Genomic DNA, 56,188 nt, shown 5'->3' with positions numbered 1-56,188 from the left:
GTTCCGGTATCACCCAGCCGGCATATTTCGCAGCCGTGTTCGTCGAGTTGTCACGGTTGATGGCAAAGGCGCTGGCGTTGGAATGCGGATCGAAATAGTCCGGGATCCAGTAACGCAGCGTCATCTCGTACTGGCCGGAACGGCCCTTGGCGTAGATTTCACTAGCAACGCCCGGCTGGATGTCGAGATCGATGCCGGCCTTGGCGAAGCTCGACTGCAGCGACTGTGCGATCGACAAGAATGGCTGGTCGTTGAAGACGATGAACTGCACCTTCACGGGCGTCTGGATGCCGGCATCAGCCAGGATCTTTTTCGCCTTTTCGACGTCGAGCTTGAACGGCGTGTCGGTCAGAGCGCCGGGGAAGCCGACCGGCAGGAAGGCCTGATGCACCTGCGCCTGGCCGCGCAGCAGGTCCTTGGCAATGCCGTCATAGTCGACGAGATAGCGTGCCGCTTCCCAAAAGGCCGGATTGCCGAGCGTCGGATTGGCCTTGGAATTGATCAGGATGTAGTCGGTGCGGGCGGACGGGACGGCGAGAACCTTGACGCCTTCCTTGCTCTTCAGCGCCTCGATCTGGTCGGCGCCGAGGCCGCGGGCGATATCGGCGTCACCCTGTTCGACGAGCAGGCGGCGGGCGCCGGCATCCGGCACGTTGCGGACGATGACGCTTTCGAGCTTCGCCTTGTCGCTCGAGGTCGGGTTGGCCTTCAGCACCAGCGCTTCATGCGGCGTGTAGGCGTCAATCGAGAACGGGCCGCTGCCGGCCGAGTTCGTCTTCAGCCAGGCATTGCCGAAGTCGTTGTCCTTGGCCTGGGCGCTGACGGTCTTCTCATCGACGATGGAGGCAATCGGCGCCGTCAAGAGCGAGAGCGCGAAAGAGGGGCCGACATCGGCACTCCAGGTGAGCTTCACCGTGCTGTCGTCGACTTTTTCGATCGCCTTGTCGACGTTCTCAGCCTTCCAGCCGAGTTCGTTGAGGATAAAGGCGGGCGATTTGTTGAGCTTCACGGCACGCGTCAGCGAGAAGATCACGTCTTCCGGGCGGACCGGATTGCCCGAGGCGAACTTGGCGTTCGGGTCGAGCTTGAAGGTCAGGCTCTTGCCGTCGGCGCCGGCTTCCCAGGAGGCGGCGAGAGCCGGTTCGATCCTGGTCCCGTTGGCGCGGTTCGACTGAACGAGGCGCTGATAGAGGTTGTTGAAGGACTGTACCGTCGTCAGCTCAAAGCCTTCCGCCGGGTCGAAGCTTACCGCATCGTCGATCGACTGGGCGACGACGAGCACGTTTTGAGGGGTTTCGGCCTGGGCAATGCCGGCGGTGAAAGCAAGGGCCGCGCCGAACACGGTGCCGAGCAGGCGGGCGCGATAGGATGGGATACGCATGGTGTCTCCTCTGGGGTGATGTCTGAAAAGAATTACTTGCTGGGGAATTCGAAGCCTTCCAGATAGGGAAGGAGTTCCGGGTCGATGTCGATCTTGACGACATTGTTGAAAATCGCCGTGGCAATCATGATGCCGGCAAAGGCGACGAGGTTGACGAGCGTCGGCTCGTCATTGCGCGCCTTCAGCCGGCTCCAGATCACGTCCGGGACGTCATTGGAATCGGCGACGATCGCCTTTCCAAAATCGATCAGCAGCGCCTCATCCTCGGTGGGGACCACTTCATCAGGCACAAGGCCTGCATTGATCAGCGCCCGGCGGAAGAAGCCGACCGGGATGATCGACCGGGTCTCGATCGCAATCGTCAGGCAGAACAGCCAGATGGCGCGGTCGTCGAGCGCCGGACGCAACTCCTCGCGCAGCGTGAACCATTCGGCATAGATCCGATGCGCCTCGGGCGAATGCAGCAGCGTACGCTTCATATTCGTCATGCGGCCGCGCAGGGAGACCTCCCTGTCATGCTCGGCGCGGATCGCGTCGGACGCTGCTTCGTAGTCTATGTGTGACAGGTGGCTCATCGGGTTGCTCGCGGATTCTGCTTTAAACTTAAAGCTATGCACACGAATTGGGCAGCGTGTCACCATCCGGCTTTGCCGCAGATCGGCGAATATTTTTATAATTTAGGCATGCTGCGTGGAAAAAACCCCCGGCAGTTCTCCGATCGCTTCGTGTTCGATGAACGGGCCGTTGACGGGGCTACTGAACCGTCGCCTAATCTCGCTCGCGCAAAATCTCATGCTCAGGAGATTGGTGGGGGCTAACCATGGAAGTTGCAGACAGCAGCGATGCAGACGGTAGCGTGCCATATATTCTTGTCCATTCCGACCGCGAAATCCGGCGGCTCAAGCATCAAGCCGATATCGTCAATCCGATAACGCGGCGCATTCTGCAGCTGGCTGGTATCGGCCCCGGCATGCGGGTGCTCGATGTCGGCTGCGGGGCTGGCGACGTCACCTTTCTCGTCGCGGAAATCGTCGGCGAGACGGGCCACGTGGTGGGGGTGGACCGGGTTCCGGCGGCCCTGCGGGCTGCCGAAAGCCGTGCCACAATCGAGGCGATTGGAAACGTCAGCTTCCGCGAGGGCGATCCGCAAACTCTGTCGTTCGAGGAACCGTTCGATGCCGCGATCGGCCGCTACGTGTTGATGTTCCAGGCGGATCCCGTCGCCATGCTGCGCGGTCTCGTGCCGCATCTGAAATCCGGCGGCATCGTTGCATTTCACGAGCCGGATTGGGACGGCTGCCTGTCACGGCCGCTGGCGCCGCTCTACGACCGCTGCATCGGGATGGTGGTCGAGACGTTCAGGCGCTGCGGCATCGAGACCAATATGGGTCTGAATCTGGATGCCGCCTATCGCGCCGCCGGGTTGGCCGCGCCGGCGATGCATATGGAGGCCGTGGTCGGCGGGGTCAACGGAGGGCTGGACTGGTCGCACCAGCTCGTCGAACTGATCGTGACGATGTTGCCGGAGATCGCCGGCCGCGGCGTCGCAACGGCCGCCGAGGTCGACATCGACACCCTCGAGACCCGGCTGCGCCGCGAGATCGAAGCCGGCAGCGTCATCGCCGGCCGCGGCGAGATCGGCGCATGGTCGAACACGCCGGCGCATTAGCCTGGTGATGGCTTCGGCCTATTCTCCATGAAGTCGAGCGCCTCAAGGGCAGTGCTGCAGGCGCTTGCGAGGTAGCTCCGGCCGAAATCAGTCGGGTTTACCTCTTCGCTCATCTCGTCTTCGAGCGCTCGCATGGGGGTCTCGATGCGAAGCCTGACCCGAGCGTAAATATCCGGCGTCAGGAAGGGAGAGGTTGCCGCATCCGTCAGTTCGCTCGGCATGGCGATGTAAGTGCCCGAAAGGTCGAAGACGTCACGGCTCTTGAAGGTCGATCCTCGGTGATAAATTTTCTTAGCTATGACTTCTGCCGGGCGCTCGCGAATGATAATTCGCCCCAAACGGGGTCGTGGCATCGTCCAGCAACGGAGACGCCCCAAGGAAATCGATCTCACCTTTTCCCTTTACGATCAACTTCAGGTAGTGTCCGGGATACTGATAGTCGGGTCCGTTGGTTTCCTCGTTCCAGCAGATCATCCGCGTAACGGTGTTTCTGACGGGAACGAGGCTTTGGATAAGCTTGGCCGAATCTAGGAATGCGCCGATGTCGTAGCTTACGCGATGGCAAAGATCGATAGCAAGGGACGTTCCGCCGCCGAACGTCCATGTCGGGGCCGGCTCCCTGTCAGTCGTTATGGAATCGACCGCCCGAAGTGTGAGATCCATCAGCGTCTGCCATTGAGACGGTAGCCATCTCCCGGATCCATCGCGCATTTTCATAATCGTCATCGACATCCCAGAACGAGATTGCCTGGGAAAGATTATCAAATGTAACCGAGCCTTCCACAACCATGTCCATTATGACTTCCAGGCCGACTTCTCTGAAAAAGGCGCGGACATGCGGTCGCCATTGCCTGTCCGTGATTGCAAGAAGCAGGCAGGCCATCAGGGTGTCGGCATCGATGTGAATGGGCAACGGCGCATTGACCGTCGTCAGCGCGCGCCAGATCGCCCTACTTGTTGCCACGCGTTCCATGCCGCAACCTTTAGCAGATCGCTCAAAATCCCTCAAGCAAACCAGTGAGATATGGGTTCATGCGAGCGGAGGTCAGCTCCACCAGCCTCGCTTTGGGAGGCCGGCGGAATGCTTGGCGAGATCAGGCGATGCCGCCGAGGCAAACGTATTTGACCTCCATGAATTCCTCGATGCCGTATTTCGAGCCTTCGCGGCCGAGACCTGAGAGCTTTACGCCGCCGAAGGGGGCTTCCGCGGTCGAGATAAGGCCCGTGTTGACGCCGACCATGCCGTATTCCAGCGCTTCGGCAACGCGGAAGACGCGGGCAAGCTCCTTGGCGTAGAAATAGGAGGCAAGGCCGAACTCGGTGTCGTTGGCCTGTTCGATGACGTCGGCCTCGTCCTTGAAGCGGAAGAGCGGTGCCACCGGTCCGAACGTTTCCTCGCGCGCGACGGCCATGTCCCGCGTGACGTTCGTCAGAACCGTCGCCTCGAAGAAGGTGCCTCCAAGCTGGTGGCGCTTGCCGCCCTGGACGACCTTGGCGCCCTTGCCGACGGCATCGCTGATATGCTCTTCGACCTTGGCGAGCGCCGCCTTGTCGATCAGCGGTCCCAGTATGACGCCCTCGTCGAAGCCGTTGCCGGTCTTGAGCTTGCCGACGGCGGCCGCGAGCTTTTCCGCGAAGGCGTCGTAGACACCCTCCTGTACGTAGAGACGGTTGGCGCAGACGCAGGTCTGTCCGTTGTTTCGGTACTTGGCGATCAGCGCCCCCTCGACCGCGGCGTCGAGATCCGCGTCGTCGAAGACGATGAAGGGCGCGTTGCCGCCAAGCTCCAGGCCGAGCTTCTTGATGGTCGGCGCGCTTTGTTTGTAAAGCTCGGCGCCGATCTCGGTGGAGCCGGTGAAGGTAAGCTTGCGCACCGTCGGATTGGCGGTCATTTCCGCGCCGATCGCCGCTGCCGAACCGGTGACGACGGAGAATACGCCCTTCGGCAGGCCGGCGCGCTCGGCAAGGATGGCGATGGCGATTGCAGAAAACGGCGTCTGTGACGCTGGCTTCAGCACCATGGCGCAACCGGCGGCAAAGGCGGGGCCCGCCTTTCGCGTGATCATGGCGTTCGGGAAGTTCCAGGGCGTGATCGCCGCGACGACGCCGATCGGCTGCTTCATGATCATGATGCGCTTGTCCGGCTGGTGGCCGGGCACGAGATCTCCGTAGACGCGGCGCGCCTCTTCCGCGAACCATTCGATGAAGCTGGCGCCATAAACGATTTCGCCGATCGCTTCTGCAAGCGGCTTGCCCTGTTCGAGCGTGAGGATGCGGCCGAGATCTTCCTTGTTTTCGACCATCAGCTCGAACCACTTGCGGATAATTCCCGAGCGCTCCTTGGCCGTGCGCGCGGCCCAACCCTTCTGCGCGACCCGCGCGGCTTCGATGGCCGCCTTGGTTTCCGCAGCACCGAGCTTCGGTACGCGGCCGATGATCTCGCCGGTCGCCGGATTGTTCACCTCGATGGCGTTCTTCGGATCGGCATCGATCCATGCGCCGCCGACGAGGGCAGCCTCACGGAAAAGCGACGGGTCTTTGAGGTTCATGGTCTTGTTCCTTGCTTGCATCTCTTTGGGCGGGAGCCCATCACCCGCTATCCTGCGCATCCGTGCGCTCCGGATCAAGAGCGAATTGGGTGCCCGATCCAGCCGATCACGTTTGAAAAGCCGCGCCGGAACTGGCATGGTCCAGGCAAAGCGGGTGGGCGCCGGGCGTGTGCCGTGCGCCCTGAAATTTCGAGGACATCATGACTGACTACATCTTTGCGCCGCCGCCCGTCTCCAGCGTTGCGATTGCCGGGACGGATGCGCGCTTTCCGGTTCGCCGCATCTTCTGCGTCGGCCGCAACTATGCCGCCCATGCCCGCGAAATGGGCGGCGATCCGACCCGCGAGCCGCCTTTCTTCTTTCTGAAACCCGCCGACGCCGTCGTCGATAGTGGCACGACTGTCCGCTACCCGCCGGAGACCGGCAATCTCCATCACGAGATCGAACTCGTCGTCGCGATCGGCGAAGGCGGGGTGAATATCGCCCCCGAAAGGGCGCTCGAACATGTTTTCGGCTATGGTGTCGGGCTTGACATGACCCGTCGCGATCTGCAGGAGACGGCCAAGAGCCTGCGCCGCCCCTGGGACTGGTCGAAGGGTTTCGACCAGTCGGCGCCGATCGCGCCGCTCCTGACGGTCGCCGATATCGGGCATCCGAGGAGCGGCCGAATCTGGGTCGCCGTCGACGGCGAGATCAGACAGGATTCCGATATCGATCAACTGATCTGGCCGGTCCCCGATGTCATTTCCTTCGCCTCACGCTCGGTCGAGCTGAAGCCCGGCGATCTGTTCATGACCGGCACGCCTGAAGGCGTTGGCGCCGTCGGGCGCGGTCAGGTGATGACCGGCGGCATCGAAGGCCTCGGCGAAATCACGATCGCCATCGATTGAGCCAGCCTCTCGGGGTCATGCCGACCAAAAGCAACAAAACCAGGGAGCAGGCCGTGAGCCGTCTCGACAGTTTCATCCGCCGGTTGACGGCGCAGCGCGATATCCTCGATGCCATCGCAGACGAAGTCCGCCATATCGACGGGCCTGTTCTTGAACTCGGCCTCGGCAACGGCCGGACCTTCGACCATCTTCGCGAGCGACTGCCAGGGCGGCGCATCATTGCGTTCGACCGAACCGCCAACGCCCACGCACTGTCGATGCCGCCAGAGGGCGATCTCCTGCTTGGCGAGATCCGGGATACCGCCCAGCGCTTCGTCGGGATCGGCGCCGCACTTGCCCACGCCGATATCGGCACCGCCTACGAAGACGTGGACGCGGCGACGCTGACCTGGCTGCCGCAATTGATGGCGGGTGTGCTGAAGACGGGCGGGCTCGCCGCAAGCGGACTGCCTCTCGAGCATCCCGAACTCGAACCGCTGTCGCTGCCGCAATCGGTCCGCCAGGATCGATATTTTCTCTACCGTCGGCGCTGACGAAGTCAAAAAGCCATGCCGAACCGGCCGGAGGAGGGAGCCCTGCCGTCGACTTTGCTCAATGTGGCATTGAAAATCATGCGCGCGGAAGAAAGAGAACGTCGAACTGATCACCCTCGACCGGCAATTCGGCGACCTTCATGGCCTGCCGCCGGTCCTCGACGAAGGCCAGGCAATCGTCGTAGTAACCGCCGAGAAAGCGCACGAACTCGGCGGCTTGTTCCTGACCATAGAAGGCCGGGGTGTATTCGATGTAGAGCGGAACACCCTGCGCCAGCAGGGTTTCCATCGAACGGCAGGCGAACGGCTCATAGCCCTCGATATCCATCCAGACGAGGCCGACATCGGCTGCGTCCGCACCGGCACTTTCAAGGATCGCCGGCACCCGCCGCACCGGAACGGTGATCCGCTGGTCGCGGGCGCTTTGCTGGATGGCGCTACTCTTGCCGCGATTATTGCGATGAAGGAAGAATTCGAGATCCCCCTCGCGGTCGCCTGCCGCGCAGTGGACCGCGCTTACCCGATCCCCAAGCCCGTTCTGCTCGATATTGGTCACCAGCATGGGGAAATTGCGGGGATCCGGCTCCACGGTCACGATACGGCCGAAGGCGCCGCTCAGCGCGAAATAGACTGTCTGGGTGCCGATATTGCCGCCAAGCTCTAGAAGGACTGTTCCATCCCGGAGGAGCCCACGTTCGCTCAGCACGGCAAGAAGTCGATCGACATGGTCGCGCTCGAAGTGTCCCTTCCGGAATACCTTCCGCCCGATATAGTCCGACGGCGAAAAGCTCATGATGTGATCGCCGCAATCGACGGTCATGCTGGTGACGCGCGGGCCGATGGCGCTCACCAGCAGTTCGCGGCCATAGCGCGTGTCGAAAAACCGCGTGGCGAGGCGGTTTCTGTATTTTCGCAGTCTTCGCTTGAAGGATTTGGCGAGAGATTTCTTGTGCATCGCTGCCATCCCTACACCGCGTCGCTAAATCACGCAAAGCGCTCGGCGTCTTCCCGGTCGACGATGTAAACGCGCAACGGCTCGCCCCGACCGCGCACGGCAATCTGCCGACTTTCAAGTTGCGAAACGTCGATGCCCGACAATGTCGCGACCGGCTCGGAAAAGACGAGTGCGCTCTCGAACTCCTTCGCCGCGGTCTCCAGCCTGCTTGCGACGTTGACGGTGTCACCGATCGCCGTCAGGTTCTTCACCGCGCCATAGCCCATCGAGCCGACGATGGCGGGCCCGGTGTGGATGCCGATCGCGATGCGCAACGGGATGGACAAATCATCCGCCAGCTCTTCGCCCAGTCGGTCCACCTCACGGATGATGTCCGCCGCCGCTTTTAGCGCCTGGCGGCAGGCCTCCTCGGGCGTGTCCCTGAGCCCGAACAGCGCCATGGCGCCGTCGCCGATGAACTTGTCGACCCTGCCGCCCGCCGCCTCGACGGCACGGCCGACGATCGAAAAGTAGCGGTTGAGGAGAAAGACGATATCGAAGGGCAGCCTCGCCTCGGTCAGCGTCGTAAAATGGCGCAAATCGCAGAAGAAGATCACCATTTCCCGCTCCCGGCCGGCGCTGGCGGGCTGGCTGAGGACAGGTATGGACGTCTCCGGCGCAGGAATGAGCAGGGGAACGACCGCGATGTCCTCCGTTGGCCGCAGCTGGCAGGCAAGGCGGACATCTGAGGCAGCACCTATACGGGCAAGCGTGCGCCGCTCGATAGCCTCTGCCGGCGGCAATGCCGCAACGCCTTCGACCACCTGCACGCGGCAGGTCGAACACTGTCCTTTACCGCCGCAGACCGAATAGTGCGGAATGCCCCCGATACGGCTCGCTTCAAGGATCGTGAAGCCTTTCGGCACGCGCACGATCTCACCGCCGGGATAACGGATCGACAGCTGGTGCGGCCGCTCGCGCCAGCGCCGTTGCACGCGAAAGGCATAGATGCCGACGAGCGACGCAAGGAACGCGCCGTAAAGCGCCGTGCGCGACCGGGCGACGGCCTGTTCCCGCTCGCCTGTCGGCACCGACACGTACTCGCCGAAACTGCGGGCATCATCGTAGTAGCCGCCGGGATAGCCGCCCTCGGCCTCGACCTGCACGATCGTCCTGCCCATGGTGGCAAAGCCGAGCAAAGCCAGAACCGGAAGCATGACGGCAAACGCCAGCGCGATCGGGGCGAGCCGGGTGTACCACGGCCGGTAGCGCAGCCAGAAATGCACGCCGATGCAGCCGTGCACCCAAATGACGATTAGGGCGATGCTCTGCCGCACGCCATTTACGGGAGAGGAGACCCAGAGAATGCGTACGATGGCGTGATAGTTGTCGGAGAAGCCGTATAGAAGGTGGGCGAGCCGGGTGCCGATCACATGCTCGATGATGAGTATCGGGATCAACAGGCCGGTCACTGTCTGAAAGGCTTCGCCAGCGGGCATCGCAAGCGTGCGGCGCATCGCAAGCGATCTTAGAACGAGAACCACATGCACCGCGAAGGCCCCGTAAAGGAGGACCGTGGCGACCGGGTTTCGCCACACCGCCAGAAACCAGTGCCGCGCCGCCTCGGCAGCACCGATCGAGATCAGGCCGAGGGCATGGTTGGCAAGATGCATAAGGACGAAAACGAATATGACGAGACCGGCGCCAAGGCGAGCTTTTCGGATGGTGCTGTTGGAAATGACCGTGCCTGCCTTTGTCGTCATCAAACCGGGTTCCGGTGGCCTGTTCACAAACGGTGGGAAAGCAGATAATGACGGCTCAGACCGCTTTCGGACCCATCGAGATATCGGCAACCGTATGCAGGATCATTGTGGCAGGCAACCTGCCGAAAGACGAGCAGCGCGGTCACGTTTGACGGCCGGCATATCACATGATTGTCAGCCGGCGGCAAGATCATGAGGATCGCATTCTACGCTCCCCTCAAATCACCGAATCACCCGGTACCATCAGGCGACCGCCTGATGAGCCGGCTCCTGATGGCAGCCCTTGCCGCCGCCGGACACCAGGTCGAGATCGTCTCCGAATTTCGCGGCTACGCCGCTGAGCCGGATCCGCTGCTGCTTGATCGGCTCGCAGCGGAGGCGAAAGCGGAAGCCGCGGGTATCGCCGCACGCTGGGTGACAGGCGAAAAGCCCGATCTCTGGTTCACCTATCATTCCTACTACAAGTCTCCCGACCGGATCGGTCCGCGGCTTTGCGCGAGCGCCGGTATTCCTTACGTCACGGCGGAAGCCTCCTATTCCCGACGCCGCGACGAGGGTGGCTGGTTCGAAAGCCAACAGCTCGTCGTCTCCGCCGTCCGCGAGGCCGCACTCAATCTATGCTTTACCGAGCGCGACAGGGCAGGGCTCCTAACCGTCGTGCCCGAAGGACACTATGCAAGGCTTCTGCCGTTCATCGACGCCAAGCAATTTGCGGTTCGCCAAACCGCCGCGTCGGCGCCCCGCCGGCTCGTGACGGTGGCGATGATGCGGCGCGGGGTCAAATTCGACAGCTACGTCCTGTTGGCAAAGGCGCTCGAGCGCATTCGCGACAGACCCTGGACGCTGACGATCATCGGCGGCGGGCCGAAGCTAGCCGAGATCGAAGCCCTGTTTTCCGCCTTCGAACCCGGCCGTATCATCTGGCGTGGAGAACTCGCCCCCGACGCCGTCGCGGCGGAGCTGATCGCGGGCGGCATCTATGTCTGGCCAGGTTTCGGCGAAGCCTATGGGCTTGCCTATCTGGAGGCACAGGCGGCCGGACTGCCGGTCGTCGCCCAGAAGACGGCGGGTGTTTCCGAAGTAGTCGAAGACGGCCGCACCGGCCTCCTGACCGCGGAAGGTGATGTCGATGCCTTTGCCGGGGCGATCGCTTCCCTGCTTGACGACGACGCGCTCGCCAGCGAGATGAGTGACGCCGCCCGCCGCTTCGTGCACGAGGAGCGGTCGCTGGCGGCCGCCTCCCAACGACTTGACCTTCTGTTGCGCCAATATACGAGCCAGGCCTATGAACGATGATGCAATCTGGAAGCCGCTGCGCGCCGAGCTCGACCGCTGGGCGGACGCCGGCCGCAGCGCCAGCCTCTGGTTCCGCGACGATGACGCGATCAAGCCGACGCCGGCGCTGGCGCGTCTCCTCGATCTGACCCGTCGACACGCCGTGCCCCTGACGCTGGCCGTCATTCCGGCCCCGAGCGGCGAAGCGCTTGCCTCCTGTCTCGCGAAAGAGAGCCACGTCGCCGTCGCCGTGCATGGCTGGACGCACACCAACTATGCCGACGACCTCTCCAAGAAGCAGGAATTGGGCCAGGATCGGCCGGAACGCGTCGTTCTCGACGAGTTGGGGCAAGGCTTCAGAAAGCTCGAGGCACTCTATCCAAGCCGCTTCGTGCCGATGCTGGTGCCGCCGTGGAACAGGATCGCCGGGCCGCTCCTGCCGCATCTCAAAGGCTTCGGCTATCGCGCCGTTTCGGTCTACGGACCGGCGAAGGCCAATAGCCCGATCCCGCTCGTCAACACCCATGTCGACATCATGGACTGGCACGGCACGCGCGGCGGGCGCCCGCACAGCGAGCTTGTCGGCTTATTGATCACAGAGCTTCAAGAACGCTTCCTGGGGGACGCCGAACCGATCGGCATCCTGACGCACCATCTCGTCCACGACGAGAACGCCTGGAGTTTCATCGACCGGCTCTTGCAGGAAACCTCCGGCCACCCGGCAATCCGCTGGCGGCCGGCCGTAGAGTTTGTGCCCTAGACGGGAGTTTCTTATAACTCGATCATCTGGCCGTCGTAGGCGGCGAAGGAGGCGGGGAAGCTTTCGCGCGCATCCGCCTGCATCTTATCGAGTTCGGCATCGGAGCGTGCCGGAGCGTGGTGGAAAAGCGCGAACTGCTTGACGTTGGCAGCCTTTGCGAGCTTGACCCCTTCCTGCCAGGTGGAGTGCCCGAAGCCTATATGCTTCGGCATTTCCGCCTCGCTATAGGTCGTGTCGTAGATGGCGAGATCCGCGTCCTGCATCAGGTAGAGCGCCGCCTCGTCGAGCTTTCCCGCGACATGTTCGGTATCGTAAAGGAAGGCGATGACCCGCCCCGCCCATTCGACGCGGTAGCCGATGCAGCCGCCGGGATGATTGAGCTTGGCCGTGTGAATGACAATGCCGTCGTGCGGCTTCAGCGTATCGCCGGCACGGAAATCGCGGAAGGCGAGTTTTGCTCGACAGATATCCGGCTCGACCGGGAACCACGGCGGGCGCATGAACTGGCCGATGAGCTGGCGCGTCGTCGTCGTGCCGTTGAGATGGCCCGACCACAGGTTGACGCGAAGCTTCGGATCGTAGATCGCGTCGAAGAACGGCAAGCCGATGATGTGATCGTAGTGCGAATGCGTGAAGAACAGATCCACGTCGTGCGTGCCGTCGGCGGTCAGCGACGAGGCGGCCTCGCGCAAACCGGTGCCGGCGTCAAAGATCAGATGACGATTTCCGTATTTCACTTCGATACAGGACGTATTACCGCCGTAACGCTCAAATTCCGGGCCCGATACGGGGATACTTCCCCGCACACCCCAGAATTTGATCTCGAATTTATCGTTTTTCATGCGCACTTCGACACCGATTGCCGCCGATCCCAACGTAAGCACAATTTTTTCATCGTGCGAAGCCAGCTTTTTCTCTGAAAAGCGTCACGCTTTGGAATGCTAATCCCATAACCTTAACGCCGTAACCTTCATGAATGTTGCTAGCTCAGCATTATGTAGTGATCGTGAAGCGCAAACAAAAGCTCCTCGACCTTAGCCCTTTGGCTCATAGACTCGTGGTGATCCCGCCGTCGACCATCAGCATCTGCCCGGTGACGAAAGAGGATGCATCGGAGCTCAAAAACACCGCGGCGCCCACGAGTTCGTCAACCTCGCCCCAGCGTCCCGCGGGCGTTCGCCCCTCCAGCCAGGCGGAGAATTTCGGGTCGTCCACAAGCGCCTGATTGAGCGGCGTCTTGAAATAGCCGGGAGCAAGCGCGTTCACCTGCAACCCGTACTTCGCCCAGTCGGTCGACATGCCGCGCGTCAGGTTGCGCACGGCTCCTTTCGTCGCGGTATAGGGGGCGATATTCGGGCGGGCGAGTTCACTTTGAACCGAGGCGATGTTGACGATCTTGCCCCGGCGGCGCGCGATCATGTGGCGGGCGACGGCGCGGCTGACGTAAAATATACTTGAGACATTGGTGCGCATCAGCGCGTCCCATTGCTCGATCGGGAAGTCTTCGAGCGGCGCGCGGTATTGCATCCCGGCATTGTTGACGAGAATGTCGATCGGGCCGAGTTCCGCTTCGATCCGATCCACGCTCTCGGCGGCCGATTGAGCGTCCGTCACATCGAAGACGGCGCTTTCGGCCGCATATCCCGAGGCCTGAAGCCCATCGACGGCCGCCTGCGTTTTCCTTGCGTCGCGGCCGTTGAGGACGACGGTCGCGCCGTGCTGCGCAAACCCGTGGGCGAGTGCGAGCCCAATGCCCTGGCTGGAACCCGTCACCAGGGCGCGGCGGCCTGCAAGGTCGAATAGTGGAAATGTCACGGCTAGCCTCCTCCGGTGCGCCGGCGGATAGAAGTACAGACGCCGTTCGATTGCAAGCCGCTCAGCGCAGCACGAGGCGGAGCGCGCTCTGCGTTTCGATGAGGAGCGGCAGAAACCGTTCCGCCATTTCGGCTGCAGGCACCACTGCCGCCGGCGCGCCGATGTTCAGCGCCGCCAGCGTCTGGCCGCGATCGTTGGCGATGGGTACGGCTATGGAGCAAAGCCCGATCTCCAGCTCCTGATCGATGATGGCATAGCCCTGCGCCTTGACCCGCCGAAACTCCTCCATCAGCACCTGTGGATCGGTCTTTGTCATGGGGGTATTGGCCTTGATAGCCGTGCGCGAAAGGATCTGCAAAGCCTCGCTTTCGGGAAGCTGCGACAAGAGTACCCGCCCCATCGACGCACAGAAAGCCGGCAGCCGGGAACCGGGGCTAAGGTTGATCGACATCACCCGGCGCTGCGAGGCACGCGCGATGTAGACGATCTCGGTGTCGTCGAGAACGGATGCCGATGCGCTCTGTCCCGCCTTTTCGCAGAGCTGATCGAGATAGGGCTGGATGATCGAGGGCAGGGGGGTCGCCGCCAGATAGGCGTGCCCGAGCCTCAGTATCTTTGGCGTCAGAACGAAAAACTTGCCGTCGTAGTCGGCATAGCCAAGTTCGGCGAGGGTCAGCAGCGAGCGCCGGACCGTCGCTCGGTCGAGGCCCGTCAACTTGCTGGCTTCTGCGATGGCCAGCTTTTGCCGCGTTTCGCCGAACGCCTCGATGACCTTCAGGCCCTTGGCAAAACCGCTGACGTAGTCCGTTTCCCGCATGTCGGCCCCTTTCCTGCTTGAATGATTCTGTGCGATATACGAACAAAAGTCAAATAGCGCACAAAACGATTGACCGGGCCCGAACTTTTTGAGCTTATTCCTCGCATCGCAAAGGTGTTCTACCTGCCACTCGCGCGCCGGCTGGCGTTTGAGGGGCAATCCTATCGGGGGCAAAGGCATATGGCGAAGATCGTACCACTCGCCGAAGCGGTGGCGGACAATGTGAAGGATGGCGACACGGTCGCCATGGAGGGGTTTACCCATCTCATCCCCTATGCAGCGGGGCATGAGGTCATCAGGCAGGGCAAGAAGGATCTCTTCCTGATCCGCATGACGCCCGACATTCTCTACGACCAGCTGATCGGTGTCGGTGCCGCGCGCGGTATGAAATTCTCCTGGGGCGGCAATCCGGGCGTCGGCTCGCTGCACCGCTTCCGTGACGCGGTCGAAAACCAGTGGCCGCAACCGCTCGAAATCGAGGAGCACTCGCACGCCGCGATGGCCAACGCCTATGAGGCGGGTGCCGCGAACCTGCCGTTCGCGGTGTTCCGGGGCTATATCGGCGCAGATCTGCCGAAGGTGAACCCGAACATCCGAACCGTCACCTGCCCCTTCACCGGCGAAGTGCTGGCCGCCGTTCCGGCCATTCGCCCTGATGTCACCATCATCCACGCGCTGAAGGCCGACCGCGCCGGCAACGTACTGCTCGAAGGCATCGTCGGCGTTCAGAAGGAAGCCGTGCTCGCCGCCAAGCGCTCGATCGTCACCGTCGAGGAGATCGTCGACGAGCTGAACCCGCCGTCGCCGAACTCGGTGGTGCTGCCCTCCTGGACCGTGACCGCCGTTGCGCATGTGCCGGGCGGCGCCTTCCCCTCCTACGCCCAAGGCTACTATTCGCGCTCGAACGCTTTCTACATCGCCTGGGACGAAATCGCCCGCGACCGCGACAGCTTCACCGCATGGATCAAGGAAAATGTCCTCGACGCCAGACCTGAGGATTTCGCCAAGCACGCCCAGAAATCCGGCAAGGCGGTTTAAGGAGCAATGACGATGAGCGCTGATTTCACCCCGACCGAAATAATGACCATCGCCGCCTCCCGCGCGCTGACCAACGCCGACGTCTGCTTCGTCGGCATCGGCGCGCCGTCGGCTGCCTGCAACGTCGCGCGCCTCACCCATGCCCCCGACATCACCTTGATCTACGAAAGCGGCACGATCGGCACCAAGCCCGACGTCCTGCCGCTTTCGATCGGCGACGGCGAGCTTTGCGATACGGCACTCTTCACCGTGCCGGTTCCGGAGATGTTCCGCTATTGGCTGCAGGGCGGCCGCATTACGATCGGCTTCCTCGGCGGCGCGCAGATCGACAAGTTCGCCAACCTCAACACCACGGTCGTCGGCCCCTACGACCACCCGAAGGTACGCCTGCCCGGCGGCGGCGGCGCGCCCGAGATCGCCTCGAACTGCGGCCAGATCTACATCACCATGGCCTTGTCGAAGCGCGGCTTCGTCGAGAAGCTGCCCTTCATTACCTCCATGGGCCACGGCGAAGGCGGCAATCACCGCGAGCGCCTCGGCATGAAGACAAAAGGCCCAACCCGCGTTATTACCGACCTCTGCGTTCTCGAGCCCGACCCTGCGACCAAGGAGCTGACGGTCGTCTCGATCCACCCCGGCGTCAGCCGCGAGAAGATCGTCGAGAACTGCGGCTGGCCAATCAAGTTCGCCGATAAGGTGATCGAGACGCCGGCGCCCACAGAAACCGAACTATCCGTGCTGCGCGACATCAACGCGCGCACGAAGCAGGCCCATCAGGGCATCAAGGAGTCCGCATAAATGACCGACGCTTACATCTGCGACTATATCCGCACCCCGATCGGCCGCTTCGGCGGCTCGCTGGCCACCGTGCGCACCGACGACCTCGGCGCAATCCCCCTGAAGGCGCTGATCGCGCGCAATCCGTCGGTCGATTGGGATGCGGTGGATGACGTCATTTTCGGATGCGCCAACCAGGCGGGCGAAGACAACCGCAACGTCGCACGGATGTCGGGCCTCTTGGCAGGCCTGCCGGTCTCGGCTGCAGGCACGACGATGAACCGCCTCTGCGGCTCCGGCATGGACGCGGTCATCACCGCCGCGCGTGCCATCAAGGCCGGCGAGGCCGATCTTCTGATCGCCGGCGGCGTCGAGAGCATGTCGCGCGCACCCTTCGTCATTCCGAAGGCCGAGAGCGCCTTTTCGCGCAGCACGGAAATCCACGACACGACGATCGGCTGGCGCTTCATCAACCCACTGATGAAGAAGCAGTACGGCGTGGATTCCATGCCGGAAACAGGCGAGAACGTTGCGGAAGAGTTCAAGGTTTCCCGCGAGGACCAGGACGCTTTTGCGGTGCGTTCGCAGAACAAGGCCGCCGCCGCGCAGGCTAACGGCCGCCTCGCCAAGGAAATCACGCCGGTGACGATCCCGCAGCGAAAGGGCGACCCGATAGTCGTGGATAAGGACGAGCATCCGCGCGCAACGACCATCGAGGCGCTTGCAAAGCTTGGGACGCCCTTCAAGAAGGAAGGCGGCACCGTGACCGCCGGCAACGCCTCGGGCGTCAACGACGGCGCGACCGCGCTGATTGTCGCCTCGGCGGCGGCAGTGAAGAAATACGGGCTGACGCCCATCGCCCGCGTTCTCGGCGGTGCGGTGGCGGGCGTACCGCCGCGCATCATGGGCATCGGCCCGGCTCCGGCCTCGAAGAAACTGATGGCCCGCCTCGGCATGACGCAGGACCAGTTCGACGTCATCGAACTCAACGAAGCCTTCGCCTCGCAAGGTCTGGCGACGCTGCGGCAGCTCGGCATCGCCGACGACGACGCTCGCGTCAACCGCAACGGCGGCGCAATCGCGCTCGGCCATCCGCTCGGCATGTCCGGCGCACGCATCACCGGCACGGCCGCGCTGGAACTGAAGGAAACGGGCGGTCGCTATTCGCTGTCGACCATGTGCATCGGCGTCGGCCAGGGCATCGCGATTGCGCTCGAGCGCGTCTGAGGCCATTCGCCTCGCGTCAAAGGGAGAGCCGGCCGCGGGATTTTTCCCGCGGCCTGTTTTCGTTCTGCACCCGCGCATTGCTCAGGAACGATCTCGGCTGATATGAGTGATCGCTAAAACCGCCGGCCACTCAGGAGGACATCGCTGCCATGACCGACCTTGCCCAATCGCTTACATCCGTCCGCATTCCCGATCTCGCCGGCAAGGCCGTGCTGATTACCGGCGCCTCCACCGGAATTGGAGCAGCGCTCGCCCGCGCTTTCGCCGCGCAAGGCGCAAAAGTCGCCGTGCATTTCAACGCCAGTCGTGATCCGGCGGAGAAGCTGGCGGAGGAAATCCGGGCAACCGGCGGTACCGTGCATCTCCTCCAGGCGGATGTTTCCAAAGAGGGAGAGACCGAGCGGGCGGTCGAGGAGAGCGCAAAAGCCTTCGGCCACCTCGATGGCCTCATCAACAATGCCGGCGGCATGCTCGGCCGGCTGCCGACCTCGGCGATGACCGACGAGCACTATGAGCGGGTCATGGACCTCAATGCGCGTTCGGTGCTGGCCGCCACCCGCGCGGCCCATCCCTGGCTCAAGAAGCAGGGCGGCTTCATCATCAACACCACTTCGATCGCCGCCCGCAACGGCGGCGGCAACGGCGCGATCCTCTACGCCGCCGCCAAGGGCTTCGTCTCGACCATCACCCACGGCCATGCCAAGGAATTCGTCGCCGACGGGATCCGCGTCAATGCCGTCGCGCCCGGCGTGATCGCGACACCCTTTCATGAGCGCTACACCGATGCCGACCAGCTCGAGCTGCAGCGCAAGACCATCCCGATGGGTTTTGTCGGAACGCCGGAGCACTGCGTCGGCGCCTATCTCTTCCTCGCCTCGCCGACGCTCTCGGGCTACATCACCGGTCAGGTCATCGAGGTGAACGGCGGCCAGCTGATGCCATAGAGCCGCGCGGAACTCTCGCGGCATTCCGACGTTTCCGCATTGTCCTTGACCGGCGGATCGCTATGCACCGTCCACCCTCCGCCCGGTCTTTTCAAAGCGAAAAGCGGAACATTCAGCATGAGCGACATCCCGGTTGCGGACCTTGATCTGATCTACGTTAGCGATACCGAGCCCGGCATCCGCCGTCTGCGAAAGGGCAGGGGCTTTTGCTACAGGCTGCCCGACGGGGCGCCGCTGACCGATGTTCAAACGCGCGAGCGGATATCGAAACTTGGCCTTCCGCCCGCCTATCAAGGCGTCTGGATCTGCTTGAAACCCAACGGCCATATCCAGGCAACCGGCTTCGATGCCCGCGGCCGCAAGCAGTATCGCTACCACAAGGAGTGGCAGTCGTTTCGCAGCGTTGCGAAATTCGACCAGCTCATCGCCTTCGCGCAGGCGCTGCCGCGCATGCGCCGAACGGTCATCCGGCATCTTGACGAGGGACCCGAAAGCATCAACGGCATCCTTGCCGCGCTCGCCACGCTTCTCGACGAGGCGCACCTGCGCGTCGGCAATCGCGCCTATGCCGAGCAGAATGGCAGCTTCGGCGCAACGACGCTGCTTAAACGCCACCTGAAGCTCGCCGACGGACGTATCGAGCTGCATTTCATCGCCAAGGGAGGCAAGCGCGTCCGCAGGAGCCTGCGTCACCCGCGTCTGCAACGGATTCTGGAAGAGATCGCCGACCTGCCCGGCCGGCAGCTGTTCGTCTGCAGGGATGAGGGCGGCGTGCTGCGGCCGATCGATTCAAGCCGGCTCAACGCCTACTTGGCTGCTATCAGCGGCATCGATGTCTCGGCAAAGACCTTTCGCACCTGGGCGGGCAGCCTAGCCGCATTTTCGTCGGCGCGCGCGGCCATCGGAGCCGAACGGCGACCGACGATCCGCGAGATGTCGGAGGCAGCAGCGGCCGTCCTGCACAACACGCCGGCAATATGCCGCTCCAGCTATATTCACCCGGCGATACTGGCATTGGCGGATAAAGACTGTCCGTTGAAGCCGCTGGAAAACGGATCTTCGGGAGAACCGTTGCGCGGCCTGCGCGCCGACGAGAACCGGCTTCTAGACTTCCTCGTTCAGATGAGAACGAATGCCTCGGCAGCCGAAAGGCGGACCGCTCGCCCGCACTATCCGACCAATGCCACGAGGGCCGGCGCTGCCGCACAATAGGGGCCTACGATCCCCGGAACCATTCGCTTCTAAGAAAGTTAGAGATCTGCGCGAACACCTGCGGTCGGTCGCAGCGGAACGGGTTTCGAGGGCAAGGCGTCGAGGAGACGGCACATGACCTATATCACCTACGAAATCGTTCGACATGACGGCGGCTGGGCCTACAGGGTCGGCGGGACCTGGTCCGAGCCCTACGCGTCGCGGGCAGATGCCGTCGAGAGCGCGCGCAGCGCCATGGCACGCCAGCAGGTTGATGACAGCGACATCGATCTGCGCGAAGCCGCCGCCTTCTCGATCGGCCGATCCGCCGCTCACGGTTGAGCGATCCAGGCATAGGACGGAACTCATGCCACTTTCGACCTATCACTCAAAACGCAATTTCGCCGAAACGCCGGAGCCGAGGGGCAGGGCGGCGCGGGGAGAGGGATCGCGATTCGTCGTCCAGAAGCACGACGCCACGCGGCTGCACTACGATTTCCGGCTGGAGATGGACGGCGTCCTGAAAAGCTGGGCGGTGACGCGCGGCCCGAGCCTCGATCCTGAGGAGAAGCGACTTGCGGTCCATGTCGAGGATCATCCGCTCGACTACGGCGACTTCGAAGGGAACATTCCCAAGGGACAGTACGGCGGCGGAACGGTGCTCGTCTGGGATCGCGGCACGTGGAAGCCGATTGGCGATGCCCGCAAAGGCTATGCAAAGGGTCGGCTCGATTTCGAGCTGGAAGGCGAGAAATTGCGCGGCCGCTGGCATCTCGTGCGCATGGCCGGGCATGGTGACGAGAAGGCGGACAACTGGCTTCTGATAAAGGGTGACGACACGCACGCCCGGCGCGACGGCACGGATATTCTGAAGGAAGAGCCGCGCTCGGCAAAGACCGGCCGCAGCCTCGAAGAGGTCGCTGCGGCTCCCGAGGAGATATGGAAGCCGAAAAAGCCGAAAGCGGCGGAAACGGTTCGACAGGTCCGCCAGCCCCAGCGCTCCAAAAATCAGAAGAGCCGTGCGTGATCAGGACCGCCACCGAAAAAGGCTCGGTTTCCGGCTCCGCCACGAGGTGGTAACCTCCGGCACACCGAAAAGCGACCGCCGGAAGACAGAGACGGGATCGGGACAAGAATGCAGCAAGAACTGACCGCAAGCGCGCCGAAGGTGACTGTTCCCTTGACGCATCCGGACAGGATCTATTGGCCGGACGAAGGGATCACGAAGGAGGCGCTTGCCAATTACTACGCCAAGGTCTGGCGCTTCATGGCGCCCTTCGTCGTCAACCGGCCGCTGGCGCTGCTGCGTTGCCCAGATGGCATCGACGGGCCGCGCTTCTTCCAAAAGCATGCATGGAAGGGTCTCAACACCCATATCGGCGAGATTGCCGATCCGAAGGACAAGGGCGGCGAAAAGCTGCTCCGGATCATGGACTTCGACGGCTTGACCGCCCTCGTCCAGTCGGCCGTGCTCGAAATCCACCCCTGGGGAACGACGACCGAGCATTGGGAACGCCCTGATATGTTGACCATGGACCTCGACCCGGCCGAGGACGTTTCCTGGCAGGCGACGATTGCGGCTGCCAGCGAATTGCGGGACCGTTTCGCCGCCGTCAACCTTGCCTCCTTCGTCAAGACCTCCGGCGGCAAGGGCCTCCACATCGTGGTGCCGTTGCGGCCCAAGGCCTCCTGGACGCAGGTCAAGGCGTTTGCAAAAGCAGTCGGCGACGGAATGAGTGCCGACAGCCCAGACAAATACCTGACGACAGCCACCAAGGCCAAGCGAACCGGCAAGATCTTCATCGACTACCTGCGCAACGGCCGCGGCAACACCGCGGTTGCGGCCTATTCGACGCGGGCACGAAAGGGAGCCGCGGTCTCGATGCCGCTTGCCTGGGACGAACTTACCGGTGAAATCGGGCCGGGCCATTTCACCATCAGCAATACGGCCGCGCGTCTTGAGACGCTTGCCCGCGATCCATGGCAAGATTTTTTCGAAGCCGCCGAGCCGCTTGCCGTGACCAAGCCGAGAAAGGCGCGGTGAGAGGCAAGATTATGCGGGGTCCTTGTCGAGCTCCGGATAGTGACGGAAAACGCCGTCCTCATTGAAGGCAAGCCGGCGCTCGGATTTGAGATAGCGGGCGATGTTCGGGCGAGCCGCCACCCGGTCGCGCAGCGCGACAAGGCCTGGATAGGAACCTTGAAACTCGCTCGTCGCCCGCGGGAAAGCATAGCGCAGACCCTCGATCACCTGGAAGAGCGAGAGGTCTACATAGCTCAGCCTGTCGCCGACGATGTGATCCTTGCTGCGGGGGTTGCGCGTCAGCACGCGCTCGAAATAGTCGAGAAATTTCGTCATGCGGTTATCGATGAATTCCGACGCGCGGGCCTTGGCTGGCTCCTTCTGCTCTTCGTAATATTGCGACACCGCGATCGGGTGATGCGTGTCATGCACCTCCGCGACGAAGTCGGTGATCGTCAGCTGGAGACCGTTCGCGATGTACCGCAGGCCTTCGTTTTCGGGCGCGAGGTCCAGCTTCGGTCCGAGATAGAACAGGATATTGGCGACGTGCGGGACGATCAGATCGCCGTCTCTCAGAAACGGCGGCGCGAAGGGAACATGCGGCTCGGAGCCGCTGTCGAGTACGGACATCATCGCGCGCGTTCCCATGCCTTCCCGGGACGGTCCCCGGCAAATGTCCACATAGTCCGCGCCTGCTTCCTCGAGCGCCAGGCGAATGAACTCGCCGCGCCCCTGGATGCCCTGCCAATAATAGAGTTTGTAAGTCATACCCTCTCCCGACCAGTCAAAGCCTATCTACAGTGTGGTGAAAATCCTTGCGTCGCACATTCCCGAACCCGCGCCGCATCGCCTTCGTAATCGATTGCTCCATTCAACCCGCCGCGCCTTGCATGGTTCCTCAACTCGAATAGAAACGACCCGCTGCTTGGGGCAGCGAGCCATCTGAAACAACCGATGGTGAACCTGAAGGCGTCAGGCCTTCGGCGCAGCCGACTTGCGCGATGTCGCCTTGGGGGCAGGGGTTGCGGCGCCGTTGCTCGCTGCGGCAGTCGTCTTGCGTTTGGCTTTCGGCTTCACCTCGATGCCATCAGCAACAGTCTTTTCCGTCGCCACGCGTTCCTTGCTGGCCTGTTCCCAATGGGCGGCATCGCGGCCTTGCGGAAAACCTTCCTCCTCCCAGATCGCATAGGCGCGTTTCTTGATCCATTCGTCGCGGGATTCCGTCATCACTGATCTCCGTTCGCATTGCTGACTAGAGTTAGGCCGGGCAGAATGCCGAACGCTTCTAGAAGCTGCGGCGCACTGCACGGCTGGTGAGACAACTGCCCATCTCATGCGGGCTTTTTCCTTGGGCGATTTTCGAAAGCTGGCTCCGGGTTCGAGCCACGGAGGACGTCCTCCAGATGTACTCCTGCGGCCGTTGTGTCCTTGCAATCTCCCCTCCGCCGAGGGACTTGCGGGGCAACGTGCATAGCCACTATGAGCCGGGACGAGGGCTCGTTCAATTAAAAATCACATATCCGTCGCAACCGCGTGGCATCCTCATCCTGACTTAGCCAGGCGGCGGTAGCGGGCGGCATCCGCTGCAATCAAAGCTCGATAGAGGGCGGATTGCACGTTTCGCAAGCAAAGATATACTTCGCCCATGGTTCATTTCATCGCCACCTACTGGCCGCATATGCTCGCCGTCCTATCCATCGCGATGGGTGCGACCGCCGCAATCCATGCGGCAATGACCAAAGAGGAGGTACGCGCCGCCATCGGCTGGGTCGGCGTCATCATCCTGTCGCCGATCGTCGGTGCGTTGCTCTACGCGGTCGCCGGCATCAACCGCATACGCCGGGCGTCCATCAGTTCGCAGCGAAGCGCCTTTTTTCAGAAGGATGCCTTCGGCGAACTGACCACCTTCGATACCGACGGCGGGACGGTCGCAGCGCAGTTCGGCGGCCGTTTCCGGGCGATGAAGACACTGGGCGACCGTGTCGCCTCCCATCCGCTGACCAGCGGAAACACCATCGAGCGGCTCGAAACCGGCGACGCCGCCTACGCGGCGATGAAAGCCGCGATCGACGGGGCCAACCGCAGTGTCATCCTCGAAACCTATATATTCGACCGCGACCCGATCGGCCTCAGGATAGCCGATGCGCTGATTGAAGCGGCGCGCCGCGGCGTCGAGGTTCGTGTGTTGATCGATGCTGTCGGCGCCCGCTACTCCGTTCCGAGCATCATGGGGTACCTGACCGAGGGCGGCGTCAAGGTCGATGTCTTCAATGGCTTCGTGATCATGGGCCTCCGGCTGCCCTATGCGAACCTGCGCACGCACCGCAAGATCCTCGTGGTCGACGGCCGCATCGCCTTCACCGGCGGCATGAATATTCGCCAGGGGTTCACGCGGGAATTCGCAGCCGACGATTGCGCCCGCGACACGCACTTCCTGATAACGGGGCCGGCCGTCGCCGATCTTTTCAACACGGCCGCCGCCGATTGGCGGTTCGCGGCGGAAGAAGCCCTGAAGGGAGAAGCCTGGAGCATTGCCACGCCGCTCAACGAGCCCGGCGCTCCCGTCATGATGCGCGTCATCACCTCCGGTCCGGACCGCAGTCTGGAGACGAACCATAAGATGCTGATGGGTGCATTTTCGGTGGCGCGCAGCTCCATCCGTATCATGTCGCCCTATTTCCTGCCGGACCGCGAGTTGATCAGCGCCTTGGTCACGGCGGCGCGGCGGGGGGTGGAGGTGGATATCGTCGTTCCCGCCGCCAACAATCTGAAGCTCGTCGACCACGCCATGACGGCGCAGTTCGACCAGATGCTGAAGAACTACTGCCGTATCTGGCGCGCGAGCGGCGCCTTCAACCATTCCAAGCTCATGGTGATCGACGGCACCTGGGCCTATGTCGGCTCCTCGAACCTCGATCCTCGGTCCCTCCGGCTGAATTTCGAAGTGGACCTGGAAGTAATGGACCGCGGCTTCGCCGCCTCCCTGGAGGCTCACATCGATGCAGTGCTGGAACAGGCTAAGCCTGTGCATCTGAGGGCGCTTCAAGCGCGACCCTTTGCCGTTCGCCTCGTTGAAAAGGTGCTGTGGCTCGGCTCGCCCTATCTTTGAATGCCGCCACCATGCCGCAATTGCCATGGCAAGATCGGAGAGACACCCTATAGTTCAGCAGGTGGATTTGGATTTCCGGCACCCGCCAGCCAATCAGCCAAGATCGGGAGAGCGATGCAAAAAAAGAGTGGCAGCCTTAGCGCCAACATCGTCGAATCCATAAGGACCCGAAGGAAGAGAAAGAACGGGGGGAGCCACGCCGAACATCGAGCGCGGCCCGAAGGCACGCTGATCGCCTCCTACAACGTCCACAAATGCGTTGGCGCCGATCGCCGCTTCGACCCGGAGCGCACCCTGCGCGTGATCCACGAAATCGACGCCGACATCATGGCGCTGCAAGAGGCGGACAGCCGCTTCGGCGAGCGCACCGGCCTGCTCGATCTGCCACGCCTCGAGCGCGAGACGGGGCTGACGCCGGTGCCGATATCAGGTACGTCCAAAGCTCACGGCTGGCACGGCAACGTCGTCCTCTTCAAGCAGGGTACGATCCGCGAGGTCCATCAGATCAATCTGCCGGGGCTCGAGCCGCGAGGCGCTCTGGTGGCGGAAATCGAGCTTTCGCGGGGCGGCGTGCTTCGCATCATTGCCGCGCATTTCGGGCTGTTGCGCCGATCTCGGGCGCAGCAGGCGCGGATGATCGTCGACCTCATGAGCAGCCGCGATGAAACGCCGACGATCCTGCTTGGCGATTTCAACGAATGGCGGCTCGGCAATCGCTCGTCGCTCAATACCTTCCATTCCGCCTTCGGCCAGCAACCGCCTGCAGTTCCGAGCTTCCCCGCGACCCTGCCGATCCTGGCGCTCGACCGCATCATGGCCAATCGCGGCGGACTGATCTCCACCGTCGCCGTCCACGATACCCCGCTTGCCCGCATCGCCTCGGATCACCTGCCGATCAAGACCACTTTGACACTGGACGGCGTGAAGGGCATCGCCGGGGCCTCCGCCGAGGCCGTCTAGCACGCGCAGTTTGAAACGAGTGACGGTTAACGCGCGCATCGTGCTCGGGAGATCAGCACCCCCGTCGTAAATTTGAATGTGAATGGCGCAGGAGGATCGGCGCTTGACAGCGGTCGTCGGGCATTTAATGCTAGGATGTCAGACCAATTCCAGCGGACGTCGTTCGCATAAAATAATGGGGAACATGGCGGACAGCAGACCGATGATCATGCCGTTGCCGGCAGTCGATCGCGCCCGTCAGGTGACGGAAGCGCTGGCGACCTACGTGCAGCAGGCGCAACTCAAGGCAGGCGACCGGTTGCCGGCCGAGCGCCAATTGATGGCGGCGCTTGCGGTGGGGCGCTCGACGATCCGTGAGTCCATCCGCCATTTCCAGGCACTCGGCGTCATCGAGACCCGCAAGGGAAGCGGCACCTATCTTTTGAAGCCGGTCACGTCGGCGACCATCCATATGCCGCTCTCGTTCGATCCCGCCCATCTTCGCGAGGCGCTCTTGCAGACACTGGAAGTGCGCCGCGGGATCGAGACCGAAGCAAGCATGGTCGCTGCCCGCAGGCGCACCGCCGAAGACCTCGTCGAGATCGAGGCGCGGCTGGAGGATATGGAACGCGCCCATCATGCGCGCGGCAGCTCCGGCCCGGAAGATCTCGCCTTCCATCTCGCCGTCTACGACGCCACGCACAATCCGCTCTTTCGCCAGCTTCTCGAACAGATGCGCGACGCCTTCGAGCGCTTCTGGGAGCATCCCTTCGACCGGCAGGATTTCGCCCGCCGTTCCTTTCCGTTCCACCGCACGCTTTTCGACGCGATCGCTGCCAAAGACCCGCAAGCGGCCCAGCGCGAGACGTTGAAAATTCTCGATATCGTCGAAGAAGACATCAAGGAAATGTCCAAATGAACAACGGCTCCGATCCGTTCGATCTTGCTTCCCTCATCGTTGCTCACGACGAAGGCAACGCCTTCGAGGCAGTGGTGCCGCCGATCGTGCAGACATCGCTCTTCACCTTCTCGGACTACGACGACATGATCGCTTCCTATCGCGGCGAGAAGGTCCGGCCGATCTACACGCGGGGCCTCAATCCGACGGTGCGGATGTTCGAGGAGATGCTCGCCAAGCTTGAGGGCGGCGAGGACGCGATCGGCTTTGCGAGCGGCATGGCGGCGATCTCGTCCGCGGTCTTGAGCTTCGTCGAGCCCGGCGACCGCATCGTGGCTGTCAAGCACGTCTACCCCGACGCCTTCCGCCTGTTCGGCACGATCCTCAAGCGCATGAAGGTCGAGGTGACCTATGTCGACGGCCGCGACGAGGAAGCCATCGCCAAGGCCTTGCCGGGGGCCAAGCTGTTCTACATGGAAAGCCCGACGAGCTGGGTCATGGACGCCCATGACGTCGGCGCGCTTGCGGCGATAGCCAAGACCCATGGCGTGCTGACGATGATCGACAACAGCTGGGCAAGCCCGATCTTCCAGCGGCCGCTGTCGCTCGGCGTCGATCTCGTCATCCATTCCGCCTCGAAGTATCTGGGCGGCCACAGCGACGTCGTCGCCGGCATCGTCACCGGCTCGAAGGAACTGATCGGCCGTATCCGTGCCGAGGCCTACCCATATCTCGGCGGCAAGCTGTCGCCCTTCGATGCCTGGCTGTTGATCCGCGGCTTGCGCACCTTGCCGATCCGCATGAAGGCGCACGAGGCGTCAGCGCTGACGGTCGCCAGGCGTCTGCAGGACCTCGATATCGTCGAGGCTGTGTGCCATCCCGGCCTCGCCAACCGCCTGCCGGCGGGCCTTACCGGCACCTCGGGGCTGTTTTCCTTCATTTTCCGCGAGGGGGTCGACGTGCGCACGTTCGCCGACCACCTGAAGCTCTTCAAGCTCGGCGTCAGCTGGGGTGGCCACGAGAGCCTGATCGTTCCGGGCGAGGTGGTGCTGCAGCAGAAAGCCCAACCGAATTCCGCGCATGCCTTCGGCATCCATCCGCGGTCCGTGCGTCTCCATGTCGGCCTCGAGGGAACAGAGGCTCTTTGGAACGATATCGAACAGGCCATCGCCGTCGCGTCGGTGTCCTGACCGAAAGCCTACCAAATCAAATAAAGAGGAGGAACTAGCATGAAAAAACTTCTGACTGCCGCCTTGTTCGCCACGCTGATGTCGGGCACGGCGTTTGCCGATACGACGCTCAAGCTCGTCGAAGTGATCACCAGCCCTGAGCGTACCGAAACCCTGAAGTCGATCGTCGGCAAATTCGAAGCCGCCAATCCGGGCACGATGGTCGACATCATCTCGTTACCGTGGAACGAGGCGTTCCAGAAATTTGCGACCATGGTCTCTGCCGGCGATGTCCCCGACGTGATGGAAATGCCCGACACCTGGCTGTCGCTCTATGGCAACAACGGCATGATCGAGAGTCTGGAGCCCTATCTGGCGAAGTGGGAGCACACGCCGGAACTGACGGAGCGCGCGCTCGAGCTCGGCCGGGACGTCAAGAACACCGCCTATATGCTGCCCTATGGCTTCTACCTGCGTGCGATGTTCTATAACAAGAAGCTGCTCAAGGAAGCCGGTGTTTCCGAGCCGCCGAAGACGCTCGACGATTTCGTCGCCGCCTCGGAAAAGATCTCCAAGCTGCCGGGCAAGTACGGCTATTGCATGCGCGGCGGACCGGGCGGCCTCAACGGCTGGATGATCTTCGCAGCCTCCATGGCCGGCTCCAACAAGTACTTCAACGACGACGGCACCTCGACGATGAACAGCCCCGGCTGGGCCAAGGGCATCTCCTGGATGGTCGATCTCTACAAGAAGGGGCTGGCGCCGAAGGACAGCGTCAACTGGGGCTTCAACGAAGTGGTCGCCGGCTTCTATAGCGGCACCTGCGCCTTCCTCGACCAAGACCCGGACGCCTTGATCGCGATCGCCGAACGCATGAACAAGGACGATTTCGGCGTCATGCCGCTGCCGAAGGGTCCGGACGGAAAGTCCTTCCCGACCATCGGCTACGGCGGTTGGTCGATGATGTCGACGAGCCAGAACAAGGATCTCTCCTGGAAGCTGATCGCAACCCTCGAAAGCCCTGAAGGCAACATCGAGTGGAACAAGCGCATCGGCGCGCTGCCGGCCTATAAGGCGGCGGAGAAGGATCCGTTCTACGCCGGCGATCAATTCAAGGGCTGGTTCCAGGAATTGGCCGACAAGGACACGGTCCCGACCGTCATGCCGACCTACCTCGAGGAGTTCGCCTACTTCAAGGATTCGCTGGCGATCAAGACCTCGCAGCAGGCCATGCTCGGCGACATCTCCGCCGAGGAGCTCGCCAACCAGTGGGCTGACTACATGACCAAGGCTCAGCAGAAGTTCCTGGCCAAGAAGTAAGCCGGGAAGGGGCGCGGTTCATGCGCGCCCCTCATCCGACCGTTCGGTCTCGGCATAGACTTCTCCCCAACCGGGAGAAGTCGCCGGCATGCGGGAAAGGGGGACGCCAGACCTCCACCGCTGATAGCTCCGAGAAATCCTAACTGCGCATTATGATGGAAGCCGCACTGAGATGACCCTGACCGCCGACCCGCTCGATATGCGCCGCGACCGCCGGCCCTGGCGACAGCGCGCCGCCGATGCCTCCGGCCCCTATCTCTACAGCGCACCCTCGCTGATCCTGATCGTCGCGGTCATGCTGGTTCCGCTGGTGCTCGGCATCTCCTACGCGTTTCGCGATATACAATTGCTCAACCCGTTTTCGGGCGGCTTCATAGGGCTTGATCACTTTCGCGAGCTGGCAAGCGACAAGGCCTTCTACGGCGCTCTGCGCAACACGCTGTGGTGGACCGGTGCCTCGGTGTTCTTCCAGTTCATCTTCGGCCTGATCCTGGCGTTGCTGCTCGATAAGCCCTTCTACGGGCGAGGTTTGGTGCAGGCGCTGGTGTTTCTTCCTTGGGCCGTTCCCTCGTTTCTGGCCGGCCTCAACTGGGCCTGGCTGTTCAATCCGGTGGTCGGCCCCATTCCGCACTGGCTTTATGCGCTCGGACTGATGAGCGAGCCCGGCAACATCCTCTCCGACCCGCATTATGCGATGTGGGGGCCGATCGTTGCCAATGTCTGGTGGGGCATTCCGTTCTTCGCCATCACGCTACTCGCGGCGCTGCAGGCTATACCGCGCGATCTCTATGAGGCCGCGAGCATCGACGGCGCCGGCCCTTTCCAGCGTTTCCGTTCGATAACCCTGCCGTTCCTCGCGCCGACGATCGCCATCACCGTGCTGCTGCGCACCGTCTGGATCGCCAACTTCGCCGACCTCATCGTCGTCATGACAAACGGCGGGCCCGCGGATCGCACGCAGATCGTCGCGAGCTACATCTTCACCCAGGCCTTCAAGCGGCTCGATTTCGGCTATGCCTCCGCGATCGCGCTCGTGCTGCTTTTGATGCTGCTCGTCTATTCCATGCTGATCATCCTGCTGCGGCAGACGCTCCTAAACAAGGATTGAGCCCATGAGAGCAAGAACCGCGGCTTTCACGCTCGCTCACCGGCTGGCCCTGCTCGTCTACATCGTCTTCGCGCTGTTTCCGCTGTTCTGGCTGCTCAAGGTCGCGGTCACGCCGAACGACCTGCTCTACACGGAAGGCGTGCGGCTTTGGCCGTCGCATGCGACGCTTGAGCATTTCAGCTTCGTGCTGCGTCACAGCGCCTTTCCGACCTTCTTCCGCAACAGCCTGATCGTCTCGGCGGCAACGGCCGTGACCGTGACCGTTTGCGCCTCGCTCTCGGGCTATGCGCTGTCGCGCTTCACCTTCCGGGCCAAATACTGGATCGTGGGGTTGATGCTTCTGACACAGATGTTCCCGTTGGTCATGCTGGTTGCGCCGATCTTCAAGATTCTCTCGCCGCTGCATCTGACGAACAGCCTGACGGGCCTCGTGATCGTCTACACTGCCTTCAACGTGCCATTCGCCACCTTCCTGATGCAGTCCTTCTTCGACGGCATTCCGAAGGATCTCGAGGAGGCGGCGATGATCGACGGCGCGACACAGTTCGTAGCCTTCCGCCAGATCATCTTGCCGCTGACACTGCCGGGGATCGCAGCGACGCTCGGCTTCGTCTTCACCGCGGCCTGGAGCGAGCTGCTCTTCGCGCTGATGCTGATCTCAGGCAACGACGCAGCGACCTTCCCGGTTGGGCTGTTGACCTTCGTGTCGAAATTCTCGGTCGACTTCGGACAGATGATGGCCGCCGGCGTTATGGCGCTGATCCCCGCCGGCGTCTTCTTCCTGCTCATCCAACGCTATCTCGTGCAAGGCCTGACGGCCGGCGCGGTCAAGGGCTAGAACAATGGCATCCATCGACATTCGCAACATCAAGAAGACCTACGGCAAGGTGCCGGTGCTGCATGGTGTCGATCTCGACATCAAGGACGGCGAATTCATCGTGCTCGTCGGCCCTTCGGGATGCGGGAAATCGACGCTTCTGAGGATGATCGCGGGCCTCGAAGAGGTCACCGACGGCGAGATTCGCATCGCCGGCATCCGCGTCAACGAGCGTGCACCGAAGGATCGCGACATTGCCATGGTGTTCCAGTCCTACGCGCTCTATCCGCATATGAGTGTCGCCGACAACATGAGCTACAGCCTGCGCCTCAAGAAGACGCCACGGGAGCGGATCGCAAGCGCCGTGGCGAGTGCCGCGTCGAAACTCGGCCTCGATCCGCTGATGGAACGCCGCCCGAAGGCGCTTTCCGGTGGCCAGCGCCAGCGCGTCGCCATGGGCCGCGCCATCGTGCGCCAGCCGAAGGCCTTTCTCTTTGATGAACCTCTCTCCAACCTCGACGCCCGTCTGCGTGAACAGATGCGCGCCGAGATCAAGAAATTGCACGCCGACCTCAAGGCGACATCGATCTATGTGACCCACGACCAGATCGAGGCGATGACGCTGGCGGATCGGATCGTTGCCATGCACGGCGGGGTGGTCCAGCAGGTCGGCACGCCGCTCGAACTCTACGACCGCCCCGCAAACCTCTTCGTCGCCGGCTTCATCGGTTCTCCCGGCATGAACTTCCTAGATGCACGCTACGAGACCGCCCCTAGCGGCATCGGCATCCGCCTGAGGGACGGCACGCTGATATCGATTGCACAGCCCATGCCGCTTGCAACCGATGCCGCGGTGACGCTCGGCATCCGGCCGGAGCACGTGGTCATGACGAGGGACGGTAGCGGCATGAACGCGACAGTGGAGCTGATCGAGCCGACGGGCTTCGGCATCATCCTGCATCTGAGCCTGCATGGACTGCCGTTCAAGATCTTCACGCTCGACCGCGACGCGCTGAAGGCGGGCCCCTCCGTCAACGTCGCCTTTCCGGCGCAATACCTCCACGTCTTCGACGGCGAAGGCAATCGAGTAAGCTAGAGTGGTCCTTGCCACGCCGCCTCAAAAGCACGAGCCAGCTGTGCCGCACCCTTGCCGGCACCGACGACGACTGTGCGTCCCTCCTGCCGCCCGGGTACATGATCACTCGATGGATGGATGCTTCCGCCCTTGGATCATGCGTATCTTTGACGATCAGGCGACTTGATGGTTCGCCATTCGCTCAAGCGCGCGCACGAGGCCCGAATGATCAAGGCCGGCGTCCCCATGGGCGGCGCAGCTGTTGAAGAGTTCCTGGGTGGTTGCGGTGTTCGGCAGCGAAATGCCGAGACTTTTTGCCCCTTGGAGCGCCAGGTTAAGATCCTTCTGGTGCAACGAGATCCGAAAGCCCGGCTCGAAGGTTCGCTTAATCATGCGCTCGCCATGAACCTCGAGAATCCGTGAGGAAGCGAAGCCGCCCATGAGCGCCTCCCGCACCCGCGCCGGATCGGCCCCCGCCTTTGAGGCAAAGACCAGTGCTTCCGAGACTGCCTCGATGGTGAGCGCCACGATGATCTGGTTGGCAACCTTCGTTACCTGGCCAGCGCCGCAGTCGCCGACGAGTGTGATATTCTTCCCCATCAACTGGAAAAGCGGCAGGGCACGCTCGAAGGACGCCTGGGAGCCACCCGCCATAATACTGAGTGTCGCGTTCCTTGCGCCGACCTGGCCGCCGGAAACAGGTGCGTCGATGTACTCGGCCCCGGTTTCGCGGACTTTTTTCGCGAATTCCTTCGTCTCGATCGGCGAGATCGAACTCATGTCGATGACGAGCTTGCCTTTGGCGAGGCCGCAGTAGACGCCATTTTCGCCAAAGAGCACGTCCTCTACCTGGGGCGTATCAGGCAGCATCAGGATGATCGTGTCCACCGTCTCGGCAAGCGCTTTCGGCGTCTCGACGAGTTCAAGGCCGTGCTCGACGAGCTCCTGATGCGGGGGGCGGACGAATTTCGAGGTGATGACAGTATGGCCAGCATCCTGAAGGTGGCGCGCCATTGGCATGCCCATAATGCCCAATCCAATGAAACCGATGGATGCCATCGCCCTTAGCTCCTGATCTTTATGATGTCTGCGGACTGGCGGCGCGCGCGTTCGACGCCGAGCCAGCCGAGTCCCTCAGCGGTGGTTGCGCGCGGCTTGTATTCGCAACCGATCCAGCCGTCGTAGCCGGCCGTCCGCAACGCGTCGAAGACGAAGGGGTAATTGATCTCGCCGGTGCCCGGTTCGTGGCGGCCGGGATTGTCGGCGAGCTGGACATGGGCGATGCGGGCGCTATGGCGTTGGTACGTGCCGATCAGCTCGCCCTCAGTCCGCTGCTGGTGATAGAGATCGTACTGGATGAAGAGGTTGCCGCTACCGACTTCGTCGATGATCGAGGATGCCTGTTCGACGGTATTCAGATAAAAGTTCGGGATGTCGAAGCGGTTTATCGGCTCAATCAAAAGGCGGATGCCGCTTTTGCCGAGTTCTGCGGACGCGAACTTGAGGTTCGCAACGAGCGTCGCGCGCAGCACTTTGTCCGCCACGCCGTCCGGCGCGATGCCGACCAAGCAGTTGACCTGGTTGCAGTCGAGAGCGTTCGCGTAGTCGATTGCGCTCGCGACGCCACGACGGAATTCGTCGATCCGGTCCGGGAAGATAGCGATTCCGCGCTCCCCTCGCGCCCAGTCGCCGGCCGGCAGGTTATGTAGCACCTGAACGAGGCGGTTGCGATCGAGGGCCGCGCGAAGCGCCGTCTTCTCGAATTCGTAAGGGAAGAGATATTCTACTCCCTCGAATCCCGCCTTGGCGGCGAGCGCAAAGCGATCGAGGAACGGCACCTCGTTGAACAGCATAGTCAGGTTTGCCGCAAATCTCATGCGGTTACTCCTTCGCTAGTAGTCGCTTCAATTGATCAAGGCGGCGATCGCGGTCGGTGCGTCCTCGTGACCTTCGGCAAGTTCCTCGAACTCGATGACCGCGTTGATGTCGGCACCCATGGCGATATTGGTGACACGTTCGAGGATGAACTCGATAACGACCGGCACCTGGTGCTCCTCCATCAAGGCCCGCGCCCGATCGAAGGCATCGTCACACTCATCGGGGCTCCTGACGCGGATCGCTTTGCAGCCGAGGCCCTCGGCGACGGCTACATGGTCGACGCCGTAACCCTTTTCCGCGTCGCCAGAGGCGTTGATGTTGTCGAAGGCGAGGCTGACTTCGAAGTCCATGTCGAAGCCGCGCTGGGCCTGGCGGATAAGCCCGAGATAGGAGTTGTTCACGACTACATGGAGATAGGGTAGCTTATGCTGCGCTCCGACAGCCAATTCCTCGATCAGGAACTGGAAGTCATAGTCCCCTGAAAGTGCGACAATCGTCCGGGTGGGGTCTGCGGCGCGCACGCCGAGCGCTGCCGGCAACGTCCAGCCGAGCGGGCCGGCCTGGCCGCAATTAATCCAGTTGCGCGGCCGATAGACATGCAGGAATTGTGCGCCGGCGATCTGGCTGAGACCGATCGTCGAAACGTAGCAGGTGTCGCGGCCGAAGGCCTTGTTCATCTCCTCGTAGACGCGTTGGGGCTTGAGCGGCGTCTGTTCGAAATGGGTCTTGCGTAGCAACGTTCGCTTGCGATCGCGGCATTCTTCTGCCCAGCCTGACCAGTCACGGAGCTTGCCGGCCGCCTTCCATTCGGTGGCGACATCGAGGAAAAGCTTCAGCGCGGCGCCCGCGTCCGAGACAATGCCGAAATCGGGTGCGAAGACGCGGCCGATCTGCGTCGGCTCAATGTCAACATGGATAAACTTTCGCCCTTCCGTGTAGGTCGGAATGTTGCCGGTATGACGGTTGGCCCAGCGGTTGCCGATACCGAAGACGAAATCGGACGCAAGAAGCGTCGCATTGCCGTAGCGATGCGACGTTTGCAGCCCGCACATACCAGCCATCAACGGGTGGTCGTCCGGGATCGTGCCCCAGCCCATCAATGTCGGGATGACCGGAACGCCGGTGATCTCGGCGAATTCGATCAGGAGATCTGACGCTTCCGCATTGATGATGCCTCCGCCAGCTACGATCAGTGGCCGTTCCGCCGCATTTAGCATTGCGATTGCCTTTTCGGCTTGCGCGCGGGTTGCGACTGGCTTGTAGGGCGCAAGCGGCGCATAGGTCGCCGGATCAAACTCGATTTCGGCCATTTGGACGTCGACCGGTAGGTCGATGAGGACGGGTCCGGGCCGGCCAGAGCGCATTAGATGAAACGCCTTCTGGAAGACGAAGGGCACCAGTGCCGGCTCCATGACCGTGACCGCCCATTTGGTGACGGGGGCCGCGATCTTGGTGATGTCGACTGCTTGGAAGTCCTCCTTGTCGAGCCGGGCGCGCGGCGCCTGACCTGGTGATGCACAGGATCGGGATCGAATCGGCCGAGGCCGAATAGAGGCCGGTGATCATGTCGGTACCGGCCGGGCCCGACGTGCCGATACAAACGCCGATATTGCCGGCCTTTGCTCTCGTATAACCCTCGGCCATGTGGGACGCGCCCTCGACATGGCGGGCGAGAATGTGGCGCACGGAACCGCGGCCCTTCAGGGCCGAATAAAACGGATTGATGGCGGCCCCCGGGACGCCGAAGGCGCAATCGACACCCTCCTTCTCCAGCACCAGAACCGCTGCATCGACAGCTCGCATTTTTGCCATGGGTCGTTCCTCCTATTTCTGGAAATGTAATCCATGGATGCCATGTGTCAACAATAAAATGGAAATGATTTCTATAAAGTGGAAATTGCTGACAACGTTTCTAAAAGCTACTGGCCAAGGCGGGCTATGGCCGCTATGGCATATAGCTAGGGAAATCCGGAGGTTGCGCAGTCGTGGAGCAGACAAAAGGCAAAAGAGGCCGCAAGCCGGGGGCTAATTCTTCGACTTCCTCCGTCCAGGTATTGGACAGGAGTCTCGCGCTCTTCAGCCTATTGGCGCAGCGGGACGGCGCGACATTAACGGACTTGACGGATCAAACCGGCCTTGCGCCTTCAACGATCCACCGCCTTTTAACCTCGCTCGCCAGTCACGGCATGGTCGCCCATGATCCGGATACAGGCGAATGGACAATCGGGGTTAAAGCCTTCGAAATTGGGAACGCTTTCTTGCGCTTCCGCAAGCTCGGTACGATCAGCCGTCCTTTCCTGAAGCGGCTGATGGACGAGAGCGGCGAGACCGCCAATATCGGCATCGAGGATGACGGCGACGTGGTTTTCATCTCGCAGGTGGAAAGCCACGCTCCGATGCGGGCGTTCTTCCGTCCGGGCCGCCGGGGGGCGATCCACGCCTCCGGTATCGGCAAGGCGATCCTTGCGACATGGTCCGACACGGAAATCGCCAAGTTGCTTGCCAGCAAGACGCTAACGCACTTTACCGAACGCACCCTCGATACGCTGCCGTCGCTGATCAAGAACATCCAAGAGATCCGCAACCGGGGTTGGTCCGTCGATGACGAGGAACATACGCTCGGCATGCGCTGCATTGCCGCCCCGCTTTTCAATGAATATGGCGAGGCGATTGGCGGTATATCGGTATCCGGGCCGACGGTCAGGATCGATGATAAGAGGTTGAAGATACTGGGACCCGTTGTGCGCCGGACGGCCGACGAATTGACGCGCGCTGTCGGCGGCCATCGGCCGGAAGAAAGCTGAGCGCCAGTCCGGCCGCGCGACAGCGTCCAAGAAATGGAGCACCGGGGGGTGTTAAGTCTAGTCTAGTGCAGCCCGCCGACGCCGAGCAGTCGCTCGACGCTATCGTGATCCTTGGCCAGCGCTTGCGGCGTGCCGGACCAGGCGAGCCTGCCGCGCTCCAGCACGATGACGTGATCGGCGAAGTCGAGCGCGCTCTGTATGCGCTGCTCGACCAAGAGGATGGTCATGTCGCCGGTCTTTGCCAGTTCGGCGAAGGCAGCCATCAACTCTTCGCAGATGACGGGGGCAAGCCCTTCCAGCGGCTCATCGAGCAGCAACACCGAAGGCTGGCCGAGAATGGTGCGGGCGGTCGAAAGCATCTGCTGTTCGCCGCCGGAAAGCTGCGTGCCGAGGTTCCGACGGCGCTCCTTCAGGCGGGGGAACATGCTGTAGGCTTCCTCCAGCGCGGTCTTCGGTCGACCCTTCAGGCCGACGAACAGGTTTTCCTCGACCGTCAGCGTCGGGAAGATGTCGCGCGTCTGCGGCACGTAGCCGAGACCCTGATGCGCGCGACCCGCGCTGGAAAGACCGGTGACGTCGGTATCGCCGAGCCGGACCCTGCCGTCGTAGCGTCGGGTCTGGCCGGCGAGCGTTGCTAGCAGCGTCGTCTTGCCCATGCCGTTGCGTCCGAGGACCGCGAGCCGGGCGCCCGCCGGAACGGTGAACGTGATGCCTTCGAGAACCCGTGTCGGGCCGTAGCCGGCCGACAGGTTTTCAACCTCAAGCGGCGTGGCCGGCATTGGCATAGCTCCCCAGATAAGCTTCGCGGACGCGAACGTCCTTGGTGACATCCGACGGCGCGCCGTCGAAAATGATCGCGCCGGCCGCAAGCACGACGACGCGCTTGGCGAAGCGAAAAACCAGATCCATGTCGTGCTCGATCATCAGGACCGCGAGATCGGCCGGCAGTTCGCCAAGGGCCTGCTCGATCCGCGCTGTATCGCTTTGCGGCACGCCGGCGGCGGGCTCGTCGAGCAAGAGCACTTTCGGCTTGAGCGCCATCGCCACGGCGATTTCAAGCAGCCGCTGTTGACCGTAGGCGATCTCGCGCACCTTACGGTGCATAAGCGCGCCAAGGCCGAGCGTCTCCAGAAGGTGGCTGGCTTCCGCCATCACGTCGGGCATTTTCAGGAAATTGCCGAACATCCGCCCAGATCGCCCGGAGCGCTGCAGGATCGCCAGCGCGACATGCTCCGCCGACGTCATGTCCAGGAAAAGTCGGGTGACCTGGAAGGAGCGCACCAGCCCGCGCCTGACGCGGCCGATCGCATCCAATTTGGTCACATCCTCGCCGCTGAGTTTCACGACGCCCGAATCCGGCCGCAGATTGCCGGTGACGAGGTTGACGAAGGTCGTCTTCCCGGCGCCGTTCGGGCCGATCAACGCGACCCGGTCCCCCGGCGCCATCGACAGGGACACGTCGTTGGTGACGGTCAGGCCGCCGAACGCCTTTTTCAGGTGCCTGACTTCGAAAACGGCGCTCATGGGCGATCCTCCATGCGGCGCGCGGCATAGGCAGCCGCCGTTCCATAGATGCCCTTTGGCGCAAACAGCACGACGGCGATCAGGAGCAGGCCGAGTATGGTCAGCCAGTGAAAGGGGTTCGCCGCCGAGACGTAGTCCTCGAACAGCATGAAGATGACGGTGCCGGTGAGGGCGCCGAAGAGCGAGCCGGTACCACCGAGCACCAGCATGACAAGTGCTTCGGCCGACTGCGTGAAGGATAGGCTGTCGAGGCCGACCACTTGGGTCGAAAGGGCGTTCAGCGCGCCGCCGACACCGGCCACGGCGCCCGAGATGACGTACATCTTCATGAGCGCCGCCTTGGGCGAAGCGCCCATGGCGCGGATGCGCAAAGGATCCTCCTTGATGCCCCGGCAGAGCATGCCGAAGGGTGAGCGGACGAGAAGCCGCAAGAGCACGAAGACGATCAGGACGAGCCCGACGCCGAGGAAATAGGCGGTGTGGCCGTAGAGATCGAACTCGAAGGCGCCGAACAGCGGTCCCGTGGTCATGCCCGACAAGCCGTCGCTGCCGCCGGTCCAGTCCGAAGCCTTGTTGGCAAATTCGTGGAAGAGATAGACGAGGGCGATCGACAGCACCAGCTGCGGCAGGCCGTGCGCTCTCAGTATGATCACGCCGCAGAGGAGGCCGGCGGCCGCGCCGCCGACGATGCCGCAGGCGACCATCGCGAGCGGATCGGTAACGCCATAATGCGCCGAGGCGATGCCGGCGGCATAGGCCCCGGCGCCAAAGAGGGCGGCATGGCCGAGCGTGGCCACACCGCAATAACCGGTAACGAGATCAAGCGACAGGACGAGAAGTGCCATCGCAAGGATGCGGGTAAGAAGCGCGAGATTGTCGGGGAACAAGAGATACCCGATCCCCGCAAGGACGAGAATTGCAACGATGCCGGCGAAATCCCGCGCAAGCGAATGGCGCTGCTTGGAGGTGGCGACAAGGGTCTCGGGAGTAGCGGTGAGTGCCATGATCACTTTGCCCTTGCGGCGAGCCCGCGCGGAAACACGCAGATGATTGCGATGACGGCGAGATAGAAGAAGAATTCGCCATATTCCGGCATGAGATATCGGCCGGCCGTATCTATGCCGCCGAGCAGCAGGCAGGCGATGAGCGCGCCGGGGATGGAACCTGTGCCGCCAACGGAGACAACGACGAGAAAGGTGACCATGTAGCGCAGCGCGTAGTAGGGTTCGACCGGCAGCAACTCGGCCCCGACCACGCCCCCGAAGGCCGCAAGGCCGACCGCGACCGCGAACGAGACGGCATAGACAATCTCCGTCCGCACGCCGAGCGCTGCAGCCATCGCGGAATTGTCGACGGAGGCGCGCAGCTTGACGCCGAAAGAGGTGCGCTCGATGACAAACCAGAGGCCGAGCGCGACGATGAGACCGCACAGGATCGCAAAGGCGCGCTGCGTGCCGATCGTGCGGAAGCCCAGATCTATCGACCCTTGCAGGGCGGGCGGCAGCGGGATGGTTTTAAGCGTCGGGCCGAAGACGTAGTTGGCAATACCGATGATGCAGAATGTGATGCCGATGGTCATCAGAACCTGGGTCAGTTCAGGCGCGCCATAGATGCGGCGGTATAGCAGGCGCTCCAGCGGTATCGCGATGATCACCGTGCCGACGACTGCAAGCAGCACGGCTGCGGCGTAACCGAGGCCCAGATCGCGGGCGGCGTAGGAGGCAATATAGCCGCCGATCATCGCAAATGCGCCGTGGGCGAGGTTGGTCACCCGCATCAGCCCCATCGTGACCGAAAGCCCGATGGAGATGACGAAAAGCACCATGCCATAGGCGAGCGCATCCACCGCTATGCTCAAGACTGTCTGCATCGGCTGTTCCGATCCCCTTTACCGCACCGTGCTGAGACGCGGTGCGTGTACTTCATTGGTCGAAGGAGGTTATTTCTTCAGGCCCGGATCGCCCTGTTTCTCGAAGGTCTGGATTTCCTTGTTGTAGTAGGTGCCGTCGGCGGCCTTCGACACTTCGCGCAGATAGATGTTCTCGGTGATGTGACGGGTATCCGGATCGATCATGACAGGACCGCGCGGGCTGACCCAGGCAAGGCCCTTGACCGCGTCGACCGCCTTCTGGGCGTCCTGTTTGCCGCCGGTCGCTTCGATCATCTTGTAAATGACGTGCATGCCATCGAAGGCGCTGACGGAGGGGAAGGTCAGCTCCTTGGCATCACCGAGCGCCTTCTGGGCAGCGGCGACGAAGGCCTTGTTCTCCGGCGAGTCGTGCGAGACCGCGTAGTGGAAGGTGGTGAGGATGCCGAGTGCGGCGTCACCGAGCGCCGGAAGGTCGGACTCCTGCGTCAGGTCACCCGTGCCAAAGAACTGGATGCCGGCAGCTTTGAGGCCGGTCTCGTTATACGCTTTCACGAAAGCAAGCGTCGGCGGCCCTGACGGCAGGAAGGCGAAGAGGCCCTGCGCGCCCGAATCCTTGATGCGCTGCATGATCGGGTTGAAGTCGTTGGTGGAGAGCGGCAAGCGGATCGACTCCACGACCTCGCCGCCGGCAGCCTGCATGGCGGTCTTGAAGGCGGTTTCAGCGTCGACACCGGGACCGTAGTCACTGACGATAGTGATGACTTTCTTTACCCCGCGATCAACCGCGACCTTCGCGATCGGTGCCGAGTTCTGCGCCGTCGTGAAGGACGTGCGAACGACGAGCGGGCTCTTGGTGACGATCGCCGAGGTAGCGGCATTCATAACCACCATCGGCACGTTGGCCTGCTTCAGGATAGGCGTGACCGCCATGGCGTCCGGCGTGAAATAGAAGCCGGCAAGATACTGTACGCCTTCCTTGACGACGAGTTCCTGCGCCAGCGACTTCGATTGCGCCGGATCCGCCTGCGGCACGTCACGGTAGATTACTTCGACCGTATGATCGCCGACCTTGTTGCCGTTGAGCGCCATATAGGCGTCGATGCCAGCCTTGAAATTCTTGCCTTGCAGGGCAAACGGCCCCGAGAACGGTCCGATCACGCCGACCTTGACCGTGTCGGCGTAGGCGGCGCCACCCATCACCATAGCCGCAAGCGCGGCAGCGATAATCCGTTTCATGCTTCCTCCTCCGCAGGGCCAGTCCTCTCCTGGACCGACATTTCCTGGCTTACAAAGCAGTTTCAGTTTGACATGCCAAATAGTAATGTAAAATGAAAATAGCGCCAAAAAACATAAGCTATTGGTTATGAATTCGGCATTCAAGGTTCCTCGGATCCGATCCCGCGGACCTGGCCCGCCAGCTGAAGCGCGAGCCGCAAGGCGGTACCGCAGGCGGCAAACATCTGCGGCAGGATCAGCCATTCCAAGGTCCAGGCCGCGCCCGAGCGTTCCTGCTCGTGGACCAGCGACTGGTGAATGCCGGAAAGCTGCACCGCATTGAAACGCGCAAGCGACACCAGCACTTCGGCGGCGACCGGGTTCTGCTTGTGCGGCATGGCCGAAGAGCCGCCGCCGCCGGCAAGTGACAGCTCGTCGCCTGCCTTTGCCAGCAGCGCGACATCCTGGCCGAACTTGCCAAGGCTGCCTGATATCTCCGAGACCATACCCGCGACTTCGGCAATGCGGCCGCGCTGGCTCTGCCACTGCCGATGGTCGGCAAGGCCAAGCTCGCCGGCAAGGGCCGCGCGCACTGCCGCCGCCTGATCGCCAAGCTTTTCAAGGGTCCCCGCCGCGCCGCCGAATTGCACGGCGTAGAGGGTCGGTTCGGATGAGCGCAAGCGCTGGTGCAAGGCCTCGAGCGGCGCGCTCCAGGCGGTAAGCCGCGCCGAGACGGTGATCGGGATCGCCGCCTGCATCCGCGTATGCCCCATCAGGGGCCGCGCGCCGAAAGCCCGCTCCAGACGCTCGAACTGCGCAATGATCTCGGCGAGCCTTGCCGCAATCAACGCGGTTGCCCGTTTAAGGCGCAGCATCAGGCTTGTGTCGATGACATCCTGGCTTGTGGCGCCGTAATGTACCTTCGAGTCGAATTCCGTCCCGACCGCCGCGCGCAGCTGCTTGACGAGTTCCGGCACGACCACGCCGTCGGTGGCGGTCGCCGTCTTGAGCGCGGCGATATCCGGCTGGAACGTGCGGCAAACCTCAACGATCCGCTCCGCCGCCGCTTCCGAAATCACGCCATATCTGGCTTCGGCCCGCGCCACTGCCGCTTCGAAGGCAAGCATGCCCTCGATTTCGGTGGCAGCGGAGAACAGCGCGGCCATCTCCTCATCGCCGAGGAGGCCTGAGAGGTAGGGATGCTCGAAAGCGGAAAAGCTCATCATCGGCTCAGATATCGAGGAACACAGTTTCCTGCTCGCCCTGCAGGTGTATGTCGAACGTATAGTTGGGCGCGGCACCGCCGGCGATCAGGGTGGCGACCCGGTGGCGATGCTCGATGCGGTTGAGCAGCGGGTCCGCGTCGTTCGCCGCACCTTCGTCGGGGAAGTACATGCGCGTGCTGAGGCCGATATTGATGCCGCGCGCGACGATCCAGAAGCTGATATGCGGCGCCATCCTGCGGCCGTCCTTGAAGGGGAGGGGACCGGGCTTGATGGTGTGAAACGCAAAGACGCCGTCCTCGGCACCCGTCGCGCAACGGCCCCAGCCGGAAAAATTCGGGTCGGCCGCACCGCGCAGTTCGGATGGGCTGTTGTAGAGGCCGGCGCCGTCGGCCTGCCAGATCTCCACCAGCGCATCCCTCAGCGGCGCGCCGGCGCCGTCGATGATGCGGCCGGTCACGGTGATGCGCGCGCCGAGTGTCTTGTCGTTGACCATGGTCGCGCCGAGGTCGGCGTCATAGACCCCGCCGATACCGCAGAAATTCGGCGTCAGGCCGATATGGACGTAGGGACCCGCGGTTTGCGACGCGGTTTCCTTGAGGTAGCCGAGCTCCTGAACCATCAGTTCCCCTCCAACCGGTTTTCGAACAGGGTCGAGCGCCGCCCCCTGAGTACGATGTCGAACTTGTAGGCCCGCGCATCCATGGGGATCGTATTGCCCCAGTCGAGCGGCGCGATCAACAGCTCGATGGCGCGGCGATCGGGGATGGTGTTTACGATCGGACATTTCCAGATCATCGGGTCGCCCTCGAAGTACATCTGCGTGATCAGACGCTGGGCAAACCCGTGACCGAAGACCGAGAAATGGATATGCGCCGGGCGCCAGTCGTTGACGCCGTTCGGCCAGGGGTAGGGGCCGGGCTTGATGGTGCGGAAACAGTAGTAGCCTTGCTCGTCGGTGATGGCGCGGCCGCAGCCGCCGAAATTGGGATCGAGCGGCGCGAGATAGCTTTCCTTCTTGTGGCGGTAGCGCCCGCCGGCATTGGCCTGCCAGAACTCGAGCAACGCGCCGGGAACCGGGCGGCCGCGCTCGTCGAGCACGCGGCCATGGACGATGATGCGCTCGCCAATCGCGCTTTCGCCGGATTTGGCGAAGTTGTGGATCAGGTCGTTATCGAGTTCGCCGAGGATCGAGTGGCCGAATACCGGACCCGTGATCTCCGAAATCGTGCTGTCGAGCGACAGAAGCGCCTTTTGCGGCGAGCGCAGAACGGACGTCTTGTAGCCGGGTGTGAACGCCGGCGCGTGCCACTCTCTGTCGCGGGGGAAAAAGGCGCCCGTTTCGGGCCGCTTGTTGGCAATATCAGACATGATCACCTCGATTAAAGGGCGCGCTCCGCGTCCATCTGCTCGAAAACCTGCTTTGCGATCTTGATGGCGTGGTTGGCAGCCGGCACGCCGGCATAGATGGCCACATGCAGCAGTGCTTCACGAACATCGTCGCGCGTGGCGCCGGTATTGATCGTGGCACGCACATGCATGGCAACCTCGTCGTCCTGGCCGAGGGCTGCGAGAAGGGCGATCGTAACGATCGAGCGCTCGCGCTTGGTTAGCTGCGGGCGCGACCAGACCGTGCCCCATGCGCCCTCGGTAATCAATTCCTGGAAGGGCTGGTCGAAGGGGGTGGTCGCCACTTGAGCACGATCGACATGGACGTCGCCGAGCACGGCGCGGCGCGTGGCCATACCCTCTCGATAGCGGTCGGAAGACAGCGGGGTTTCGGTCATGGGCTTCTTTCTCCCTCAGTCACGGATGCGGCGAAGGCGCGGATGATTTCAGTCAGCATCGCCGGTTGTTCGACGCAGGGGATATGGCCGCAGTCGCGGATCACCTCGTAGCTGGCATTCGCGATGAGCTTCGCGGTCGACAGGACCAGATCCGGCGGCGTCGAGCCGTCCTGGTCTCCGACAACGCACAACGTCGGCACGGCGATGTGCTTGGCAGCCTCCGTATAGTCGGCATCGCGCACTGCCTCGCAGGTCGCCGCATAGCCGGCGGCGGGCTGACGGATCAGCATGTTGCGATAGCCAACGAAGGCGATGTTCTCAGGTCGCCGGAAGGCGGGCGTGAACCAGCGCTCCAGGATGGCGTCGGCGATCGGTTCGATCCCATCCTGCTTGACCTTGTCGATGCGGGCGTTCCAGCTGTCGGCGGTGCCGATCTTGTGTGCGGTGTCGCTGAGAATGAGCGCGCGCACGAGGTCGGGGCGGTTCTTATAGAGCGACTGCGCGATCAGCCCGCCGACCGAAAGCCCGCAAATAAAGGCCTGTCTGACCGATAGCAGGTCGAGCAGGGCGGCGAGATCGGAGGCATGGTCCTCGATGGTGTAGGGGGTCTGGCCGATGTCGGAGAGGCCGTGGCCACGCTTATCGTAGAGAACGATTGCAAAATCGCCCGCCAACCGGACGACGACGTCGCGCCATATGCGGAAATCGGTGCCGAGCGAGTTCGAAAACACGATGACAGGCTTGTCGGCGAGCGCACCGATGATCTGGTAGTGAATGGTGGTGTCGTTGATGCGCGCGAACTGCATTGTTTTCTCCTCACCCAGGAATTTGATGCTTTAATCTGGTTAGGTAAAATGATATTTTTTGGCGTTTAGTTAACTCCCAGGTTATGATACCCATGATAGATAGCCGCGTGAAGTTTCGCCATCTCCAGACGTTTGTCGAGGTGGCGCGGCAGAAAAGCGTCATGAAGGCGGCTGAACTGCTGAGCGTCAGCCAGCCGGCGGTGACCAAGACCATCCGGGAACTGGAAGAGGTCCTGGGCGTCGACGTTTTCGAGCGCGACGGTCGCGGCATCAAGATCACGCGTTACGGCGAGGTGTTTCTGCGTCATGCGGGGGCGGCGCTGACGGCGCTGCGCCAGGGGCTCGATTCCGTCACGCAGGAGCGCTCCGGCAACGCCCCGCCGATCCGCGTCGGCGCACTGCCGACGGTATCGACGCGGATCATGCCCCGGGCGATGACGCTGTTCCTCAAGGAAGAGACCGGAAGCCGCATCAAGATCGTGACGGGCGAGAATTCCGTGCTGCTCGAGCAGTTGCGCGTCGGCGATCTCGACATCGTCGTCGGCCGGCTGGCGGCACCGGACAAGATGACCGGCTTTTCCTTCGAACATCTCTATTCCGAACAGGTCCTGTTCGTGGTGCGCTCCGGCCATCCGCTGCTTTCGTCAGCCGGCGCGGTTTTCCACACGATCGGCGATTATCCGGTGTTGATGCCGACGCGCGCTTCGATCATCCGGCCCTTCGTGGAGCAATTTCTGATCACCAACGGCGTTGCGAGCATTCCCAATCAGATCGAAACGGTCTCCGACGCCTTCGGCCGTGCCTTCGTGCGCGCCAGCGATGCGGTCTGGATCATCTCGGCGGGCGTCGTTGCCGCCGATATCGAGGACGGTGTCCTTGTCGCGCTGCCCATCGACACGGCCGAGACCCGCGGACCGGTCGGCCTCACGATGCGCACCGACGGCGTACCTTCGATGCCGCAGGCGATCCTGATGCAGACGATTCGGGAAGCCGCGCGCGAGGTCTCAGACCGGGAGAAGGGACGAGCGACGGGTTGACGAATCCTCGCCTTAGCCCATCGCCTCGGCGGAGCGAGCAAGCCTTCAGAATGGCAGGCCGACATAGTTTTCCGCAAGCGCCGTCGAGGCGGCGCGGGAATGGGTCAGATAGTCGAGCTCCGCTTCCTGGATTTTCTGGCCGAAATCGCCAGTGTCGGGGAAACGGTGCAACATCGTCGTCATCCACCAAGAGAAGCGGACCGCCTTCCAGACCCGCGCCAGCGCCCTTGCGGAATAAGCCTCGATGCCGGCGTCCGAGCGGTCGCGATAGTGCTCGGCCAAGCCCGAGAAGAGATAGTGGACGTCGCTGGCCGCAAGGTTGAGACCCTTGGCTCCCGTCGGCGGCACGATATGGGCGGCATCGCCAACGAGGAACAACCGGCCGAAACGCATCGGTTCGGCCACGAAAGAGCGCAGCGGCGCGATCGACTTTTCGAACGAGGCGCCGGTCACCAGTGCTTCGGCATGGTGGGCAGGCAAACGGCAACGCAGTTCGTCCCAGAAGCGGTCGTCGCTCCAGTCCTCTGTCTTCTCGTCCAGCGAACACTGGATGTAATAGCGGCTGCGGGTGAGCGAGCGCATCGAACAGAGGGCGAAGCCGCGCGGGTGGTTCGCGTAGATCAGTTCGTGATCGACGGGCGGCACGTCGGCAAGCACGCCGAGCCAGCCGAAGGGATAGACCTTCTCGAATGTCCTGATCGCTCCTTCCGGCACTGACCTGCGGCTGACGCCATGATAGCCGTCGCAGCCGGCGATGAAATCGCAATCGATACGGTGGGAGACGCCGTCCTTCACATAGGTGACGAAGGGCGCTTCGCCGTCGAAATTGCGGGGCTCGACATCGGTGGCGTCGTAGATGGTGGGGGCGCCCGCTTTTCCCCTCTGTTCCATCAGGTCGCGGGTGACCTCCGTCTGGCCGTAGACCATGACCCGCTTGCCGCCGCTCAGGCCGAAAAGGTCGATGCGATGATCGCGGCCGTCGAAAGTGAGCGAGAAGCCGTCATGCGGCAGGCCCTCGGCGTGCATGCGTTCGCCGGAACCCGCCTTGTCGAGCAGTCCGACAGTGCCTTCCTCAAGCACTCCGGCGCGAACGCGGCCGAGAATGTAATCCTTGCCGACGCGGTCGAGAATGACGTTGTCGATGCCGGCGCCTGTCAGAAGCTGCCCAAGCAGCAGTCCGGACGGGCCGGAGCCGATGATAACAACTTGAGTACGCATAATGCCTCCCGCGCTTGCGTTCATTGATTTTGGCGCAGGCGACCCGACGCAACAATGGACTTATCCGCCAAGAAATTGCACAAATCGAACATCAACGCGGCAAGGGTCCCGATGAAGCAGCCCGTTCCGACCTATGAGCTATACGGTGAAAACGAAGGCGATCCACCAGAGTTTTGGCTGCATTGCGAAACGATTCCGTCGCGAAGCAGCCTGCATCACTGGGAAATCCAGCCCCACCGGCACGAGCGTTTCTTTCAGATATTGTACATTGAAAGCGGGTCCGGAGACGCAGTCTTTGAGCGCGTCGTTCACCCGATCCGCCCACCTGCCGTCGTCACCGTGCCGCCCCGCATTGGCCACGGCTTCCGCTTCTCCAAGGATATCGACGGTTTTGTCTTCACCACCCTCGTCACCCATTTGAAGAGCTCACCCGGCGAACGCAGCCCTTTCGGCGCATGGCTCGCCGAACCGCGCCTGACGCCGCTTTCGATCGAGGACGCGGACGCGTCCTATGTCGCGGATACGCTTCGCCGGCTGGCGGAGGAGTTTCAGCGGCGCGCCACCGGCCGAAACGATCTGCTCCAGGCCTATCTCACCACGGCTTTGACGCTGGCGGCACGGCTTTCGGCCGTGCAGCAGGACGCGCCTTCCGCAGATGAGAACGAGCGGCGGATGGAGGTTCTGCATGGCCTGATCCAGCAGCATTTCCGCTCGCATCAATCTGTTTCCTTCTACGCCAGGCAGCTCGGTATCTCTCCCACACACCTCAATCGCGTGGTGCGGGGCTCGACCGGGCACAGCGCCCACGATCTGATCATCCGCAAGGTGATGGACGAGGCCAAACGCGAATTGGTGTTCACGTTTTCCAGCGTGCAAACGGTAGCCTTTCGGCTGGGATTTACGGATCCAGCCTATTTCTCCCGCTTCATCCTGAAGCAGACAGGGCAGACGCCGCGTGCGTGGCGCATAAGCGAGCGCAAGAAGATCGGCATGTGAAGGGGCTACTTGGCAAATTCCCGGTATTCCGCTTCGGTGGCCCGTGCCGCAGCACGAGCGGCATCCACCAGCCAGTCGGATCTCCGCCTGGCGATATCGCCGGCGACCGCCATGATCCGCTCGGCATCGCCGCCATGGCAGTTGGCGATCTCCTTTCCCATCGCTTCCAGCATCTCGGGCATCAGCAACTCGCCGACGGAATCCTTTACCTCGATCTTGCGGCTGTTCGGCGAGAGGCGGCGAACGACAATGCCGTCGAAAACGCGGTAGTGCGGGTCCGGGGCGCGAAAGCGTCCGCCGGCCACCGTGCCCGCGAGGATCGGGCTTGCGGCATTGTCGTGATGCAGCGACCAGGCCGAGGTGACCAGCGCCTTGGCCTCGCGGATGACCGGACCGCCGTTCCAGTCGATCAAAGCCACAAACCGGGGACGCCCGAGACTGCCTGTGCCGGCGGTGCGGCGCATGACGGTCGGTTCCTTTTCCGACGGCGGCAACGCGGAAGCAAGGGCTGCCACATATTTGGAGCTGGCCGGCACCGGAGATGGCTCGGCTTCGGCGCCCTCGGGAGCCATGAACTTCTCCCAGAATTTCTCCCGCTCCTTTTCCGACAGGACAACGGCCTCTCTCAGCCAGCGATGGCGCGCTTCGAGGATGTAGGGCCGGGGCGCTTCAAGGCCTTTGTGATAGCCTTCGGCGATCGGATTGCAGATGTCTTCAGCCGACGGTCCGCCGTCGTTGCGGGCAAGCAGCGCACTTGCCGCCAGCCGGACGACATCGAGCGGAAATGGCATGGGAGCGGCCTCGTCGAAGTCGTTGGCACCCCACACCAATCGACCCTCGACATCACGCCAGGTCCCGAAATTTTCGAGATGCGTATCGCCGATGGATAGCACGGAAGGCGCGCCAGCCAGTTCCGGGACGACATCGAGGATCGTCTCGGCCCAGCGCCAATAGGTTGCCCGCAGGAACGAAAACGCATCCTTGCGCATCTTCAAATGCTTCGTCTTGAGATCGTCCTCGACGAAGTCGTCGCCAAGCTGCTTCCTGAGCCAGGTCTCGTAAGCGTTCATGGATGCGGCAAACATGGCGTCCTCCTCGTCCAATCGGCAGTGCTCCGCCGCTGCGCGAGGCCTACGGGGCCGGGCGCAACGCGTCAGGACGCAAGGATACGCCTTGCGAGCAAGGAAGAACATAATCCCGGAGTGTGAGCGACGCGGATCCTGTCATGTGGTCAGAGGACCTGCGCGCTCGAGGGTCTCTAGCTCCCTTTCGCCGGCTCGAAGGCGACGCGTTCGATGCCGTGGCGCTGCAGCTTGTCGTAGAATGTCTTGCGTGGAATACCCAGCATCTCGATCGTGCGGCGCGCGTCGCCGTCGTTGGCCGACAGTGCCTCGCGAATGATCTCGGCCTCATAGCGCTCGACACGCTCGGGAAGCGACAGGCCACCCGCATTGTCGTCAGCGGTCACGGCTTTCGCGTCGCCCTCAAGCCCGAGCACGAAACGCTCGGCAAAATGCGAAAGCTCGCGGACGTTGCCCGGCCAGGAATGGGTGGCGAGATGTCGGCTGACTGCGGCCGAAAGTGCCGGAGGCTCGCGGTTGAAGCGCCGGCCCGCGCGGCTCGCGAAGTAGCCGAAAAGCAGCGGCACGTCGTCGCTGCGCTCGCGCAGTGGCGGGATCGAGACGGTCACGACGTTGAGGCGGTAGTAGAGGTCCTCGCGGAACGACCCACGCTCGGCGGGATCGCCGAGATCGACTTTGGCGGCGGCAATCACCCTGAGATCCACAGGCCTCGGCGCATTGATGCCGAGCGGCGTCACCTCGCGGGCCTCCAGCACACGCAGCATGCGCACCTGAACCGAGGGCGGCATGCTCTCGATCTCATCCAGAAAGAGCGTGCCGCCGCTCGAATGCTCGATGCGGCCGATGCGCTTCTTCTGCGCGCCGGTGAAGGCGCCTGCTTCGTGGCCGAATAGCTCGCTCTCTATCAGGGTTTCTGGCAGCGAGCCGCAATTCAGCGCGACGAAATTGCATTTGGCGCGCCGGCTCCAGCGATGCAGGAGCGTGGCGACCACCTCCTTGCCGCTGCCCGTCTCGCCGGTGACGAGCACATCGATATCGGTATCGGCGATCTGCCTCAGGGTCCGCCTCAGCCGCTCCATCGCCGGCGTCTGGCCGATCAGCGGCAGGTCGTCATGTGCGGTTTCGGCGGCGACGCGCAGCGCCCGGTTTTCGAGAACGAGGCGCCGCTTCTCGGCCGCACGCCGCAGGCTCTGCACCAGTTGGTCGGTGGCAAAGGGTTTGGCGATGAAGTCGTAGACGCCGTTGCGGATGGCGGCGACGGCCATGGGGATATCACCGTGGCCGGTCATCAGGATGACGGGCAGATCGGGATCCAACCGGCGGATGCGCTCGAAGAGCTCAAGCCCGTCGATGTCTGGCATACGGATGTCGGAGACGACGACCCCTCCGAAGCCGGCGTCGAGCACGGCAAGCGCCTGCGAAGCCTTGGAGAAGCGCGAGACGCCGAAGCCGGCTAGTTCGATCGTCTGGGCGGTTGCCTTCAGAAGCTGAACGTCGTCGTCGATGAGGATGACGGGGGTTGGTTCGCTCATGGCGTCACCTTGCGCAGATGGATGAGGAAGGAGGTGCCGCCATCGCTGCTGTCGACCTCGATGTGGCCGCCATAGTCGGCGACGATATCCTTGACGATAGCGAGCCCCAGTCCGAGACCCTTCTCCTTGGAGGTGTTGAAGGGCGTGAACAGCGAGCCGCGAATGGAGGCCGGGATGCCTGGCCCGTTGTCGGCGACGCGAATGACCACTTCGTCACCGCATTCCTCCGCCGAGACGTCGACGCGGGCGTCGCTGCGCCCTTCCAGCGCCTCCAGCGCATTCTGGAAAAGGTTGATCAGCACCTGTTCGAGGCGGACGCGATTGGCGGTGACGGCAAGTCCCGGACGCGGCGCCTTGACGGTCAGCGCCTCCAGCCTTCCGGCGAAACGGCTCTTCAAGAGCACGATCGCGCCGTCGATCGCGCCGTGCAAGTCGACGGCTTCCGGCGGCGTGCGGCCCTTGCGCCCGAGCGCCTTCAGATCCTCGGTAATCGTCCCGATCCGCTCCGTGAGGGCGGCAATTTCCGTGAGGTTCTCGTCTGCCGGTGTCTGCTGACCGCGGCTCAAGAAAACGCGGGCATTCTCGGCATAGGCGCGGATAGTGGCCACCGGCTGGTTGATTTCGTGGGCGACGCCGGCCGCGACCTGGCCCAGAATGGCGAGCCGGTTTGCGTGGACAAGATCCTGCTGCACCACCTGCAGCTTGGCGTCCGTGCTGCGATGGTCGGCAATTTCCGCTTGCAGGCGGTCGCGGGCAAGACTGAGGTCGGCGGTACGCTCGACGACGCGGCGCTCGAGCTCCTCGCGGGCAGCCTGCGCGCGGGCGATCCGCGTGGCGATCGCCCGCCGCCGCAACATCAGGAAGGCGATCAGCGCCAGCACCGGTACGAGCAGGGAGAGCGCCAGCAACCGCGCCTCTCGCATCGCCGCGGCAACCGGGGCTTCAATTGGCAGGAGATATCCAAGCTGCCAGGAGGTGGTGGGCACCGGCGTGCGCAGGCGCAGATATTCTGCTGCACTCGTGCCCGGCAGGATGGCCGAAACGATCGCGGCGTCATCCGACAGGGTCTCGATCTGCGTGATCGGCAGCGGCACCAGCGGCGCGTTGCCGAATTGCAGGCTGTCACGGATGGCCGCCAGCCGGTCCGGGGGAATGGGGGCTGCCGCCATGAAACGCCAGGAGGGGACGCTGGTGATCAACACCACGCCGCTGATATCCGTGACATAGGCCGGGCGCCCGGTCTCGCGCCAATCGCTTTCGAGCTGGTCGAACTCCATCTTGACGACGACGACGCCGAGTTTGCCGCCCGCCGTTTCGGCGCGCCGTGAAATGTAGAGCCCCGGCCGCTTGCTGACCGTGCCAAGCGCGAAGTGCTCGGCCGCGCCCGCCTCCATGGCGCGGCGGAAATACTCGCGGAAAGAATAGTTGATGCCGACGAAGCTCAACGGGCCGCGCCAATTGCTTGAGGCAATGGCAACGCCGTCCTTGCGGGTAACGTAGAGCACAGAGGCGCTCGTGTCGCCGACCAGGCCCTCGAGCTTGCCGTCCAGGGCATCGACGAGGCTGTGGTCATCGTTCTCAAGAGCGGCCAGGACCTGCTGGTCCTCGGCCAGCAATACGGGCAGGGCGCGTGGCCGCTCCATGACGGCGCGTAGTAGCGCCACCTTGAGATTGGCGTCGGTCCGGCCCTGGGCGAGAAGGCCATCGATCGCTGTCCCCCGCCCGTAGAGACCCGCCGCATAAAGGCCAACCGCTACCACCGCCGCCGCGACGAGTGCGAAGGCAAACCAGGTCTTGCTCCCGGCAAGGGAAGGTATCGAGCTCGTCTGTTTCATGGCGCGCCGGAAAAGAGGGAGGCCATTCTGTGCATGAATCCGCACAAAGGGAAAGAGGCGTTGGCGGAAACTCGCTCAAAGCGAAGCGGTGCGAAAGCATCACAAAAATAAATCTATTTTATATCAACTACTTATGACAGGTGATCCGATCTGGCATGAGCGTTGCTACTCCTAGGACAGCAGCCAGGTTGCGCTGCGGAGACCACAGCAAGCACCTCGGGAGACCTGAAGAGGCGGGGTGTGAAGGAGGAGCAACATGAACGCCGTACCCCACGGAGCCGAACCGCAGAAACCTGCACGGTTCTATCAACATCTCTATTTCCAGGTGCTGTTGGCGATCGCCGCCGGTATGCTGCTGGGTCATTTCTATCCAGAGACGGGCGCGTCACTGAAGCCGCTCGGCGATGCCTTCATCAAGCTCGTCAAGATGATCATCGCGCCCGTCATCTTCCTGACCGTCGCGACCGGCATCGCCGGCATGTCCGACCTGAAAAAGGTCGGCCGCGTCGCCGGCAAGGCGATGCTCTATTTCCTTGTGTTCTCGACCCTGGCGCTTGTCCTCGGCCTCATCGTCGCCAATGTGGTGCAGCCCGGCGCGGGCATGCACATCAATCCGGCCTCGCTCGACCCCAAGGCGATCACCGCCTATGCAGAGAAGGCGCATGATGCCAGCGTCACCGGCTTTCTCTTGAACATCATCCCGGACACAATCGTCGGCGCCTTCGCGCAGGGCGACATCCTGCAGGTGCTGTTCTTCTCCGTGCTGTTCGGCATATCCCTCGGCATGGTCGGCGAACGCGGCCGTCCGGTGATCGATTTCCTGCAGGCGCTGACGGCCCCGATCTTCCGCCTCGTCGCCATCCTGATGAGGGCCGCTCCGATCGGAGCCTTCGGCGCAATGGCCTTTACCATCGGCAAATACGGCATCGGCTCGATCGCCAACCTCGCCATGCTGATCGGCACCTTCTATCTGACGGCCGTGCTGTTCGTGCTGGTCGTTCTGGGCGCCGTGGCGCGATACAACGGCTTCTCGATCCTGGCGCTGATTAGGTACATCAAGGAAGAACTGCTCCTGGTTCTCGGCACCTCGTCGTCGGAAGCAGCGCTCCCGGGCTTGATGGCGAAGATGGAGCGGGCGGGCTGCAAGCGCTCGGTCGTCGGCCTCGTCATTCCGACCGGCTATTCGTTCAACCTCGACGGCACCAACATCTACATGACGCTGGCCGCACTCTTCATCGCCCAGGCGACCGACACGCCGCTGACGCTCGCCGACCAGATCCTGCTGTTGCTGGTGGCCATGCTGAGCTCGAAGGGTGCCGCCGGTATCACCGGTGCCGGCTTCATCACGCTCGCCGCCACGCTCTCGGTCGTTCCCTCGGTTCCGGTCGCCGGGATGGCACTGATCCTCGGCATCGATCGGTTCATGTCCGAATGCCGGGCGCTGACCAACCTGGTCGGCAACGCGGTCGCAACCGTCGTCGTCGCCCGCTGGGAAAACGAACTCGACACGGCGCGTTTCGCCGCCGCGATGAATGGCAGCCTCGGCAACGAGCCCGAGTTCTTCGCCCCGGCGCTGCCGGCGGAATGAAAAGGCACGAGTGAAAAGGATAAGCCGCTGAGCCGACAGGTTCGGCGGCTTATCCGTCGCGGGGCTCACGTGTCAGCCTGGCGATTAGAGATAGAACCGTCGCGTCACGGAAGCGTATGCGGCCGACCGCATGTTCCATAAGACAGATTATCTGATCTTATGGTGTAGCGGCTATTTAGTAATGCGACAGTTGGGCCAGTTAGAGATGCGACAGTCTCGCCTCTCGACGTTCTGGTCAATGCCAACGTTGGGAGCAAGGATGACGATCTTCAGCCTGGTCGAGACCATGAGCGGTCGGAGTCGTCATGTCCTGTTTGATCACCATGTCGCAGAAAGAATTGCATCGCCTCGAAGTCATCCAGAAGATTCGTGACGAGCGCCTGAGCGTCGTCCAGGCTGCCGAGCTGCTCGCGCTTAGTCGAAGTCAGGTCCATCGGTTGCTACAGGCCTATGACCGGGATGGGTCAGCTGGCCTCGTTTCGAAGAAGCGATTGCAGCCGAGCAACCGGCGCCACAGCGAGGAGTTTCGCAATGCAGCGCTGGATCTGATCCGCGAGCACTATCTGGATTTCGGTCCGACGCTGGCGCGCGAGAAGCTGATCGAGCTGCACCGGATCTCAGTTGCCAAGGAGACGCTGCGGCAATGGATGACCGAGGCCGGTATCTGGATCTCGCGTCGGGAACGCAAGAAACGGGTTTTCCAGCCACGCGGCCGGCGCGACTGCTTTGGTGAACTGGTACAGATCGATGGGTCGCATCACTGGTGGTTCGAGAACCGTGGACGCAAATGCGCCCTGCTGGTCTATATCGACGATGCCACCGGCAAGCTCTTACATCTTCGCTTTGCCGGATCGGAGAACACGTTCGACTATCTGCATGCAACGAAGACCTATCTGCAGCAATGGGGCAAACCTCTGGCCTTCTACAGCGACAAGCACGGCATCTTTCGTTCGACCCATGCGTCGGAGAAAGACAGGACGAGTGGCCTGACGCAGTTCGGCCGGGCGCTTTATGAACTGAACATCGACATTATCTGCGCCAACACTCCGCAAGCCAAGGGTCGGGTGGAACGTGCCAACCAGACATTGCAGGATCGGCTGGTCAAGGAGATGCGGCTTCGCGGTATCGACACGATCGAGGCTGCTAATGTCTATGCGCCGGAGTTCATTGCAGATTTCAACGCGCGCTTCGGCAAGCCGCCGCGCAATCCGAAGGACATGCACCGACCGTTGGCCGAGCATGAGAACCTTGATGGCGCTATGTGCCGCAAGGAGGTCCGCACCCTGTCGCAATCCCTGACGCTACGCTACGACAAGGTGCTGTTCATCCTCGAACCGACCGAGATTTCCCGGCCATTGGCCGGTCAGAAGGTGATCGTCTGCGACTATCCGGACGGTCGGCTCGAGATCATGCACAAGAGCTTTGCCCTGCCCTACAGGACCTTCGACACGTTGCGCTCGGTGCATCGCGCCGAGGTCGTCGACAACAAGCGGCTGGACGACATGCTGTCGATCGTGGCCGAGATGCAGTCGGGGCGCGAGCAGCAGCGGAGCAAGAGCGGGCCTCGGCGCACCGGACAGACGGATCATATGTTCGGCATTCGAGACGGTAGCACAGCCAACGGCTATCAGAAGCGGGGTCGCAAGCCTGGGCCAAGGACGGATTTCATGAACGATCCTGCGGTGATTGCGCGGCGAGAGAAGGCACTGTCGAGGCCGCCGGCGGCGGAATAAAGAGCGTCAATGCACGCCGATGTCGCTCTGCGTATCCGA

52 protein-coding genes and 2 pseudogenes (1 of these 54 cut by a window edge) are annotated in these 56,188 nt (G+C 62.6%); 25 read left to right on the top strand and 29 right to left on the bottom strand.

All coding sequences use genetic code 11. The features are described from left to right. Both AB4048_RS17225 and AB4048_RS17220 read right to left on the bottom strand, forming a co-directional pair. On the bottom strand, positions 1-1,381 hold the 5' portion of the coding sequence (locus tag AB4048_RS17225) for an ABC transporter substrate-binding protein (RefSeq protein WP_442203205.1). The gene continues 209 nt to the left of window position 1, outside the view; the window shows 1,381 of its 1,590 coding nt (coding positions 1-1,381); it begins with the start codon at positions 1,379-1,381; its stop codon lies beyond the left edge, outside the window. 32 nt (positions 1,382-1,413) lie between these two features. Further along, positions 1,414-1,956, bottom strand: coding sequence for a hypothetical protein (locus AB4048_RS17220; RefSeq protein WP_442203204.1), 543 nt, complete (start codon positions 1,954-1,956; stop codon positions 1,414-1,416). Positions 1,957-2,201: 245 nt separating this feature from the next. On the opposite strand from AB4048_RS17220, the gene AB4048_RS17215 reads away from it, so the two are divergent. Further along, positions 2,202-3,050 carry a class I SAM-dependent methyltransferase gene (locus AB4048_RS17215; RefSeq protein WP_442203203.1) on the top strand — a complete coding sequence of 283 codons (849 nt, stop codon included), beginning with the start codon at positions 2,202-2,204 and terminating at the stop codon, positions 3,048-3,050. Here the strand turns inward: AB4048_RS17215 and AB4048_RS17210 are convergent. The 3 genes from AB4048_RS17210 to gabD all read right to left on the bottom strand — a co-directional run bounded on the left by AB4048_RS17210 (position 3,047) and on the right by gabD (position 5,599). Continuing rightward, complete coding sequence (locus AB4048_RS17210; protein ID WP_442203202.1) at positions 3,047-3,403, bottom strand: hypothetical protein; 357 nt, start codon at positions 3,401-3,403, stop codon at positions 3,047-3,049. The two genes, AB4048_RS17215 and AB4048_RS17210, sit on opposite strands and share 4 nt — an antisense overlap. A 269-nt stretch (positions 3,404-3,672) precedes the next feature. Then, complete coding sequence (locus tag AB4048_RS17205; protein WP_442203201.1) at positions 3,673-4,023, bottom strand: hypothetical protein; 351 nt, start codon at positions 4,021-4,023, stop codon at positions 3,673-3,675. A gap of 121 nt (positions 4,024-4,144) precedes the next feature. Continuing rightward, positions 4,145-5,599: an NADP-dependent succinate-semialdehyde dehydrogenase gene (gabD, locus tag AB4048_RS17200; RefSeq protein WP_442203200.1), complete on the bottom strand. Its 1,455-nt coding sequence runs from the start codon at positions 5,597-5,599 to the stop codon at positions 4,145-4,147. Positions 5,600-5,799: 200 nt separating this feature from the next. Here gabD and AB4048_RS17195 point away from each other — a divergent pair, with 200 nt between their 5' ends. Both AB4048_RS17195 and AB4048_RS17190 read left to right on the top strand, forming a co-directional pair. After that, complete coding sequence (locus AB4048_RS17195) at positions 5,800-6,489, top strand: fumarylacetoacetate hydrolase family protein (protein WP_442203199.1); 690 nt, start codon at positions 5,800-5,802, stop codon at positions 6,487-6,489. Positions 6,490-6,542: 53 nt separating this feature from the next. Then, positions 6,543-7,022, top strand: coding sequence for a class I SAM-dependent methyltransferase (locus AB4048_RS17190; protein ID WP_442203198.1), 480 nt, complete (start codon positions 6,543-6,545; stop codon positions 7,020-7,022). A 76-nt stretch (positions 7,023-7,098) separates the two neighbouring features. On the opposite strand, the gene AB4048_RS17185 is transcribed toward AB4048_RS17190, so the two are convergent. Together AB4048_RS17185 and AB4048_RS17180 are read right to left on the bottom strand one after the other, a co-directional pair. Next, positions 7,099-7,977 carry an FkbM family methyltransferase gene (locus tag AB4048_RS17185; protein ID WP_442203197.1) on the bottom strand — a complete coding sequence of 293 codons (879 nt, stop codon included), beginning with the start codon at positions 7,975-7,977 and terminating at the stop codon, positions 7,099-7,101. Between the two features lie 29 nt (positions 7,978-8,006). Continuing rightward, positions 8,007-9,719, bottom strand: a complete 1,713-nt coding sequence (locus AB4048_RS17180) for an adenylate/guanylate cyclase domain-containing protein (protein ID WP_442203196.1) — start codon at positions 9,717-9,719, stop codon at positions 8,007-8,009. A 192-nt stretch (positions 9,720-9,911) separates the two neighbouring features. Between AB4048_RS17180 and AB4048_RS17175 the strand changes: the two genes are divergently transcribed. Then, positions 9,912-11,015, top strand: coding sequence for a glycosyltransferase family 4 protein (locus tag AB4048_RS17175; RefSeq protein WP_442203195.1), 1,104 nt, complete (start codon positions 9,912-9,914; stop codon positions 11,013-11,015). Then, complete coding sequence (locus tag AB4048_RS17170) at positions 11,005-11,754, top strand: polysaccharide deacetylase family protein (protein ID WP_442203194.1); 750 nt, start codon at positions 11,005-11,007, stop codon at positions 11,752-11,754. Before AB4048_RS17175 ends, AB4048_RS17170 begins: the two co-directional genes overlap by 11 nt. Positions 11,755-11,765: 11 nt before the next feature. Here the strand turns inward: AB4048_RS17170 and AB4048_RS17165 are convergent, their stop codons facing one another. The 3 genes from AB4048_RS17165 to AB4048_RS17155 all read right to left on the bottom strand — a co-directional run bounded on the left by AB4048_RS17165 (position 11,766) and on the right by AB4048_RS17155 (position 14,386). Next, a complete protein-coding gene (locus tag AB4048_RS17165; protein WP_442203193.1) occupies positions 11,766-12,596 on the bottom strand; it encodes an MBL fold metallo-hydrolase in 831 nt (276 codons plus the stop codon). Between the two features lie 205 nt (positions 12,597-12,801). Then, complete coding sequence (locus tag AB4048_RS17160; protein ID WP_442203192.1) at positions 12,802-13,569, bottom strand: SDR family oxidoreductase; 768 nt, start codon at positions 13,567-13,569, stop codon at positions 12,802-12,804. A 61-nt stretch (positions 13,570-13,630) separates the two neighbouring features. Beyond that, complete coding sequence (locus AB4048_RS17155) at positions 13,631-14,386, bottom strand: IclR family transcriptional regulator domain-containing protein (protein WP_442203191.1); 756 nt, start codon at positions 14,384-14,386, stop codon at positions 13,631-13,633. Between the two features lie 180 nt (positions 14,387-14,566). On the opposite strand from AB4048_RS17155, the gene AB4048_RS17150 reads away from it, so the two are divergent. The 7 genes and pseudogenes from AB4048_RS17150 to ligD all read left to right on the top strand — a co-directional run. Next, a complete protein-coding gene (locus AB4048_RS17150; RefSeq protein WP_442203190.1) occupies positions 14,567-15,424 on the top strand; it encodes a CoA transferase subunit A in 858 nt (285 codons plus the stop codon). Between the two features lie 12 nt (positions 15,425-15,436). Beyond that, positions 15,437-16,222 carry a CoA-transferase subunit beta gene (locus tag AB4048_RS17145; RefSeq protein ID WP_442203189.1) on the top strand — a complete coding sequence of 262 codons (786 nt, stop codon included), beginning with the start codon at positions 15,437-15,439 and terminating at the stop codon, positions 16,220-16,222. Next, on the top strand, positions 16,223-17,428 hold the full coding sequence (gene pcaF, locus AB4048_RS17140) for a 3-oxoadipyl-CoA thiolase (RefSeq protein WP_442203188.1): 1,206 nt from the start codon (positions 16,223-16,225) through the stop codon (positions 17,426-17,428). It abuts the gene before it with no gap. Positions 17,429-17,577: 149 nt separating this feature from the next. Next, positions 17,578-18,372, top strand: a complete 795-nt coding sequence (locus AB4048_RS17135; RefSeq protein WP_442203187.1) for an SDR family NAD(P)-dependent oxidoreductase — start codon at positions 17,578-17,580, stop codon at positions 18,370-18,372. Between the two features lie 117 nt (positions 18,373-18,489). Next, on the top strand, positions 18,490-19,584 hold the full coding sequence (locus AB4048_RS17130; RefSeq protein WP_442203186.1) for a DNA topoisomerase IB: 1,095 nt from the start codon (positions 18,490-18,492) through the stop codon (positions 19,582-19,584). Between the two features lie 114 nt (positions 19,585-19,698). After that, on the top strand, positions 19,699-19,905 hold the full coding sequence (locus AB4048_RS17125; protein ID WP_442203185.1) for a DUF2188 domain-containing protein: 207 nt from the start codon (positions 19,699-19,701) through the stop codon (positions 19,903-19,905). A gap of 25 nt (positions 19,906-19,930) precedes the next feature. Next, positions 19,931-21,607 (top strand): annotated as a pseudogene (ligD, locus tag AB4048_RS17120) (non-homologous end-joining DNA ligase); the annotation flags it as partial. Positions 21,608-21,616: 9 nt separating this feature from the next. Here the strand turns inward: ligD and AB4048_RS17115 are convergent. Next, the gene (locus AB4048_RS17115) at positions 21,617-22,354 is read right to left on the bottom strand and encodes a glutathione S-transferase (protein WP_442203184.1); all 738 of its coding nucleotides are present in this window, start codon (positions 22,352-22,354) and stop codon (positions 21,617-21,619) included. A gap of 204 nt (positions 22,355-22,558) precedes the next feature. Continuing rightward, positions 22,559-22,813 carry a DUF2934 domain-containing protein gene (locus AB4048_RS17110; protein WP_442203183.1) on the bottom strand — a complete coding sequence of 85 codons (255 nt, stop codon included), beginning with the start codon at positions 22,811-22,813 and terminating at the stop codon, positions 22,559-22,561. Positions 22,814-23,231: 418 nt separating this feature from the next. Here AB4048_RS17110 and AB4048_RS17105 point away from each other — a divergent pair, with 418 nt between their 5' ends. The 8 genes from AB4048_RS17105 to AB4048_RS17070 all read left to right on the top strand — a co-directional run bounded on the left by AB4048_RS17105 (position 23,232) and on the right by AB4048_RS17070 (position 32,042). Then, complete coding sequence (locus AB4048_RS17105) at positions 23,232-24,695, top strand: phospholipase D-like domain-containing protein (RefSeq protein ID WP_442203182.1); 1,464 nt, start codon at positions 23,232-23,234, stop codon at positions 24,693-24,695. 114 nt (positions 24,696-24,809) lie between these two features. Continuing rightward, a complete protein-coding gene (locus tag AB4048_RS17100) occupies positions 24,810-25,655 on the top strand; it encodes an endonuclease/exonuclease/phosphatase family protein (protein ID WP_442203181.1) in 846 nt (281 codons plus the stop codon). 175 nt (positions 25,656-25,830) lie between these two features. Further along, entirely contained in the window at positions 25,831-26,553 is a 723-nt protein-coding gene (locus AB4048_RS17095; RefSeq protein ID WP_442203180.1) for a FadR/GntR family transcriptional regulator, read from the top strand. Next, the gene (locus AB4048_RS17090) at positions 26,550-27,722 is read left to right on the top strand and encodes a PLP-dependent transferase (protein WP_442203179.1); all 1,173 of its coding nucleotides are present in this window, start codon (positions 26,550-26,552) and stop codon (positions 27,720-27,722) included. Before AB4048_RS17095 ends, AB4048_RS17090 begins: the two co-directional genes overlap by 4 nt. A 39-nt stretch (positions 27,723-27,761) precedes the next feature. Next, positions 27,762-29,021, top strand: coding sequence for an ABC transporter substrate-binding protein (locus tag AB4048_RS17085; RefSeq protein WP_442203178.1), 1,260 nt, complete (start codon positions 27,762-27,764; stop codon positions 29,019-29,021). Between the two features lie 172 nt (positions 29,022-29,193). Then, a complete protein-coding gene (locus tag AB4048_RS17080) occupies positions 29,194-30,129 on the top strand; it encodes a carbohydrate ABC transporter permease (protein WP_442203177.1) in 936 nt (311 codons plus the stop codon). Positions 30,130-30,133: 4 nt separating this feature from the next. Then, the gene (locus tag AB4048_RS17075; protein WP_442203176.1) at positions 30,134-30,967 is read left to right on the top strand and encodes a carbohydrate ABC transporter permease; all 834 of its coding nucleotides are present in this window, start codon (positions 30,134-30,136) and stop codon (positions 30,965-30,967) included. A gap of 4 nt (positions 30,968-30,971) precedes the next feature. Then, on the top strand, positions 30,972-32,042 hold the full coding sequence (locus AB4048_RS17070) for an ABC transporter ATP-binding protein (RefSeq protein WP_442203175.1): 1,071 nt from the start codon (positions 30,972-30,974) through the stop codon (positions 32,040-32,042). Positions 32,043-32,195: 153 nt separating this feature from the next. Here the strand turns inward: AB4048_RS17070 and glxR are convergent, their stop codons facing one another. The 3 genes and pseudogenes from glxR to gcl all read right to left on the bottom strand — a co-directional run bounded on the left by glxR (position 32,196) and on the right by gcl (position 35,711). After that, on the bottom strand, positions 32,196-33,080 hold the full coding sequence (gene glxR, locus AB4048_RS17065; protein WP_442203174.1) for a 2-hydroxy-3-oxopropionate reductase: 885 nt from the start codon (positions 33,078-33,080) through the stop codon (positions 32,196-32,198). 5 nt (positions 33,081-33,085) lie between these two features. Next, the gene (hyi, locus tag AB4048_RS17060; RefSeq protein ID WP_442203173.1) at positions 33,086-33,898 is read right to left on the bottom strand and encodes a hydroxypyruvate isomerase; all 813 of its coding nucleotides are present in this window, start codon (positions 33,896-33,898) and stop codon (positions 33,086-33,088) included. A gap of 27 nt (positions 33,899-33,925) precedes the next feature. Next, a pseudogene (gene gcl, locus AB4048_RS17055) lies at positions 33,926-35,711 on the bottom strand (glyoxylate carboligase). A 173-nt stretch (positions 35,712-35,884) separates the two neighbouring features. On the opposite strand from gcl, the gene AB4048_RS17050 reads away from it, so the two are divergent. Next, positions 35,885-36,703, top strand: a complete 819-nt coding sequence (locus AB4048_RS17050; RefSeq protein ID WP_442203172.1) for an IclR family transcriptional regulator — start codon at positions 35,885-35,887, stop codon at positions 36,701-36,703. 62 nt (positions 36,704-36,765) lie between these two features. On the opposite strand, the gene AB4048_RS17045 is transcribed toward AB4048_RS17050, so the two are convergent. The 10 genes from AB4048_RS17045 to pcaD all read right to left on the bottom strand — a co-directional run bounded on the left by AB4048_RS17045 (position 36,766) and on the right by pcaD (position 45,128). Next, on the bottom strand, positions 36,766-37,482 hold the full coding sequence (locus AB4048_RS17045; RefSeq protein ID WP_442203171.1) for an ABC transporter ATP-binding protein: 717 nt from the start codon (positions 37,480-37,482) through the stop codon (positions 36,766-36,768). Then, the gene (locus AB4048_RS17040) at positions 37,463-38,227 is read right to left on the bottom strand and encodes an ABC transporter ATP-binding protein (protein WP_442203170.1); all 765 of its coding nucleotides are present in this window, start codon (positions 38,225-38,227) and stop codon (positions 37,463-37,465) included. The genes AB4048_RS17045 and AB4048_RS17040 overlap by 20 nt, the downstream gene beginning before the upstream one ends. Beyond that, the gene (locus AB4048_RS17035; protein WP_442203169.1) at positions 38,224-39,231 is read right to left on the bottom strand and encodes a branched-chain amino acid ABC transporter permease; all 1,008 of its coding nucleotides are present in this window, start codon (positions 39,229-39,231) and stop codon (positions 38,224-38,226) included. The genes AB4048_RS17040 and AB4048_RS17035 overlap by 4 nt, the downstream gene beginning before the upstream one ends. Before the next feature lie 2 nt (positions 39,232-39,233). Continuing rightward, positions 39,234-40,097: a branched-chain amino acid ABC transporter permease gene (locus AB4048_RS17030; RefSeq protein WP_442203168.1), complete on the bottom strand. Its 864-nt coding sequence runs from the start codon at positions 40,095-40,097 to the stop codon at positions 39,234-39,236. 69 nt (positions 40,098-40,166) lie between these two features. Next, entirely contained in the window at positions 40,167-41,333 is a 1,167-nt protein-coding gene (locus AB4048_RS17025; RefSeq protein ID WP_442203167.1) for an ABC transporter substrate-binding protein, read from the bottom strand. A 140-nt stretch (positions 41,334-41,473) separates the two neighbouring features. After that, positions 41,474-42,535 carry a 3-carboxy-cis,cis-muconate cycloisomerase gene (locus AB4048_RS17020; RefSeq protein WP_442203166.1) on the bottom strand — a complete coding sequence of 354 codons (1,062 nt, stop codon included), beginning with the start codon at positions 42,533-42,535 and terminating at the stop codon, positions 41,474-41,476. Between the two features lie 7 nt (positions 42,536-42,542). After that, positions 42,543-43,157 (bottom strand): protocatechuate 3,4-dioxygenase subunit alpha, encoded by a 615-nt coding sequence (gene pcaG, locus AB4048_RS17015; protein ID WP_442203165.1) that lies wholly within the window; start codon positions 43,155-43,157, stop codon positions 42,543-42,545. Next, entirely contained in the window at positions 43,157-43,906 is a 750-nt protein-coding gene (gene pcaH, locus AB4048_RS17010; RefSeq protein ID WP_442203164.1) for a protocatechuate 3,4-dioxygenase subunit beta, read from the bottom strand. Before pcaH ends, pcaG begins: the two co-directional genes overlap by 1 nt. Before the next feature lie 11 nt (positions 43,907-43,917). Further along, positions 43,918-44,322 carry a 4-carboxymuconolactone decarboxylase gene (pcaC, locus tag AB4048_RS17005; RefSeq protein WP_442203163.1) on the bottom strand — a complete coding sequence of 135 codons (405 nt, stop codon included), beginning with the start codon at positions 44,320-44,322 and terminating at the stop codon, positions 43,918-43,920. Continuing rightward, entirely contained in the window at positions 44,319-45,128 is an 810-nt protein-coding gene (gene pcaD, locus AB4048_RS17000; protein ID WP_442203162.1) for a 3-oxoadipate enol-lactonase, read from the bottom strand. Before pcaD ends, pcaC begins: the two co-directional genes overlap by 4 nt. 92 nt (positions 45,129-45,220) lie before the next feature. Here pcaD and pcaQ point away from each other — a divergent pair, with 92 nt between their 5' ends. After that, complete coding sequence (pcaQ, locus tag AB4048_RS16995; RefSeq protein WP_442203161.1) at positions 45,221-46,165, top strand: pca operon transcription factor PcaQ; 945 nt, start codon at positions 45,221-45,223, stop codon at positions 46,163-46,165. A 45-nt stretch (positions 46,166-46,210) separates the two neighbouring features. Here the strand turns inward: pcaQ and pobA are convergent, their stop codons facing one another. Beyond that, on the bottom strand, positions 46,211-47,383 hold the full coding sequence (gene pobA, locus AB4048_RS16990; RefSeq protein WP_442203160.1) for a 4-hydroxybenzoate 3-monooxygenase: 1,173 nt from the start codon (positions 47,381-47,383) through the stop codon (positions 46,211-46,213). A 111-nt stretch (positions 47,384-47,494) separates the two neighbouring features. Between pobA and AB4048_RS16985 the strand changes: the two genes are divergently transcribed. Continuing rightward, entirely contained in the window at positions 47,495-48,379 is an 885-nt protein-coding gene (locus AB4048_RS16985; RefSeq protein WP_442203159.1) for a helix-turn-helix domain-containing protein, read from the top strand. A gap of 5 nt (positions 48,380-48,384) precedes the next feature. Here the strand turns inward: AB4048_RS16985 and AB4048_RS16980 are convergent, their stop codons facing one another. From AB4048_RS16980 to AB4048_RS16970, 3 genes are all read right to left on the bottom strand, one after another. Beyond that, positions 48,385-49,464, bottom strand: a complete 1,080-nt coding sequence (locus tag AB4048_RS16980; RefSeq protein WP_442203158.1) for a DUF2252 family protein — start codon at positions 49,462-49,464, stop codon at positions 48,385-48,387. Positions 49,465-49,637: 173 nt separating this feature from the next. Next, on the bottom strand, positions 49,638-50,993 hold the full coding sequence (locus AB4048_RS16975) for a sigma-54-dependent transcriptional regulator (protein WP_442203157.1): 1,356 nt from the start codon (positions 50,991-50,993) through the stop codon (positions 49,638-49,640). Then, entirely contained in the window at positions 50,990-52,828 is a 1,839-nt protein-coding gene (locus tag AB4048_RS16970) for an ATP-binding protein (RefSeq protein ID WP_442203156.1), read from the bottom strand. The genes AB4048_RS16975 and AB4048_RS16970 overlap by 4 nt, the downstream gene beginning before the upstream one ends. Positions 52,829-53,084: 256 nt before the next feature. Between AB4048_RS16970 and AB4048_RS16965 the strand changes: the two genes are divergently transcribed. Next, positions 53,085-54,416: a dicarboxylate/amino acid:cation symporter gene (locus AB4048_RS16965; RefSeq protein ID WP_442203155.1), complete on the top strand. Its 1,332-nt coding sequence runs from the start codon at positions 53,085-53,087 to the stop codon at positions 54,414-54,416. A gap of 305 nt (positions 54,417-54,721) precedes the next feature. Continuing rightward, positions 54,722-56,149: an ISNCY family transposase gene (locus AB4048_RS16960; protein ID WP_442203154.1), complete on the top strand. Its 1,428-nt coding sequence runs from the start codon at positions 54,722-54,724 to the stop codon at positions 56,147-56,149. The last annotated feature ends 39 nt before the right edge of the window (positions 56,150-56,188 follow it).

The sequence above is a fragment of the Rhizobium sp. RAF56 genome (assembly GCF_052113965.1).
Classification (GTDB): Bacteria; Pseudomonadota; Alphaproteobacteria; order Rhizobiales; family Rhizobiaceae; genus Rhizobium.
The sequence above is the reverse complement of the archived record's forward strand: the minus strand, read 5'-3'. Positions and strand labels throughout refer to the sequence as shown.

Bases quoted from the DNA above. Each gene is read 5' to 3' on its own strand.
- AB4048_RS17220 (WP_442203204.1), bottom strand. From the start codon at position 1,956: ATGAGCCACCTGTCACACATAGACTACGAAGCAGCGTCCGACGCGATC.
- AB4048_RS17215 (WP_442203203.1), top strand. From the start codon at position 2,202: ATGGAAGTTGCAGACAGCAGCGATGCAGACGGTAGCGTGCCATATATT.
- AB4048_RS17210 (WP_442203202.1), bottom strand. From the start codon at position 3,403: ATGCCACGACCCCGTTTGGGGCGAATTATCATTCGCGAGCGCCCGGCA.
- AB4048_RS17205 (WP_442203201.1), bottom strand. From the start codon at position 4,023: ATGGAACGCGTGGCAACAAGTAGGGCGATCTGGCGCGCGCTGACGACG.
- gabD (WP_442203200.1), bottom strand. From the start codon at position 5,599: ATGAACCTCAAAGACCCGTCGCTTTTCCGTGAGGCTGCCCTCGTCGGC.
- AB4048_RS17195 (WP_442203199.1), top strand. From the start codon at position 5,800: ATGACTGACTACATCTTTGCGCCGCCGCCCGTCTCCAGCGTTGCGATT.
- AB4048_RS17185 (WP_442203197.1), bottom strand. From the start codon at position 7,977: ATGCACAAGAAATCTCTCGCCAAATCCTTCAAGCGAAGACTGCGAAAA.
- AB4048_RS17180 (WP_442203196.1), bottom strand. From the start codon at position 9,719: ATGACGACAAAGGCAGGCACGGTCATTTCCAACAGCACCATCCGAAAA.
- AB4048_RS17175 (WP_442203195.1), top strand. From the start codon at position 9,912: ATGAGGATCGCATTCTACGCTCCCCTCAAATCACCGAATCACCCGGTA.
- AB4048_RS17170 (WP_442203194.1), top strand. From the start codon at position 11,005: ATGAACGATGATGCAATCTGGAAGCCGCTGCGCGCCGAGCTCGACCGC.
- AB4048_RS17165 (WP_442203193.1), bottom strand. From the start codon at position 12,596: ATGAAAAACGATAAATTCGAGATCAAATTCTGGGGTGTGCGGGGAAGT.
- AB4048_RS17155 (WP_442203191.1), bottom strand. From the start codon at position 14,386: ATGCGGGAAACGGACTACGTCAGCGGTTTTGCCAAGGGCCTGAAGGTC.
- AB4048_RS17150 (WP_442203190.1), top strand. From the start codon at position 14,567: ATGGCGAAGATCGTACCACTCGCCGAAGCGGTGGCGGACAATGTGAAG.
- AB4048_RS17145 (WP_442203189.1), top strand. From the start codon at position 15,437: ATGAGCGCTGATTTCACCCCGACCGAAATAATGACCATCGCCGCCTCC.
- pcaF (WP_442203188.1), top strand. From the start codon at position 16,223: ATGACCGACGCTTACATCTGCGACTATATCCGCACCCCGATCGGCCGC.
- AB4048_RS17135 (WP_442203187.1), top strand. From the start codon at position 17,578: ATGACCGACCTTGCCCAATCGCTTACATCCGTCCGCATTCCCGATCTC.
- AB4048_RS17130 (WP_442203186.1), top strand. From the start codon at position 18,490: ATGAGCGACATCCCGGTTGCGGACCTTGATCTGATCTACGTTAGCGAT.
- AB4048_RS17125 (WP_442203185.1), top strand. From the start codon at position 19,699: ATGACCTATATCACCTACGAAATCGTTCGACATGACGGCGGCTGGGCC.
- AB4048_RS17115 (WP_442203184.1), bottom strand. From the start codon at position 22,354: ATGACTTACAAACTCTATTATTGGCAGGGCATCCAGGGGCGCGGCGAG.
- AB4048_RS17110 (WP_442203183.1), bottom strand. From the start codon at position 22,813: ATGACGGAATCCCGCGACGAATGGATCAAGAAACGCGCCTATGCGATC.
- AB4048_RS17105 (WP_442203182.1), top strand. From the start codon at position 23,232: ATGGTTCATTTCATCGCCACCTACTGGCCGCATATGCTCGCCGTCCTA.
- AB4048_RS17100 (WP_442203181.1), top strand. From the start codon at position 24,810: ATGCAAAAAAAGAGTGGCAGCCTTAGCGCCAACATCGTCGAATCCATA.
- AB4048_RS17095 (WP_442203180.1), top strand. From the start codon at position 25,831: ATGGGGAACATGGCGGACAGCAGACCGATGATCATGCCGTTGCCGGCA.
- AB4048_RS17090 (WP_442203179.1), top strand. From the start codon at position 26,550: ATGAACAACGGCTCCGATCCGTTCGATCTTGCTTCCCTCATCGTTGCT.
- AB4048_RS17085 (WP_442203178.1), top strand. From the start codon at position 27,762: ATGAAAAAACTTCTGACTGCCGCCTTGTTCGCCACGCTGATGTCGGGC.
- AB4048_RS17080 (WP_442203177.1), top strand. From the start codon at position 29,194: ATGACCCTGACCGCCGACCCGCTCGATATGCGCCGCGACCGCCGGCCC.
- AB4048_RS17075 (WP_442203176.1), top strand. From the start codon at position 30,134: ATGAGAGCAAGAACCGCGGCTTTCACGCTCGCTCACCGGCTGGCCCTG.
- AB4048_RS17070 (WP_442203175.1), top strand. From the start codon at position 30,972: ATGGCATCCATCGACATTCGCAACATCAAGAAGACCTACGGCAAGGTG.
- glxR (WP_442203174.1), bottom strand. From the start codon at position 33,080: ATGGCATCCATCGGTTTCATTGGATTGGGCATTATGGGCATGCCAATG.
- hyi (WP_442203173.1), bottom strand. From the start codon at position 33,898: ATGAGATTTGCGGCAAACCTGACTATGCTGTTCAACGAGGTGCCGTTC.
- AB4048_RS17045 (WP_442203171.1), bottom strand. From the start codon at position 37,482: ATGCCGGCCACGCCGCTTGAGGTTGAAAACCTGTCGGCCGGCTACGGC.
- AB4048_RS17040 (WP_442203170.1), bottom strand. From the start codon at position 38,227: ATGAGCGCCGTTTTCGAAGTCAGGCACCTGAAAAAGGCGTTCGGCGGC.
- AB4048_RS17035 (WP_442203169.1), bottom strand. From the start codon at position 39,231: ATGGCACTCACCGCTACTCCCGAGACCCTTGTCGCCACCTCCAAGCAG.
- AB4048_RS17030 (WP_442203168.1), bottom strand. From the start codon at position 40,097: ATGCAGACAGTCTTGAGCATAGCGGTGGATGCGCTCGCCTATGGCATG.
- AB4048_RS17025 (WP_442203167.1), bottom strand. From the start codon at position 41,333: ATGAAACGGATTATCGCTGCCGCGCTTGCGGCTATGGTGATGGGTGGC.
- AB4048_RS17020 (WP_442203166.1), bottom strand. From the start codon at position 42,535: ATGAGCTTTTCCGCTTTCGAGCATCCCTACCTCTCAGGCCTCCTCGGC.
- pcaG (WP_442203165.1), bottom strand. From the start codon at position 43,157: ATGGTTCAGGAGCTCGGCTACCTCAAGGAAACCGCGTCGCAAACCGCG.
- pcaH (WP_442203164.1), bottom strand. From the start codon at position 43,906: ATGTCTGATATTGCCAACAAGCGGCCCGAAACGGGCGCCTTTTTCCCC.
- pcaC (WP_442203163.1), bottom strand. From the start codon at position 44,322: ATGACCGAAACCCCGCTGTCTTCCGACCGCTATCGAGAGGGTATGGCC.
- pcaD (WP_442203162.1), bottom strand. From the start codon at position 45,128: ATGCAGTTCGCGCGCATCAACGACACCACCATTCACTACCAGATCATC.
- pcaQ (WP_442203161.1), top strand. From the start codon at position 45,221: ATGATAGATAGCCGCGTGAAGTTTCGCCATCTCCAGACGTTTGTCGAG.
- pobA (WP_442203160.1), bottom strand. From the start codon at position 47,383: ATGCGTACTCAAGTTGTTATCATCGGCTCCGGCCCGTCCGGACTGCTG.
- AB4048_RS16985 (WP_442203159.1), top strand. From the start codon at position 47,495: ATGAAGCAGCCCGTTCCGACCTATGAGCTATACGGTGAAAACGAAGGC.
- AB4048_RS16980 (WP_442203158.1), bottom strand. From the start codon at position 49,464: ATGTTTGCCGCATCCATGAACGCTTACGAGACCTGGCTCAGGAAGCAG.
- AB4048_RS16975 (WP_442203157.1), bottom strand. From the start codon at position 50,993: ATGAGCGAACCAACCCCCGTCATCCTCATCGACGACGACGTTCAGCTT.
- AB4048_RS16970 (WP_442203156.1), bottom strand. From the start codon at position 52,828: ATGAAACAGACGAGCTCGATACCTTCCCTTGCCGGGAGCAAGACCTGG.
- AB4048_RS16965 (WP_442203155.1), top strand. From the start codon at position 53,085: ATGAACGCCGTACCCCACGGAGCCGAACCGCAGAAACCTGCACGGTTC.
- AB4048_RS16960 (WP_442203154.1), top strand. From the start codon at position 54,722: ATGTCCTGTTTGATCACCATGTCGCAGAAAGAATTGCATCGCCTCGAA.